This is a genomic window from Marivita sp. S6314 (genome assembly GCF_023015985.1).
GTDB lineage: Bacteria > Pseudomonadota > Alphaproteobacteria > Rhodobacterales > Rhodobacteraceae > Marivita.
Genome location: NZ_JALKAO010000006.1, coordinates 57122 through 114792, shown reverse-complemented (window position 1 = coordinate 114792; position 57671 = coordinate 57122). Strand labels below are relative to the sequence as shown.

At 59.6% G+C, this 57671-nt stretch carries 50 protein-coding genes and 1 pseudogene (2 of these 51 running past the window's edge); 26 read left to right on the top strand and 25 right to left on the bottom strand.

Annotated elements, in window-relative coordinates:
• The 3 genes from MWU54_RS15860 to MWU54_RS15850 form a co-directional block, all read right to left on the bottom strand.
• Positions 1-316: the start of an ATP-binding protein gene (locus MWU54_RS15860; RefSeq protein ID WP_247085648.1), read on the bottom strand. The gene continues 1619 nt to the left of window position 1, outside the view; 316 of the gene's 1935 nt are visible here — the first part of the coding sequence; it begins with the start codon at positions 314-316; the stop codon falls past the left edge of the window.
• 65 nt (positions 317-381) lie between these two features.
• On the bottom strand, positions 382-1500 hold the full coding sequence (locus MWU54_RS15855) for a hypothetical protein (RefSeq protein WP_247085646.1): 1119 nt from the start codon (positions 1498-1500) through the stop codon (positions 382-384).
• 82 nt (positions 1501-1582) lie between these two features.
• Positions 1583-2659 carry a hypothetical protein gene (locus tag MWU54_RS15850; RefSeq protein ID WP_247085644.1) on the bottom strand — a complete coding sequence of 359 codons (1077 nt, stop codon included), beginning with the start codon at positions 2657-2659 and terminating at the stop codon, positions 1583-1585.
• A gap of 205 nt (positions 2660-2864) precedes the next feature.
• Here MWU54_RS15850 and MWU54_RS15845 point away from each other — a divergent pair, with 205 nt between their 5' ends.
• A complete protein-coding gene (locus MWU54_RS15845) occupies positions 2865-3986 on the top strand; it encodes a serine/threonine protein kinase (RefSeq protein WP_247085642.1) in 1122 nt (373 codons plus the stop codon).
• A gap of 50 nt (positions 3987-4036) precedes the next feature.
• Here the strand turns inward: MWU54_RS15845 and MWU54_RS15840 are convergent, their stop codons facing one another.
• Entirely contained in the window at positions 4037-5035 is a 999-nt protein-coding gene (locus MWU54_RS15840) for an ester cyclase (protein ID WP_247085640.1), read from the bottom strand.
• 97 nt (positions 5036-5132) lie between these two features.
• Complete coding sequence (locus MWU54_RS15835) at positions 5133-5930, bottom strand: alpha/beta hydrolase (protein WP_247085638.1); 798 nt, start codon at positions 5928-5930, stop codon at positions 5133-5135.
• 83 nt (positions 5931-6013) lie between these two features.
• Between MWU54_RS15835 and MWU54_RS15830 the strand changes: the two genes are divergently transcribed.
• Positions 6014-7489 carry an NAD-dependent succinate-semialdehyde dehydrogenase gene (locus MWU54_RS15830; RefSeq protein WP_247085636.1) on the top strand — a complete coding sequence of 492 codons (1476 nt, stop codon included), beginning with the start codon at positions 6014-6016 and terminating at the stop codon, positions 7487-7489.
• 279 nt (positions 7490-7768) lie between these two features.
• Here the strand turns inward: MWU54_RS15830 and MWU54_RS15825 are convergent, their stop codons facing one another.
• The 5 genes from MWU54_RS15825 to MWU54_RS15805 all read right to left on the bottom strand — a co-directional run bounded on the left by MWU54_RS15825 (position 7769) and on the right by MWU54_RS15805 (position 13180).
• Entirely contained in the window at positions 7769-8236 is a 468-nt protein-coding gene (locus MWU54_RS15825) for an Hsp20 family protein (protein WP_247085634.1), read from the bottom strand.
• A gap of 120 nt (positions 8237-8356) precedes the next feature.
• Entirely contained in the window at positions 8357-9193 is an 837-nt protein-coding gene (locus tag MWU54_RS15820; protein ID WP_348647662.1) for a trypsin-like serine protease, read from the bottom strand.
• A gap of 63 nt (positions 9194-9256) precedes the next feature.
• Entirely contained in the window at positions 9257-10570 is a 1314-nt protein-coding gene (glcF, locus tag MWU54_RS15815) for a glycolate oxidase subunit GlcF (protein ID WP_247085632.1), read from the bottom strand.
• 3 nt (positions 10571-10573) lie between these two features.
• The gene (locus MWU54_RS15810) at positions 10574-11677 is read right to left on the bottom strand and encodes an FAD-binding protein (RefSeq protein ID WP_247085631.1); all 1104 of its coding nucleotides are present in this window, start codon (positions 11675-11677) and stop codon (positions 10574-10576) included.
• 54 nt (positions 11678-11731) lie between these two features.
• Positions 11732-13180, bottom strand: a complete 1449-nt coding sequence (locus tag MWU54_RS15805) for an FAD-linked oxidase C-terminal domain-containing protein (protein ID WP_247085629.1) — start codon at positions 13178-13180, stop codon at positions 11732-11734.
• Between the two features lie 122 nt (positions 13181-13302).
• Here MWU54_RS15805 and MWU54_RS15800 point away from each other — a divergent pair, with 122 nt between their 5' ends.
• Genes MWU54_RS15800 through MWU54_RS15790 form a run of 3 tightly spaced genes read left to right on the top strand, consistent with a single transcriptional unit; the run spans position 13303 to position 14795 of the window.
• On the top strand, positions 13303-13713 hold the full coding sequence (locus tag MWU54_RS15800) for a CopD family protein (RefSeq protein WP_247085627.1): 411 nt from the start codon (positions 13303-13305) through the stop codon (positions 13711-13713).
• A 3-nt stretch (positions 13714-13716) separates the two neighbouring features.
• Positions 13717-14427: a DUF599 domain-containing protein gene (locus MWU54_RS15795; protein ID WP_247085625.1), complete on the top strand. Its 711-nt coding sequence runs from the start codon at positions 13717-13719 to the stop codon at positions 14425-14427.
• Positions 14428-14462: 35 nt separating this feature from the next.
• Positions 14463-14795, top strand: coding sequence for a hypothetical protein (locus MWU54_RS15790; protein WP_247085623.1), 333 nt, complete (start codon positions 14463-14465; stop codon positions 14793-14795).
• A 102-nt stretch (positions 14796-14897) separates the two neighbouring features.
• Here the strand turns inward: MWU54_RS15790 and MWU54_RS15785 are convergent, their stop codons facing one another.
• Entirely contained in the window at positions 14898-15818 is a 921-nt protein-coding gene (locus tag MWU54_RS15785; RefSeq protein ID WP_247085621.1) for a rhodanese-related sulfurtransferase, read from the bottom strand.
• Between the two features lie 112 nt (positions 15819-15930).
• Here MWU54_RS15785 and pncA point away from each other — a divergent pair, with 112 nt between their 5' ends.
• The 3 genes from pncA to pncB all read left to right on the top strand — a co-directional run bounded on the left by pncA (position 15931) and on the right by pncB (position 18422).
• On the top strand, positions 15931-16524 hold the full coding sequence (gene pncA, locus MWU54_RS15780; protein ID WP_247085619.1) for a bifunctional nicotinamidase/pyrazinamidase: 594 nt from the start codon (positions 15931-15933) through the stop codon (positions 16522-16524).
• A gap of 89 nt (positions 16525-16613) precedes the next feature.
• On the top strand, positions 16614-17069 hold the full coding sequence (locus MWU54_RS15775; RefSeq protein WP_247085617.1) for a TerB family tellurite resistance protein: 456 nt from the start codon (positions 16614-16616) through the stop codon (positions 17067-17069).
• A 60-nt stretch (positions 17070-17129) separates the two neighbouring features.
• Positions 17130-18422, top strand: a complete 1293-nt coding sequence (pncB, locus tag MWU54_RS15770) for a nicotinate phosphoribosyltransferase (RefSeq protein WP_247085615.1) — start codon at positions 17130-17132, stop codon at positions 18420-18422.
• A gap of 59 nt (positions 18423-18481) precedes the next feature.
• Here pncB and MWU54_RS15765 read toward each other — a convergent pair whose 3' ends face one another.
• Together MWU54_RS15765 and MWU54_RS15760 are read right to left on the bottom strand one after the other, a co-directional pair.
• On the bottom strand, positions 18482-19459 hold the full coding sequence (locus tag MWU54_RS15765) for a sterol desaturase family protein (protein ID WP_247085613.1): 978 nt from the start codon (positions 19457-19459) through the stop codon (positions 18482-18484).
• A gap of 34 nt (positions 19460-19493) precedes the next feature.
• Positions 19494-20717: an MFS transporter gene (locus MWU54_RS15760; RefSeq protein ID WP_247085611.1), complete on the bottom strand. Its 1224-nt coding sequence runs from the start codon at positions 20715-20717 to the stop codon at positions 19494-19496.
• Between the two features lie 72 nt (positions 20718-20789).
• Here MWU54_RS15760 and MWU54_RS15755 point away from each other — a divergent pair, with 72 nt between their 5' ends.
• Positions 20790-21722, top strand: a complete 933-nt coding sequence (locus tag MWU54_RS15755; protein ID WP_247085609.1) for an aldose epimerase family protein — start codon at positions 20790-20792, stop codon at positions 21720-21722.
• Between the two features lie 82 nt (positions 21723-21804).
• On the opposite strand, the gene cueR is transcribed toward MWU54_RS15755, so the two are convergent.
• The 6 genes from cueR to MWU54_RS15725 all read right to left on the bottom strand — a co-directional run bounded on the left by cueR (position 21805) and on the right by MWU54_RS15725 (position 28087).
• The gene (gene cueR, locus MWU54_RS15750) at positions 21805-22200 is read right to left on the bottom strand and encodes a Cu(I)-responsive transcriptional regulator (protein WP_247085607.1); all 396 of its coding nucleotides are present in this window, start codon (positions 22198-22200) and stop codon (positions 21805-21807) included.
• Complete coding sequence (locus tag MWU54_RS15745; RefSeq protein WP_247085605.1) at positions 22197-24641, bottom strand: heavy metal translocating P-type ATPase; 2445 nt, start codon at positions 24639-24641, stop codon at positions 22197-22199. The genes cueR and MWU54_RS15745 overlap by 4 nt, the downstream gene beginning before the upstream one ends.
• A gap of 114 nt (positions 24642-24755) precedes the next feature.
• Positions 24756-25940 (bottom strand): 23S rRNA (adenine(2503)-C(2))-methyltransferase RlmN, encoded by a 1185-nt coding sequence (rlmN, locus tag MWU54_RS15740; protein WP_247085603.1) that lies wholly within the window; start codon positions 25938-25940, stop codon positions 24756-24758.
• Positions 25941-26066: 126 nt separating this feature from the next.
• Positions 26067-27110, bottom strand: a complete 1044-nt coding sequence (locus MWU54_RS15735) for a permease (protein WP_247085601.1) — start codon at positions 27108-27110, stop codon at positions 26067-26069.
• A gap of 28 nt (positions 27111-27138) precedes the next feature.
• On the bottom strand, positions 27139-27456 hold the full coding sequence (locus tag MWU54_RS15730) for a metalloregulator ArsR/SmtB family transcription factor (RefSeq protein ID WP_247085599.1): 318 nt from the start codon (positions 27454-27456) through the stop codon (positions 27139-27141).
• A 121-nt stretch (positions 27457-27577) separates the two neighbouring features.
• Entirely contained in the window at positions 27578-28087 is a 510-nt protein-coding gene (locus tag MWU54_RS15725; RefSeq protein ID WP_247085804.1) for an invasion associated locus B family protein, read from the bottom strand.
• 197 nt (positions 28088-28284) lie between these two features.
• Here MWU54_RS15725 and MWU54_RS15720 point away from each other — a divergent pair.
• Positions 28285-29282 (top strand): annotated as a pseudogene (locus MWU54_RS15720) (asparaginase).
• Here the strand turns inward: MWU54_RS15720 and serB are convergent.
• A complete protein-coding gene (serB, locus tag MWU54_RS15715) occupies positions 29254-30144 on the bottom strand; it encodes a phosphoserine phosphatase SerB (RefSeq protein WP_247085597.1) in 891 nt (296 codons plus the stop codon). The pseudogene MWU54_RS15720 and the gene serB sit on opposite strands and share 29 nt — an antisense overlap.
• 298 nt (positions 30145-30442) lie before the next feature.
• Between serB and MWU54_RS15710 the strand changes: the two genes are divergently transcribed.
• Together MWU54_RS15710 and serA are read left to right on the top strand one after the other, a co-directional pair.
• The gene (locus tag MWU54_RS15710; protein WP_247085595.1) at positions 30443-31597 is read left to right on the top strand and encodes a phosphoserine transaminase; all 1155 of its coding nucleotides are present in this window, start codon (positions 30443-30445) and stop codon (positions 31595-31597) included.
• A gap of 88 nt (positions 31598-31685) precedes the next feature.
• Positions 31686-33281 carry a phosphoglycerate dehydrogenase gene (gene serA / locus MWU54_RS15705; RefSeq protein ID WP_247085593.1) on the top strand — a complete coding sequence of 532 codons (1596 nt, stop codon included), beginning with the start codon at positions 31686-31688 and terminating at the stop codon, positions 33279-33281.
• 123 nt (positions 33282-33404) lie between these two features.
• Here the strand turns inward: serA and MWU54_RS15700 are convergent, their stop codons facing one another.
• Both MWU54_RS15700 and MWU54_RS15695 read right to left on the bottom strand, forming a co-directional pair.
• A complete protein-coding gene (locus MWU54_RS15700) occupies positions 33405-34415 on the bottom strand; it encodes a cytochrome d ubiquinol oxidase subunit II (protein WP_247085591.1) in 1011 nt (336 codons plus the stop codon).
• A 3-nt stretch (positions 34416-34418) separates the two neighbouring features.
• Positions 34419-35804 carry a cytochrome ubiquinol oxidase subunit I gene (locus MWU54_RS15695; protein WP_247085589.1) on the bottom strand — a complete coding sequence of 462 codons (1386 nt, stop codon included), beginning with the start codon at positions 35802-35804 and terminating at the stop codon, positions 34419-34421.
• Positions 35805-36055: 251 nt separating this feature from the next.
• On the opposite strand from MWU54_RS15695, the gene smpB reads away from it, so the two are divergent.
• From smpB to MWU54_RS15675, 4 genes are all read left to right on the top strand, one after another.
• Entirely contained in the window at positions 36056-36529 is a 474-nt protein-coding gene (smpB, locus tag MWU54_RS15690) for an SsrA-binding protein SmpB (protein WP_247085587.1), read from the top strand.
• Between the two features lie 162 nt (positions 36530-36691).
• Entirely contained in the window at positions 36692-36964 is a 273-nt protein-coding gene (locus MWU54_RS15685) for a hypothetical protein (RefSeq protein ID WP_247085585.1), read from the top strand.
• 103 nt (positions 36965-37067) lie between these two features.
• A complete protein-coding gene (gene sseA / locus MWU54_RS15680) occupies positions 37068-37925 on the top strand; it encodes a 3-mercaptopyruvate sulfurtransferase (protein ID WP_247085583.1) in 858 nt (285 codons plus the stop codon).
• On the top strand, positions 37925-39109 hold the full coding sequence (locus MWU54_RS15675; RefSeq protein WP_247085581.1) for an amino acid aminotransferase: 1185 nt from the start codon (positions 37925-37927) through the stop codon (positions 39107-39109). Before sseA ends, MWU54_RS15675 begins: the two co-directional genes overlap by 1 nt.
• Before the next feature lie 81 nt (positions 39110-39190).
• On the opposite strand, the gene MWU54_RS15670 is transcribed toward MWU54_RS15675, so the two are convergent.
• Together MWU54_RS15670 and MWU54_RS15665 are read right to left on the bottom strand one after the other, a co-directional pair.
• Positions 39191-42184: an error-prone DNA polymerase gene (locus MWU54_RS15670; protein ID WP_247085579.1), complete on the bottom strand. Its 2994-nt coding sequence runs from the start codon at positions 42182-42184 to the stop codon at positions 39191-39193.
• Between the two features lie 106 nt (positions 42185-42290).
• Positions 42291-42983, bottom strand: a complete 693-nt coding sequence (locus MWU54_RS15665; protein ID WP_247085577.1) for a hypothetical protein — start codon at positions 42981-42983, stop codon at positions 42291-42293.
• Between the two features lie 53 nt (positions 42984-43036).
• On the opposite strand from MWU54_RS15665, the gene MWU54_RS15660 reads away from it, so the two are divergent.
• The 5 genes from MWU54_RS15660 to rlmH all read left to right on the top strand — a co-directional run bounded on the left by MWU54_RS15660 (position 43037) and on the right by rlmH (position 48183).
• Positions 43037-43720, top strand: coding sequence for a hypothetical protein (locus MWU54_RS15660; RefSeq protein WP_247085575.1), 684 nt, complete (start codon positions 43037-43039; stop codon positions 43718-43720).
• Between the two features lie 87 nt (positions 43721-43807).
• Positions 43808-44791 carry a deoxyribose-phosphate aldolase gene (gene deoC, locus MWU54_RS15655; protein ID WP_247085573.1) on the top strand — a complete coding sequence of 328 codons (984 nt, stop codon included), beginning with the start codon at positions 43808-43810 and terminating at the stop codon, positions 44789-44791.
• A 33-nt stretch (positions 44792-44824) separates the two neighbouring features.
• On the top strand, positions 44825-47167 hold the full coding sequence (locus MWU54_RS15650) for an aldehyde dehydrogenase family protein (protein WP_247085571.1): 2343 nt from the start codon (positions 44825-44827) through the stop codon (positions 47165-47167).
• A 108-nt stretch (positions 47168-47275) separates the two neighbouring features.
• Positions 47276-47710 carry a ribosome silencing factor gene (gene rsfS / locus MWU54_RS15645; protein ID WP_247085569.1) on the top strand — a complete coding sequence of 145 codons (435 nt, stop codon included), beginning with the start codon at positions 47276-47278 and terminating at the stop codon, positions 47708-47710.
• Complete coding sequence (gene rlmH / locus MWU54_RS15640; RefSeq protein WP_247085567.1) at positions 47710-48183, top strand: 23S rRNA (pseudouridine(1915)-N(3))-methyltransferase RlmH; 474 nt, start codon at positions 47710-47712, stop codon at positions 48181-48183. Before rsfS ends, rlmH begins: the two co-directional genes overlap by 1 nt.
• Positions 48184-48193: 10 nt before the next feature.
• Here the strand turns inward: rlmH and MWU54_RS15635 are convergent, their stop codons facing one another.
• Positions 48194-48997 carry an undecaprenyl-diphosphate phosphatase gene (locus tag MWU54_RS15635; protein ID WP_247085564.1) on the bottom strand — a complete coding sequence of 268 codons (804 nt, stop codon included), beginning with the start codon at positions 48995-48997 and terminating at the stop codon, positions 48194-48196.
• Positions 48998-49218: 221 nt separating this feature from the next.
• Between MWU54_RS15635 and MWU54_RS15630 the strand changes: the two genes are divergently transcribed.
• The 5 genes from MWU54_RS15630 to MWU54_RS15610 all read left to right on the top strand — a co-directional run.
• Positions 49219-50652, top strand: a complete 1434-nt coding sequence (locus MWU54_RS15630) for an NAD(P)-dependent oxidoreductase (RefSeq protein ID WP_247085562.1) — start codon at positions 49219-49221, stop codon at positions 50650-50652.
• Between the two features lie 56 nt (positions 50653-50708).
• A complete protein-coding gene (locus MWU54_RS15625; RefSeq protein WP_247085560.1) occupies positions 50709-51086 on the top strand; it encodes a GFA family protein in 378 nt (125 codons plus the stop codon).
• Positions 51083-55621 carry a glutamate synthase large subunit gene (gene gltB, locus MWU54_RS15620; RefSeq protein WP_247085558.1) on the top strand — a complete coding sequence of 1513 codons (4539 nt, stop codon included), beginning with the start codon at positions 51083-51085 and terminating at the stop codon, positions 55619-55621. Before MWU54_RS15625 ends, gltB begins: the two co-directional genes overlap by 4 nt.
• A 145-nt stretch (positions 55622-55766) precedes the next feature.
• Positions 55767-56525, top strand: coding sequence for an IclR family transcriptional regulator (locus tag MWU54_RS15615; RefSeq protein ID WP_247085556.1), 759 nt, complete (start codon positions 55767-55769; stop codon positions 56523-56525).
• A 75-nt stretch (positions 56526-56600) separates the two neighbouring features.
• Positions 56601-57671, top strand: partial view of a selenium-binding family protein gene (locus tag MWU54_RS15610; protein WP_247085554.1) — the 5' portion only. Its footprint extends 327 nt past the window's final position; the window shows 1071 of its 1398 coding nt (coding positions 1-1071); its start codon is at positions 56601-56603; its stop codon lies off the right edge, out of view.

Sequence of the window (57671 nt, the reverse complement as noted above, 5' to 3'; positions counted from 1 at the left end):
CCAGCCCGCGCCGCAGGCCATGCATGACCGATGCCTGTGCCGGAGAGACAAGCGGATCATCGTCATCCGATGCTGCAATCCTGTCCAACAGGTGCACCCCTTCGGCCCGCGCCGTGGATCGGGTGACCAATCCCGGTGTCGTGGTCCGAAACCGCCGCCGCGTGCCAAGGCCTGCCGACCGCTCTGCCACGGCAGGCTGCGTCCCGGCAGCAATGCGCGGCGTGTGATCAAACCCGTCAAGCAACGCATTGGCAGCCGGATAATGCTTCACAATTTCGCTTTCGCGCAGTTCCATCAGATCCGAGGTCACAGACATGGGCGCATCCCCTGTTTCTTCTTTTTACAAATATGCACGGCCTGACAGTTCCACAGGCGGTCCATTCAATAACTCAGCACCCGACCATTATCGCTCACCACGAATTTGCGGACAGACCCAAAGCCGGGTGGGTTGCGTTCGGACAAAACCTGGAAGGGGCGTTCCGGCATGATAACCATGCGCTGCGTCGTGGTTGTGCCGGTTTCGGCCCCGCGCCCGGCGAAGGGATCAAGTGCAAACACCTCGCGCTCTACTCTGGAAAACCAACCGGATTTTTCTTCGCGGACGTGCTCGCTTGCCAGCTCTTCCAGCGTCCAGGCCAGCGCCCAATCCTGCCCTTCCGGGGCGCGCGCCTGTTCCAGCACATCCCGGATTGGTCCGGATTGCTGCGTAAAGCTGTGCGAATACATCGGGCCGATGTGAAAACGACGCAGTCGTTTTGGGTGCAGGTGATCAAAAGTTTCGTCAAACCCCTGCGCAATGGTCAAAAGCTTCAACCCACCCAGGGACTGCGCCATGAGATGTGCCTGCACTTCGGGCCAGCGCCGGTCGTCTTTCGGCAAAGCGTCGCGCCCGCTGTCCTCGACCTCCATCAGGTAGATCGTCGGCAGGTTCAGTTGGCTGTCATAGACGCCCCAATGCAACAGGTAACGTCTGCGCGGTTCGACCCCGTCCAGCCACAGGCATTGCGGGTCATTGCGCGCCCAGAACAGTTTCCCGCGTGTGAGGTCTTCATAATAGAGACGCTGACTCAACGAGAATTGTAACCGTGTCGGGATCGACTGGTCTCCGATAATCTCGGCAACCATCTGGTCTTTGAGCGCATCGGTGGAGGGCATGGTTTTCAGATGCTGCTCCGCCTGCGCGGCATCGTTGGCCATCACCAGAAGCTCTGTCGTGGTGGGAAAGCCGCTGTCTTTGACGTCCATCGTCAGTGACCCAAAGAACTGCCCGGTGTCACGACCGACCAGCAGGTACTTCATCGACAGGGCGCGAAAGGTCAGGGCGATGCTGGTGACATAGCGCGCCACCACTTCAACCTCGTCCTTGGTCAGCCGCTTTTCCACATGCAGCATCGCGGCGACCCGGCCCAGATGGGTGAGGATCTTGTCGAACTTGGCGAAATAGCGACGGCTGGCTTGGGTGTCGGGCAGGCCGCGGTGGTCTTTGCGCGTGTCAGTCATTGTTTGACGTCGGCAACTGACCCAATCGGCGGCCCGGCAAAACCACGATCAGAAAAGCAAGTTTAACAGAAGCCATCGCTGCTTACGCCCCGTACAGGTTCTTGTCGTGTTTCTCGACAATCGCCTGGAACCGACGGGCAAAGCGCTCGTCCGCCTTGGCCTTCGCCTCCAGCACCTCGCGGGCAAAGACCATATGGTCCTCGTGGCTTTCCAGCATATCCGCCATTCGCTGATTTGTTGCGGCCCCGATCCCGGCCATCGCGGATTGCGCTTCCTGATCGGTTTGCACACCGATTTCATTGATCCGGTGCGCCACATCTTGCTGTTGTGCGGTCTTCAACGACTTGGTCAGCGCATCATACAGGACAACGCGTTGTTTGGTGTCTGTCTGCAGCTTGTTGATCAGCACCATCTGCGTCGCCGCTTGGTTCTGCAGTGAGTCGATCCAGGTCTTGCCCTTCTCGATATAGCGTTCCAGCGTCTGCGATTTGGCCAGCTTGACCTGTTCGTCCTGCACCAGCGCGTTATAGGCAGCGTTCAATTCCGCCAGTTCGGTTTCCAGTTTGGTGCGCGCTGCTGCATCCTGTTCGACGCTGATCTTGTTTTCCAGTTCAATGATCTTCGGATCCATCCCGAGGATATCTGCGCGGACGGCTTCCAGCTCGCCCACGGTTGCTTCCCGGTCGTCCAGCGTTTCGGACAGGTTTGCCTCAACCTTGTCCTTTTGTTCGTTCAGCAGGTTCAGCTGGCCTTGAAGCAGCGTGACGATCACATCGGACTTCGCGATCAGATCCTGAAGCTTGTCGTCGATTGACGCCGTCTTCATCCGCTCCTGGCGCATGGATTCAGATTTCCCGCGCGAAAAGAACCCGACAAAGCTTTCCCAACCGGTCTTGGACCGCATCTCGTCAAAATCTTTTGAAAAGGCGGCAGTCACATCGTCCAAACCCATGATCAGTTCGGCAATGTTGGCGTTCATCACGTCGGTATGGGCATGGACATCATCGAGCGTGGCATTTTCTATGTCGAAAGTGACGTCATCACCCGATTTCATCTGCGCCCGGGCGGTTTCGATGCGGGTTGTCAGTTCGGCAATCTTGGCCTGCGCCTCTGCGACCTGCGCCTGGCTCTCGCGCACCTGCGTATCAAATTCCGCCATTTCAGTCCCTCCGATCAATGCTTTGAAGCAAATATAGGGAATGTTAAGATGATTTACATCCCCGGTTGTTCGATATGTCAGGCGAGTTTTGCAAATGCCGCGATGAAAAGAAAGCCGCGATGGGGTAGGGCGCGACCGCAAATTCACTTGCCAATTCCGCAAGAATGAAAGACGGGTTTCTTTTGAACAACGATGGAGGGGCGCGATGTCTTGGTCGCCGGATAAAACGCAGGTCAAAAGTTGGAACGAGTGGGACACCCTACGCCATGTGATCGTGGGCAAAGCAGATGACTGCCACATCCCCCCGGAAGAACCTGCGCTTGATGCCAAAGTGCCCGAAGACAGCGACATGCGCGGCCAATGGGGTCGCCGCCCGCAGGAAACCATCGACCGCGCCAACGAACTGCTCGACACCTTCGCCGATCAGCTGCGCAAACGTGGCATCCGGGTGGATCGCCCGACGCCCACGGATTTCAGCCTGCCCGTGACCACGCCTGATTTTCACACCGACAGCCAGTTCGGCTGCATGCCGCCGCGCGATGTGCTCTTGACCGTGGGCCACGAAATCCTTGAGGCCACGATGTCCTATCGCTGCCGCTGGTTTGAATACCTCTGTTTCCGGCCGTTGATGCAGAAATACTGGGAGGAAGATCCCAATTTCCGCCACGAGGCCGCGCCGAAACCGCGCCTGACAGACGCAGATTACCACGACGATTACCTGTCTGAGGCAATCGGTATCGAAAAGCGTCTCAAATGGACGGCAGAAAAGCACTTTGTCACAACCGAGGAAGAGCCGTTGTTCGATGCGGCTGACGTTCTGCGGTTTGGCAAAGACCTGATCGTGCAGCACGGGTTCACCACGAACCTCAAGGGCATCGAATGGTTGCGCCGTCACTTCCCCGATCACCGCGTCCGCGCGGTGAATTTCCCGGGTGATCCGTACCCGATCCACATCGACGCAACCTTCACACCGCTGCGTCCCGGTCTGATCCTGAACAACCCGAACCGGCGTCTGCCTGACGAACAGCGGGAGTATTTCAAGAAGAACGATTGGGAAATCGTCGATGCCGCGCAACCGGCGCATAACACGCCGCCACCGCTGTGCTATTCGTCCACCTGGCTGTCGATGAACGTTCTGGTGCTGGATCCCAAAACCGTCTGTGTCGAGGCGTCCGAGGTCTACCAGATGGAGCAGATGGACAAGCTGGGGATGGAGGTCATCCCGGTGGAATTGCGCGACGCCTATGCCTTTGGCGGAGGCCTGCATTGCTGCACGGCTGACGTATATCGCGACGGCGATTGCGAGGATTACTTCCCCGTTCAGTGACCGGGAAGCGATTTCGAAATCGCTTGAGAAAGGCTCTTCAAAGAGCCTTCCTACCCGATCTTGGTCGCGCGCCCCAGTACATCCACGCCCTGCTGTGCCCAGAGGTGCAGCAGGTCGATGAAAATCCAGTTCTCGGCCAGCTTGTCCCCCTCCCGCCGGTAAAAATCGATGACCCGGAATTCCACCCGACCGGGCGTCGCGGGCATGCCCATGAACCCTCCGACATGCTCGGCGGTAAAGTTGGGCCAACCAAAGAACCCCCCGAAATGGCCTTCGGCGGTGCGGCAGATATGGTTGGTTTTTGACCGGTTGGTAAAAGCCGCGCGAAAAGGCCCGGAATGCTGCGCGGCATACCGCGGGATCGTGTAGGTCGCGCCAACCCCTTCTGGCCCCCACCAGATCATGTCTTCATGCCATGTCCGGCGCAGTTCATCTTCCAGCGGCAAACCAAGGTTCCATTCCCCCAGATCGCCCACCATCGCATTGATCGCATCTAGCGTCGCGCGGCTTTGGGCATGGGGGGCATCGTCGAACAACAGGCCGCCATGCGTGGCAGGCCCGGGTTGGACCAGATGCGCTGCGGTTTGCGGTGGAAACGGATTCTGCCCCGCCTGAACCATGAGATGGGGAATGTCGAAATACATCGCCTCTTCGGTGATCCGCCCGTTTTCGACCTTGTGAAAGGCGCCGAACCGCAACATCGCGATCTTGCGCGTGGGCCGGATGCCCAGCCACGGGTGATCGAACAGCCCCATCAGATGCCCCATCGACGCCACCCAGACCGCTCCGTCCTCGGACATGTGATGCCGTCCGGCAAAGAACAGGTCGGTTCGGCGCTGCATCGCGGTGAGCGCGGTTTTCAACGGTTGCCAGAACTGCGCGGCCACGGCATCCGGGTCGGTCAGCAGCCCGAAAGGATGATACCCGCGCCAGACAAGATCGGGCGCGCAGTAGTCCGCCATGACGCCGGGAACTGCGTTGGTCTCAGCGTTGGACAGGGCCGCATAGTAATCGCGGACGAGTTGCTTTTCAGATTGGAAGCCGGGCATCGAACACCTTTGCATGCGTGTGCATCGACGAACACAATGCCAGTTTCCCGCGTCTCGGCAAGGGCAAAGTCACGGTGTTGATTGAGGTTTCCTTTGGTTAGGTCACCGGTTTCAGAATGGTCTGCATCAACGCACTTCTCGCGTCGCAAAGGCCGTCAATCACGTCGAAATGGTGCGCATTGGGGTGAATGACCTCATCACAGTCCCACGCGTCCGCCAGCCAGCGCGCCTGCTCGAGAAAGGCTGGACGTTCATCCGCTCCGACCCAGACCGTGACCGGTTGGGCCGGTTTTGCCATGAGAACCGGGCTTTCCGCCGCAGCTGCGGCGTTATCGAGTTTGAAATCCTCGTTCATCTGGGTTTGCACCAACGGGCGCAGATCCGACAGCGGTGAGATGGGAACGCATGTTTCGACCCGTGCCAATACGGGATCGGGCAAGACCCCGGGGGCCAGCATGCGTGCCACCAGATGCCCCCCGGCGGAATGGCCAGTCAGACGCAGCGGACCGGCATAGTCATGGGCCACAACGGTAATCGCTTGCGCGATCTGGCGCGTGATGTCGGCAATGCGTACGCGTGGGCACAGGTCGTAGGTCGGCATCGCCACGATCCATCCTGCATCCAGCCCGCCTTGCGCGAAATGCGACCAGGCCGCGCCGTCAAACATCCTCCAGAACCCACCATGCACAAACACCATCACACCCTTTGGCGGACCGTCCGGCAGGAAGATGTCCACAACTTCACGGGTCCCGTGCCCGTACATCACCCCAAGTCGGGCACGCCCCAGAACCGACATCCGTTTGCGGAATGCATCCGACTCTGCCCGCCAGCGGTCGGCGTACCCGGCCCCGTCGGGAATGTGTTTGGCATTGGCGTAAGCGTCGTCCCAATCCACGCGCGGTCTCCACACAAGATCAACCCTTGCCATTGCATGCAGCAAGTGTACCACCGTTGTCAGCATTAAAATGGAGGGGACTCATGCTAGACCAGATCACAAACCTTGCCAGCCTGTTGAAAGACCCGTCATTGCTTGAGACACGCGGCTATGTGAACGGTGCTTGGGTCGATGGCGCGGACGGGACATTTCCCGTGGACAACCCGGCGCGCGGCGACACGATTGCCGATGTCGCAGACCTGTCCCGGGCCCAGGTGGCCGAGGCGATTGCTGCTGCAGAGGTCGCACAGAAAGACTGGGCGCAGTGGACGGGTAAAGAGCGCGCCACCGTGCTGCGCAAGTGGTTCGATCTGATGATGGAGCACCAGCATGATCTGGGTGTGATCCTGACTGCAGAGCAGGGCAAGCCCCTGGCCGAAGCCACGGGCGAAGTCGCCTATGGCGCGTCCTTCATCGAGTTCTTCGCGGAAGAAGCAAAGCGCATCTACGGCGAAACCATCCCCGGGCACCAGCGTGACAAACGCATCATGGTCATGAAGCAGCCCATCGGTGTTGTCGGTTCGATCACACCCTGGAATTTCCCCAATGCCATGATCACCCGCAAGGCCGGTCCGGCCCTTGCCGCAGGCTGCAGCTTTGTGGCGCGCCCGGCGGCGGAAACGCCGTTGTCGGCCATTGTTCTTGCCGTGTTAGCCGACCGCGCGGGTATTCCGGCGGGTGTGTTCAACGTGGTGCCGTCTTCGTCCTCTTCCGAGGTGGGCAAAGAGATGTGCGAGAACCCGGCGGTGCGCAAGATCACCTTTACCGGGTCCACCGAAGTTGGTCGTATCCTGCTGCGTCAGGCGGCAGATCAGGTGATGAAATGCTCCATGGAACTGGGCGGAAATGCACCGTTCATCGTGTTCGATGATGCTGATATTGACGCCGCCGTCGAAGGCGCGATCATGTGCAAATTCCGAAACAACGGTCAGACCTGCGTTTGCGCAAACCGGATTTACGTGCAGGCCGGTGTCTATGATGCCTTCGCGCAAAAGCTCAAAGACAAGGTCAGCGCGATGAAGGTCGGTGATGGGCTTGAGGATGGCACCGATCTCGGGCCGCTTATCAACAACGATGCGCTTGATAAGGTGCAAGAGCATATCGCCGACGCGAAGGCAAAGGGCGCGGATGTCATCCTTGGCGGCGAGTCGCACGAGGCAGGGGGCAACTTCTTCAACCCTGTCATCGTCACCGGCGCAACACAGGAAATGGCTTTTGCAACGGATGAAACCTTCGGGCCGCTTGCGCCGCTGTTCAAGTTCGAAACCGAAGATGACGTGATCCAAATGGCCAATGACACGATTTTCGGATTGGCCAGCTATTTCTACGCCAAGGACCTGAGCCGCGTCTACAAAGTGGCCGAGGCGCTTGAATACGGCATCGTCGGTGTGAACACGGGCATCATCTCAACCGAGGTCGCGCCGTTTGGCGGGGTCAAACAATCCGGTCTTGGCCGCGAAGGCAGCCATCACGGGATCGAGGAGTTCCTTGAGATGAAATACGTTTGCATGAGTGTCTGAGCCCTATCGTATTCGTGAACATTCCAGTGAGATCCGATTTCGGGCCTCACTCCTGACACATCGCCAACTTTCGCGCGCGGGTTCATACTTTGAACAATCGTCGAATGACTGCTTGGAGCCGAAGCGGACACTGCCCTGCGCGGACTCAAGGCCGCAGGCCGCTGCGCATCGTCGACGCGCTGTTTGTGCTCAACGACCTCGACGTCCGCAAAGCAGATATCACATACAAAGAAGGCCCAGCAGCGTGCTGGGCCTTTCCATCTCAACTAACGCGTTCGGTTAGTTCACCGCCTTGGCGTCGACCACGTCTTTCTCGATGGCGTCTGCCTTCGCAATCTCGATCCGACGCGGTTTCAACGCTTCGGGAATTTCCCGTTCCAGATCAATATGCAGCATGCCATCCACATGGCTCGCGCCAACGACGCGGACATGATCGGCAAGGTGGAACCGGCGCTGGAACGCGCGGGTTGCGATGCCGCGATGCAGGTAAGTGCGGGTCTCGTCTTCGTCGACTTTCTTGGCCGATACGACGAGGGCACCTTCTTTGACCTCTACGGCAAGGTCCGCATCAGAGAATCCGGCAACGGCGATCGAAATGCGATATGCGTCGTCTGCGGTTTTCTCGATATTGTAGGGGGGATAGCTGGGTTGTGTGACATCATTTGTCAGAACCCGGTCCATCATATCGGCAATTTGGTCAAAGCCGACGGTTGCACGGTATAGGGGTGCAAAATCATAGCTACGCATGTGGTCATCCTCCATTGAGCGATACCAAGTGTTGAAAGCCTTCCACCATTGGACAGGCCTGGTTTTCAGCGCCGGGCCCCATATTGGGCGTCCCGACACACTGAAATTTGGGAATGGAATTTACGGTTTCAAGGGGTCTGCATCGTTCCCCTCGGGGCGCACGAATTTGGCCCCCGTGTCCTTGCGCGCGCCGTCTTCGGCCCGGAACGGCCGGAACGCAGAGCCTTCTTCGAACCCCGCCCCGTCCGACATCAGCGCCTTGATCGTTTCGATCTGCCCATCCAGCGGTGCGCCCAAAGACACAGGTCTGCCATCGCTTTTGGCCTTGGACGAAACGACCGAAACGATCCTCGGACCACTGTCCCCGAAAGCAAACACCGGAGAGCCGGAACTGCCGAAATCGACGGAGCAGGACAGGATCAGAAGGGTGGACTGTTCCGACAGCACCTCGCAGGTGTCCTGCATTGACGGCGCTTCGGACCGGTTATGCGCATACGACACCACGCCAACGCTTTCCCCGGCCGGGGGGCGTTGATCGGTTGCAAACGGAATGATCGTGGTGTTGCGCACCGGATGCTGCAATTCGATCAGCGCGATATCGTGGAACACGCGGTCCGAACTGGGGTCGGCCCCAACGTCGTAGTTGGGATGGGCAACGGCCCTTCGAACGCGCCGATACGCGGCGGCCCTGCCATTGCGCCAACCGGCCAAAAACTGAATATCCTCGGGCAGCAGCAGATCACCGTTTTCGTCGTACAGGCAATGAGCTGCCGTCAGAACCAGCTCCGGGGTGATCAGCGATCCGGTGCAAAAGGCCTTGCCCGCAAGCTCCAGCCGGCCGACCGCTTCCCAGGCACGCCCGTCCTGTCGGCTTTCCATCGAGAAAAGCCGAGTGCTTTGGGCCGCCGCGGCAGCAGGCAGCGCGAACATCAAAGCCCCCAGGATCAAATGGCGCACGCAGTATCTCCGTTTTGTGCGTCCGGCCTACCGATCCAATTCGGCGGTATTATGGCACGGATATCACGAGTTCGGCACCTTCAGGGCGGTCGGCACAGGTCCGCCGGTCGCCCAATCCAGCAATTCCACAGTATGAACAATCGGAACGTCCGTACCTGATCCGATCTGCATCATACAGCCGATATTGCCTGCCGCGATGACATCGGGCTGTTTCGCCTCAAGGCTTTCGACCTTGCGCGCCTTCAATTCCTTGGAAATCTCGGGTTGCATCAGGTTATAGGTTCCGGCCGATCCACAACACAGATGGCTGTTGGCGGGCTCGACAACCTCAAATCCGGCCGCCTTGAGAAGGGTCTTGGGATGGGTCTTGATCTGCTGGCCGTGCTGTAGGCTACATGCCGCATGATAGGCCACTTTCTTGCCGCCATGAAGCGTTCGCGCATTGGCGACACTGGCCTCATCGATCAGGTCGATCAGAACCTCGCTGACATCTTTGGCAACCGCCGACACGCGCGCGGCATCCTCGGCCAGGCGGTCATTTCGGAACATGTGTCCATAATCCTTGACGGTCGTCCCGCAGCCGCTGGTGTTGATCACGATCGCATCAAGCCCGGCGCCATCCATCTCGCGCGCCCAGGCTTTGATGTTTGCCGCCGCTGACCCATGGCTTTCGCTGACTTTGCCCATATGATGGGTTAAAGCCCCGCAACAGCCCGCACCTTCGGCGACAACCACTTCGCATCCCAACCGGGTCAGCAGGCGAATTGTGGCATCATTGATATCGGTGTTCAGCGCTTTCTGCGCACAGCCTGTCATAAGCGCCACGCGCTTTTTGCGCGGCATGTACGGCGCAAAGCTTTGCGGATCGTCATTGCGTGACACGGGTGGAATGGTCTTGGGGGCCATCTCAAGCATGGCTTTCAGGCGTGCGTCCGGAATCAGGGGCGCAAACGGTTTGCCGATTTTCGCCAAGAGCAGCGCCACCCGGAACCGAGTCGGGTAGGGGAGGATGTTTGCAAGCGTCCAGCGCAGCACACGCTCATGCCTCGGGCGGTCGTAGTTTTCCTCGATATAGGCGCGGGCGTGATCGACCAGATGCATATAGTGCACACCCGAGGGGCAGGTGGTCATACAGGCCAGACAGGACAGGCAGCGGTCGATATGCTTGACCGTTTTGGCATCCGGCGTGCGCTCGTTCTCAAGCATGTCCTTGATCAGGTAAATGCGTCCTCGCGGGCTATCCAGCTCGTCACCCAGAACCTGGTAGGTGGGACAGGTGGCGGTGCAGAATCCGCAATGCACACAGGTGCGCAACACGTCGTTCGAGCGCTCGAAATCAGGATCACGCAGTTGCGCGTCTGTAAACGTTGTTTGCATGTCTTACCCCATCAAACCGGCGTTCAGGATCCCTTTTGGATCGAACTTATTGCGAAGCCCGGCGGACAGCACCGCCAGCGCGGCAGGCTCGGGCTGAAACTTTGGCTGGCCGGTGCCCCGCACGAGCGTGGCGTGCCCATCAAACGCGCCCAGCCGTTTTCGCAGATCGGTTCCGGTGCCAACCCGCATCCAGATCAACCCGCCGCCCCAGTCAAAAATCACCTCTTGCGCCCCGGCCTGGTCCGCCAATGCCGCCGCGTCGGACGGGGTACAGGACAGTTTCCAAACATCGCCTTCGGCATCGTAGAATGGTACAACGTCCCGCACCCAGGCCCATCCTTTAGATACGGCCTCCGCGTTGTCTTCGATGCGCACGGCGCAGTCTTTGAACAATGCGGCGACTTCCTTGGCGCGGTATGCGACTGATCCGGCGAACCCTTCCAGACGCAGCATGGTAACAGGCGCGTCGTCCATGCCGACGGGAATATGCGCCGCGCCAGAGACTTCGAACGGAGAGCTCAGCGCTTTGGCCATGGCGTCTATGGCCGCCGGTGTGCTCAGATTATCAATCAGAACGCAGGCGGCGGTTTCAGGTTTTGGCAACACCTTGAGACTGACCTCGGTCAGAACCCCCAATGTGCCCCAGGATCCGGTCATCAACTTGACCAGATCATACCCGGTCACGTTTTTCATGACACGCCCGCCGTTTTTGACGACGGTACCCGCCCCGTCGACAAACCGCACACCCAGCATGAAATCGCGGCACGCGCCCACCGACACCCGACGCGGACCGCTGACATTTGCCGCAACAACACCGCCAATGGTGGGCGCGCCGGATGTTCCCATCAACCCGCGATGGTCCATGGGTTCAAACGCCAGTCGCTGGCCTTCCGCGGCAAGGGCCGTCTCAACTTCGGACAGTGGCGTTCCGGCACGGACCACCATGGTCAAGGACCCCGGCTCGTACAGGGTGATGCCATGCATCCCGCCGGTCTGGACCACATCGCCATCAAGGCGAACACCACGCGTTCCGCCGCCTTGGATCGAAAGCGGCCCTTTGGCCGCAGCAATCGCCTCGGCCAGGTCGGCCTCTGTCTCAGGTCTCATGATCATCTCTGTTTTTAAAATATCTCGGGGGTTTGGGGGCAGCGCCCCCAAGACCTATTCGGCCGCCAGCGCAACGCTGCGGCGGCTTTCCGACACCGCCAGCGGGAACACCTTTGCCGGATTCAGCAGCCATGCCGGATCAAACACATCCTTCACCGCCATCTGCGCTTCAAGGTCGGCGGGCGCGAACTGGTCGGTCATGAGATCGCGCTTTTCGATCCCGACGCCGTGTTCGCCGGTCAGGCATCCGCCAACCTCAACACACAGCCGCAGGATATCCGCGCCAAACGCCTCGCACAGTTCCAGATCGCCCTCCTTGTTTGCATCAAACAGGATCAGCGGATGCATATTGCCGTCACCTGCGTGGAACACGTTGGCCACGTCCAGACCATACTCCTTGGACATCTCGCCAATCCGGCGCAACACATAGGGCAGTTCCGACACCGGGATCGTCCCGTCCAGACACATGTAGTCATTTATCTGACCCATGGCACCGAACGCGGATTTGCGTCCCAGCCAGATGCGACCGGCTTCATCCGCATCCTTGGCCTCACGCAGTTCCACAGGATTGTGGCGGCGCGCGATTTCAAGGATGAGCGCCAGTTGCTCGTCAATCTCTGCGTCTGATCCTTCGACCTCGACAATCAACAAGGCCTCGCACATCGGATACCCGGCTTTGGCAAAGGCTTCGGTCGCTTCAATACAGGGGCGGTCCATGAACTCGATCGCGACGGGCAGCACACCGGCCTTGATGATGTCGGCGACACAGGCCCCCGCAACTTCATTGGAGTCAAACCCCATCAAAACGGGTCGCGCGCCTTCCGGTTTGGGCAAGATGCGCAGCGTGGCCTCTGTCACAATCCCAAGCTGCCCTTCGGATCCGCAAATTAGCCCAAGCAGGTCGTATCCCGCCGCATCCAGATGTTTGCCGCCAATCTCCATGATGGTGCCGTCCATCTGAACCAGCGTGACTCCCATCAGATTGTTTGTTGTCACACCGTATTTCAGGCAATGTGCGCCACCGGAATTCATGGCGATGTTACCGGCAATAGCACAAGCCAGCTGGCTGGAGGGGTCTGGCGCATAAAAGAACCCGTCTTCCTCGACCGCGCCGGTGACACTCAGATTCGTGCGCCCGGTCTGGACGCGGATAAACCGGTTGTCATAGTCGGTCTCCAACACGTCATTCATCCGCGCAACACCGATCATCACGCAATCCGCCGTGGGCAAGGCCCCACCGGCCAGTGATGTGCCGGATCCACGCGGGACCACCGGAACACCAAGCTCGTGACACACTTTCAGCGTCGCAGCGACCTCTTGGGTCGTTGCAGGCAACACCACTGCAAGAGGCGGACATTTGTAGGCTGTCAGCGCGTCGCATTCATAGGCTCGGGTCTCCATCTCATCCGAGATGATGGTTGTCTCGGGCAAAACTGCCTGCAACCGCGCCACGATTTGCGCTTTTCGGGACAGCACCGACGCGTCAGGTATGGGCATTTCCATGGGCAAACCTCCAAATTGGTAAAAAGATATAACCAATATGCGCTATTTGGCCAGCGATTTTTTCAAGCCCAGCGTCAGAACGGCCTCTTGCCAAGCGGCGCAGGGAGCGGCACCAAGCAGATATGGAATGGATAAAAATCATACATATCCTGTGTGTTATGGGCTGGATGACCTCGATTTTCGCGGTGCCGCGTGCCCTAATCTATTGGAAACGCGAATTTGACCGTCTGGGCGAGTTTGGGCCACTGGGCGATCTGACCATCCGCCTTTATCGGTTTTCCGCCGGGCTGGCGGTGATCGCGTTGATCACCGGGATTTGGCTTGGCGCGATCTGGGGATTCCCGGGGTGGGTGTGGCTCAAGCTTGGGCTCGTGCTGTTGTTGGCGCTGCATTACGCATGGACAGGGCGGCTTGTTATCCGTGCAAAACGCGGGGTCTTTACCGAATCTGATCGCTACCTGCGGATCTTTAACGAGGTCAGTGTGTTCGGGGCTATCGCAATCCTCTGGGTTGTTGTTGTCAAACCGTTTTAGGGCATGGAGTGGTACGACAAGATATCGTTGTTCACGGCGCTCGACGCGGTGGGGCTTGGCCTTTTGCTGGTGGGATGGTTTGCCAGCACGCTGATGATCGAACACGCGCCCAAGTCGGTTCCGTCCATGTCACAATTGATGGCGGGATTTCGCCGCGACTGGATGGTGCAGTTCGTGACCCGGCAACCGCGAATCTATGACGGACAGATCATTGCAAGCCTGCGGCAGGGCACGGCGTTTTTTGCATCGGCCAGCATGATCGCCATTGGTGGGGGCTTTGCCTTGCTGGGCAATGCAGACAGGTTGCGTGGCGTAACCGAAGACCTGTCACTGCAAAGCGGGTCGGTGATCATCCTCGAAATCAAGTTGATGGTGCTTTTGTTGTTTGCGGCGAACGCGTTTTTGAAATTTGTCTGGGCACACCGGTTGTTTGGCTATTGCTCGGTGCTGATGTCGGCGGTGCCGAATGATCCGGATGATCCCCGCTCCATGCCGATGGCACTGCAGGCCGGTGAGATCAATATCACCGCAGCACGTGGGTATAACCGGGGCCTTCGGTCGGTCTATTTCGGAATCGCGTCCTCAGCCTGGTTGCTGGGCGCAGGGCCGTTAATCGTGGCAACGGTTGTGACCATCGCTGTTGTGTTGCGCCGCGAGTTCGGGTCGCGGTCGCGGCACGTGCTCTTGCACGGTGTGCCACCGACGAAAACGTGACTTTCACGCGGGCGTTGGCCTGTTAAGTTCAGAACATGATGTACCGCAGTGCCGCTTTATTTACCCTTCTTGCGACCCAGGTCTGGGCTGACGCGCCCACCATCGACGCCGTCGATATTACCGGTACGCGGGTGTCCGTGACGATTGCGCACCCCGACACAGGCTGGGATCACTATGCGGATGGTTGGCGGATCGAGACTGAGGATGGGACGATCCTCGGCGTGCGTGAATTGCTGCACCCACATGTTGAGGAGCAGCCGTTTACTCGCAGTTTGACTGTGACAGATCTGCCGGATGGATCCCTGTTCATCCGTGCCAAATGCTCGGTCGACGGATGGTCCGAAACCGTCGTCCCCCTGTCCCGCTGAGATTTTTCGTACGAAAAATCTTGGACCCAAAGGCTTTAAGAAAAGGTGAACCCTTTTTGATTCATCGGGCACGCCCTGACCGACGCTGTTCGCCCAAAGGGTTCAAAGCTCGTCGATGACATCCGCGTGCAGGTGCCGTTCGCCGCGCTTCTCGGACAACCTGATCTGTTTTTGCCGTTCCCGGAACCGTGCCTTGTCGTCCTCAGAGGTCTCATCAACACATTGGTGGCAGGATACCCCATGTTCGTAAGACGGCTTTTGCAGGTCCTCCGGCAAGATGGGGCGGCGGCACGCGTAGCAAAGATGATGCGGCCCTTCGACAAGCCCATGACCAACCGACACGCGCGCGTCGAACACAAAGCAATCGCCATTCCACGCGCTCTCGTCCTGCGGAACCTCCTCAAGATATTTCAGGATACCACCCTTGAGGTGGTATACGTCCTCCACCCCTTGGCTCAGTAGATAATTGGTAGATTTTTCGCAGCGAATGCCTCCGGTACAGAACATCGCGATGCGCTTGTTATGAAACCGATCCTTGTTCTTTTCCCACCATTCGGGAAATTCGCGAAAGCTGGCGGTTTGCGGATCGACAGCCCCGTCGAATGTGCCGATTGCGACTTCGTAGTCATTGCGCGTGTCGATCACGGCAACATCCGGGCTTTGGATCAGCGCGTTCCAATCCTGAGGCTGAACGTAGTGCCCCACCTTCGCGCGCGGATCGACATCCGGCACGCCCATGGTCACGATTTCTTTCTTCAGGCGCACCTTCATGCGGTGGAAAGGGCGCATGGAGGCGGTCGACAATTTCCACTCCAGATCGGCGCAGCCGGGCAGTGCGCGCAAATATGTCAGCAAACGGTCGATCCCAGCAGCAGACCCGGCAACCGTGCCGTTGATGCCTTCCTGCGCCAACAGGAGCGTGCCAGTGATCTCGTTCTCGCGGCAAACGGCCAACAGGGGATCCCGCAGGCGGGAGGGATCGTCGAACCGGGTAAAGTGATAGAGTGCGCATACGGTAAACATGCGGGCGCAATAGCGCCTGTCGGCCCTCTCGTGCAAGGTTCCGCAATGCCGCAACCCTTGACCCGCCGCCGTGCGCTTTCTACCCAAGTCACACAGAAGAGGAGACACGCTCATGTCCGCGCTGATTGTCATTGATGTGCAAAACGATTTCTGCCCCGGCGGCGCGCTGGCGGTTCCAGAGGGCGACCTGATTATCCCCGGGATCAATGCGCTGATGGCGGACAGCGATGCGGTTGTCCTGACCCAAGACTGGCATCCCGAAGATCACAGCTCATTTGCGTCACAGCACGACGGCAAATCTCCGTACGATACGGTCGAGATGCCGTACGGATCACAGGTTTTATGGCCGGATCACTGTGTGATCGGGTCTGAGGGGGCGGCGTTTCATCCGGACCTGAACACGCCCCATGCCGAAATGGTGATCCGCAAAGGCTTTCGGCGCGGTATCGACAGTTATTCAGCGTTTTTCGAAAACGACCACAGCACGCCGACAGGTCTTGACGGGTATTTGCGCACACGCGGGATTTCTGACCTGACCATGGTGGGCCTCGCCACTGATTTTTGCGTCGCTTATTCAGCGCTGGATGCGGTGAAGCTGGGGTATCGTGTCACGGTTCGAACTGAGCTGTGCCGCGCGATTGATTTGAACGGATCGCGCGACGCAGCGCTTTCGCAAATGACCCAGGCAGGTGTGCGCGTCGAGTAACGCTCTTGCCGAGATGCGATGCGTCGGGCTTGTGGGTGTCGAAATGCGGGATACTCTCTGCACGACTTCTGGTGAAAAGACCCCGTCCCATGTTTGAACGAATCCTTGCTCTCTTTGATCGTGCCGTGCCGCAAACGGAACTTCCTCCGGCGGATGCCAAATATGCGCTGGGCGCATTGATGGTGCGCACGGCGTTGGCGGACAACAGTTACCTGTTCAAGGAGGTCAGAGAAATCGATCGCGTGTTGTCCAAGATGTACGACTTGGGCCCAATCGAGGCAGCCAAGATGCGCGCCCAATGCGAAAAACTGGAACACGAGCTGCCCAGAACCGCTGACCTAGCCGAGATTCTGAAAGAGACCACCAGCACCGAAGATCGCGAACAGGCAGTCGCGGCCTTGTGGGACGTGGTCTATGCGGATGGCCGCCGACACGTCAGCGAATTGTCCATCGTCAGCGAGATTGCCGAGCGCCTGGGTCTCAGCGAAGAGCGATGTGAAGCCATTCGACAATATGAGCTGGCCAATTGGGACAAGACCCACTGAGTCTGGACAAGTCTGGCCGCGGTTGGTCTAAGCGACGCGCCTGCGCCTTCGGAGACCGTTATGGTTGATATCGCCACCCGTGTCTGGAACCACAAATGGAAAATCGACCCGATTGTACGGTCGCTGATCGATACGGATTTCTACAAACTGCTGATGTGTCAGTCGGTGTTTCGCAACAAACGCGACACGCAGGTGACGTTCAGCCTGATCAACCGGTCGCAGCACGTGCCTTTGGCCAAGCTGATCGACGAAGGTGAATTGCGCGAACAGTTGGACCATATCCGGTCGCTGTCCTTGCGCCGCAACGAAAGCACCTGGCTGCGCGGGAACACGTTTTATGGCAAACGTCAGATGTTTCGATCAGACTTCATGGAATGGTTCGAAAACCTGCGCCTGCCGCCCTACCACCTTGAACGCGTGGGCGATCAGTACGAGCTGACCTTCGAGGGCGCATGGCCCGAGGTGATGCTGTGGGAAATCCCGGCCTTGGCTGTGCTGATGGAACTGCGTGGACGGGCCGTCTTGAACGATATGGGGCGGTTCGAGCTTCAGGTGCTGTATGCCCGGGCCATGACGAAACTCTGGGAAAAGATAGAAAAGCTGCGCGAGGTGCCGGAACTGCGGATCGCCGATTTCGGAACCCGACGCCGGCATTCGTTCCTTTGGCAAGACTGGTGCGTACAGGCCATGGTCGAGGGGCTGGGCAGCAGCTTTGTGGGTACGTCGAACTGTCTGATCGCCAAGAACCGAGACCTCGAGGCGATTGGCACCAACGCCCATGAATTGCCGATGGTCTATGCTGCGCTTGCCGAAAACGATGCTGCCTTGAAACAAGCCCCCTACGATGTTCTGGCCGATTGGCACGAAGAGCATGACGGCAATCTTCGAATGATTCTGCCGGACACCTATGGAACCGAGGGCTTCTTGCGGGACGCGCCAGATTGGCTGGCTGGCTGGACGGGTATCAGGATCGATTCAGGCGACCCCGCGACCGGCGCAGAGACGGCCATTCGCTGGTGGAAAGAGCGGAGCGAAGACCCGACCAAGAAGCTGGTGATTTTCTCGGATGGGCTTGATGAAACCAAGATCCTTGAATTGCAGGCCCAGTTCGCTGGCCGCGTACGCGTGTCCTTTGGCTGGGGAACCCTGCTGACCAATGATTTCCGGGGGCTGACGCCGGACGACCGACTTGCGCCGTTTTCACTGGTCTGCAAGGCGGTAGAGGCGGATGGCCGCGCAACGGTGAAACTGTCGGACAATCCGAACAAGGCGATGGGACCCGCAGACCAGATCGCGCGGTACAAGCGCGTTTTCGGCGTTGGCGATCAGGCGGCGCAGGACGTGGTCGTTTAAGCAGGGTGCTTTTGCGGTAACGCAAAAGAGCGATGCATCAATGCATCGCCCCCGACCCCTTAGCCCATCATGCGCGCACGACGCGCCTTGATCTTGTCGTTCGCGCGTTCGGTCCCGTCATGGAAAGACCCGAAGAGTTTGTCCCACGGGATTTCAAGCGATCCGTAGTTACATTCGAAATACCGGTGATGCATCTGGTGGTGGAAGGTGCCAAGCGCCAGGCGGTTCTTGTCCTTGATCAGCAATCCTTCGAACCCCGTATGCGTCGTTGCCGCGGTGAGCGCATAGTATTGCAGGTGAAACAGGATATGCACCGGGTTCGCGGGAATGACAAAGTGGATCAGAACGGATCCAAGGAAAATGACATGCTCTACCGGGTGCATGCTCAGGCCGGACCACGGCCCAACATTGATGTTGCGATGATGTAGTGCGTGCACGTGTATATACAGGAATGGCACATGCAGCAGACGGTGAATCCAGTAGAAATAGAAACTCTCCCAAATGGGGATCAGGAAGAATAACGCGACAAACCAGACCGGGTTGGTGGCCCACGTAAGGACGGGTGCATAGCCATTGGCCATCGCCCAGAACAACAGCGTTTCGTACGCCGTCCAGACCGTAACGCCGCTGGCAAGTGTCCAGAACATGTTGTCTTTGATCTGGCCACCCAGGGTGAACTGCTTGCCGTTCTTCATCAACGGGCGCGGGTCAAATTTGAGCCGCTGGCCCTGCTTGGTGAAGCCGTAAAAATAAAGGTGCAGCCCACCTGCAACACCGGTCATCAGGATCAGGTTGCGGACATACATCTCGGCGATCCAGCCAAAGGCGAGTGTGCGGGTCTCTTCAAGTGGCGGCTGGAACCATGTAACCGAGACAAACGCAATCGCCACGATGATCAGGCGCTCCGAGATGAGGAACCACGAGTCCCAGAACCAGCGCAGGATGGCCATCGGCTGTAACGGCCAGCGGAACAGGGGCGAGACCTGAAGCGGCACGTCGGGTGTGTGGTTCCAGCCTTCGAGCGGTGCGTCTGACATAGCGGACCTCGGTTCAGGGCTTCGGGTGGCTTTCTCAGGCCGGTACGGTGCGTATCATGCCACCGCGTTGGCTGCGATAGAGGATCAGGATCATGATCCCGATGTTCAGGCCGTTCCAGACAATTCCATTCACAAACGCCCATTGGTAGCTGCCTGTCAGATCGTAGATCACACCGGACAGCCAACCGCCCAGGGCCATGCCTAGGATGGTCATCATCATGACGAAGCCCACCCGCGCACCGGCCTCTTTCGTGGGCATGTATTCGCGCACGATGATCGCATAGCTGGGCACGATGCCGCCTTGGCTCAGCCCGAAGATCAGGCTCACGACGTAGAGCGACACAAGGCCGCCTGCGGGCAGATAAAGAAACAGCGCGATGGCCTGCAGCGTGGAGCCGATGAGAAGGGTCGGGATGCCACCGATCCGGTCGGCAAGCGTGCCGGAGATCAGGCGCGACACCACGCCGCCCAACAGCATCAGCGACAGCATTTCCGCCCCCACCGCCGCGCCGAACCCGTAGTCGACGCAAAGCGCCACGATATGAACCTGCGGCATGGACATGGCGACACAGCATCCAATCCCGGCAATGCTGAGCATGATCTGAAGCTGGCGTGGCGTGAAGCCGCTGGCCTTGGTGCGCAGGGCGGATTGAGCGTCCGCGATGCGGATCGCGTCTTCTGGCAGGGCGCGGCGCAACAGCAAGGTGAGTGGTGGAACTGACAGGATGGTGACGATGCCGATGGCGGTGTAGCTCCACCGCCAGGAGTCGCCTCCGCCAACTGCCTCCAGGGCAAGGGGCCAGATGGAACCGGACAGGTAGTTGCCAGAGGCCACCAACGCCACCGCGATGCCCCGCCGATTGAGAAACCACTTGGACAGATCGGCAATCAGCGGGCCGAATCCGATGGCCGAGGCAAAGCCGATGAAGAATTGCAGGAAGGTCAGCATCCAAAGCGTTGGGCTTAGCGCTGCGAGGATATAGGCGATGGACACCGCGACGCTGCACACCGACAAGGAAAGGGCCACGCCATAGCGGTCCACCGCGCGTCCAACCACGAAATTGCCAATGGCAAAACCGATCATGGTCAGTGTGTAAGGGATGGAGACATCGGCGCGGCCTGCGTCAAATTCGGCCTGAACGGCAGGCATGACGACGATGGGGATCCAGATTCCCACATTGATGACAATCGCAATCAGGACTGTCACCAAAAGGCGAATCCACGAATAACCACTGTCGAGAATGGGGGCATCTGTCATTGCGCCACCTTAGTGGTTGCGTCGCGCGGTGCCAGTGCGATTGTGTCCGTGCCAAAGCGAAGGAGCGGTGTTTTGGGCCAGATCGAACGCCACGTCCTGCAAGATGCGGACACGGCCATCACCGTGTTGTCCATTGGATGTGCCGTGCTGGATTGGCAGGTGCGCGGGCGGCATGTTGTGCTGGGCTATGCGGAACCAGACCATTACCGCAGCAACCCGTCGTCGATGGGTGTGGTCTGTGGACGCGTTGTGAACCGAATCGAAAACGCGCGTTTCACGCTTGGCGCGCGGGAGGTCGTGTTGCCCGCCAATGGCGGTGCGCATCATTTGCACGGCGGTCCCGGTGGGTTGGGCTGGCGCAATTGGGACATGGAGCGCGAGGGCGACCATGCGGTGCGGTTTTCGCTTATCTCGGAGGATGGCGATCAGGGGTATCCCGGGCGCGTGGCGTTCACAGTTGAGATACGGCTCTCTGGCGGGTGCCTGACCTGGGACATGACGGGACTGCCGGACCGGGAAACGCCGATCAATCTGGCGCAGCATCTTTACTTCAATCTTGCGGGGACCGGGACGGTAAAGGACCATACGCTTTGGGTTGATGCGGACCGGTATACGCCCAACAGGCCCGACCTGCTGCCCGAGGGCCATATCGCGCCGGTTGATGGCACGCGGTATGATTTTCGGTCTTCTGTTCGACTTGACGATGCCAAGGGATGGGATGCGAACCTTGTGCTCAACACCCGTAGAGGGCACGCTGCGGATGTGACGACGCCGGACGGGATGCGTTTGCGTCTGTGGACGGACCGACCGGGATTGCAGGTTTACACGTCGAACACGCTGGAACCGGACATGCCGTCTGGCCCCGGGGCCGCGCATCAACGGTTTGCGGGCCTGTGTCTTGAGGCGCAGGATTTGCCAAACGCCGTCAATGTACCTGCCTTCGGGTCGATCTTGTGTAGTCCCGAGCGGCCTTATCGGCAGGTCACGTCGATTGAGATCGGGTGATTGGATGCGTTGACGCATCCAAGCGTTTCCGTTCACGGAAACGGCACCCTGCCTGATCCGCGATGTTGTGAGCCATCAAAGATCAGGCGTTTGTGTCTGCAGCAAGATCCTTGAGAATGGGGCAGTCGGGGCGGTTGTCGCCGGCGCAGGCATGGACCAGCTCTGACAGCGTGTCGCGCATGGATTGCAGCTGCGCGATTTTATCTTCGATCTTGTGCAGATGAGCTTCGGCCAGTGTTTTGACATCTGCGCTGGCGCGGGTCTGATCTTCGTAAAGCGTCAGCAGCGTGCGGCAGTCTTCGATGGTAAAACCCAACGCGCGGGCGCGGCTGAGGAAGGCGAGCTTGTGCACGTCCTGTTCGCGAAAGGCGCGGTACCCGTTGGCATCGCGCGGTGGTTTCACCAGGCCAATATCCTCATAATAGCGGATCGTCTTCGCTGGCAGGCCCGCGCGTTTGGCTACGTCTCCGATGTTCATGCCGGGGCCTCCTGGTAGGGACGCGATTGCACATCGCTTTGGGCGGCCGCGATATTGCGCAGGCGGAGGGCGTTGCTGACGACGAAGACGGAACTGAGCGCCATGGCAGCCGCCCCGAGCATCGGGGACAGCAAAATCCCGAAAGAGGGGTAGAGCACGCCTGCTGCGACCGGGATGAGCGCCGTATTGTAGGCAAAGGCCCAGAACAGGTTCTGCCGGATATTGCGCATGGTTTTGCGCGAGGCCTCGACCGCATTCACGACACCAGATACGCGACCGGAGGACAGCACGATATCCGCCGCCTCAATTGCCACGTCTGTGCCGGTCCCAATGGCCAGGCCGGTGTCGGCTTCAGCGAGTGCAGGCGCGTCGTTGATGCCGTCGCCGACAAAAGCGACCGGGCCGAACCGCGCGCGCAGGTCCTTGATCGCGTCCACCTTGCCATCGGGCAGGACGCCGGCGGTGACATGGTCAATGCCCAGTTGGCGGGCGATGGCAGTGGCGGCGGCTTCGTTGTCGCCCGAGATCATGGCGACTTGCAGCCCTTGGTCATGTAGCGCGTCGATGGCGGGTTTGGCGCTGGGTTTGATCTGGTCGGCGATGGCAAACACGGCGGCGGGTTGCGCGTCAATGGCGAGGCAGACAAGGGAATGGCCCTTGGCGGCATAGCTTTGGATCGCCTCTTGCAGGGGCGCGGTGTCTACGCCGTTCCTGGAGAGCCAGCGTTCGGAACCGACAAGGATACTCTGCCCGTCTATCTGTGCGCTCAGGCCGTAACCAGGGATGGTTTCGGTTTCCGCATTGGGAAGCGTGTCAGGCGCGGAAGAGAGGATCGCGCGGGCGATCGGGTGGTCCGAGCTTTGTTCGACGGCGGCAGTTAAGGTTAACGCACGTTCAGCGTCGATACCTGAAAGAGTGGTCTGATCAACCAGCGTCGGACGGCCTTCGGTCAGTGTGCCGGTCTTGTCAAACGCGATGACCTTGGCGGCGTCCAACCGTTGCAACGCGTCGCCCTTGCGGAAAAGCACCCCCAGTTCGGCAGCGCGGCCTGTGCCGACCATGATTGAGGTCGGTGTCGCAAGCCCCATGGCGCACGGGCAGGCGATGATGAGAATGGCAACGCCAGCGGTCAGCGCATAGCTGAGGTCCGGACCGAAGATCAGCCAGATGGCGATGGTCATTGCGGCGACGACAAGGACCACAGGGACAAAGATGCGCACCACCTTGTCAGCCAGCGCCTGAATGGGCAGCTTTGCGCCCTGGGCGGTTTGCACCATGTCGATGATGCGGGCGAGCACGGTGTCCGGCCCCACGGCAGTGGCGCGATAGGTCAGCGGGGCGTTGCCGTTGATCGTGCCGCCTGTCACCGGATCGCCTGCAGACTTGGACACCGGTAGGGGTTCGCCGGTGATCATGCTTTCGTCCACAAAGGATGTCCCGTCGGTCACGATCCCATCCACCGCGATGCGCGCGCCGGGGCGGGCTTCGATCAGGTCATCGGTCTCGACCTCGGCGAGTGGGCGTTCGGTGAACGCCCCGTCGCGCATCACGCGCACGCTGTCGGGGCGTAGGCCGATCAGGTGCCGAATGGCCGCCCCGGTGCGGCCCTTGGCACGGGCCTCCATCCAGCGGCCAGCGAGGATCAGTGTGACGATGACCGCTGCGGCCTCGAAATAAACGGCGCGGGTGCCTGAAGGCAAAAGAGCGGGTGCGAAGGTAGCGATGGTTGAAAACACCCAAGCAGCCCCGGTGCCAAGGGCAACAAGGCTGTTCATGTCGGGCGCGCCTTTGAAAAGAAGCGGCAGGCCGATGCGGAAGAACCGGCGACCCGGCCAGATCAGGACAAGCGTGACCAGCAGGAATTGCAGCACCCAGAAAGTCTGCATCCCGATGCTGCCCATGATCGCGTGGTGGATCGGCGGAAAGAGATGTCCGCCCATCTCGGTCAGGAATACCGGCAATGTCAGCGCGCCCGCGATCAGCGTATCGCGCTTCAGCGGTGTGATGTCGTCGGTTTCCTGCGGTGTGTCTGATGTGATCGGGTTCGCTGTGTAGCCCGTTTGGGTGACGATCTCGGCCAGCTCTGTCGGGGCGATTGCGCCGTCAAGGATGCGGACCTCTGCTGTTTCGGTGGCCAGGTTGACGGATGCGGCGATCACGCCGTCTGTATCTTGCAACGCACGTTCAACGCGGCCCACGCAGGAGGCGCAGCTCATCCCCGTGATCTTGAGCCGATGGGTGGTTTGCTTGGCGGGATACCCGGCCTCGGCTAGCGCGTTGGACAGCGTGTCGGCTGTGGCATCGCCTGAAACCTGGGCCATGTGGTTTGCGATGTTCACGGAGGCGGTCTCTACACCCGGCGCGGCTTGCAACGCACGCTCGGCGCGGCCCGCGCAGCCTGCGCAGCTTAGGTTTTCGACAGCAAAACGAAGCGTGGTCATGGGGCTGGTCCTTATGAGTCCAGCCTTACATAAGGCTTCCAGTGACTGGAGGGTCAAGGGAGGGAGGTGCGGCGAATGTGCGGTACCGGGCGCGAGCCCGGCCTGCGACCGGATTTACAGGCCGGTCTCTGCCGCGATCTGTGCCTTGCTCTTGCGGGCGCGTTCCGTTGCTGACTTCAGCTGACCACAGGCCGCCATGATGTCTTCGCCGCGTGGGGTGCGGATGGGCGACGCGTAGCCGGCTTTGTAGATGATGTCGGCAAACGCCTCGATCCGCGACCAGTCAGAGCGTTCATAGGGCGCGCCGGGCCATTCGTTGAAGGGAATCAGGTTGATCTTGGCCGGGATGCCCTTGATCAGCTTGACCAAGCGGCGGGCGTCTTCGTCCGTATCGTTCACACCCTTGAGCATCACGTATTCAAACGTGATCCGTTCCGAATTTGATTTCTTCGGATACTCGCGCAGCGCATCCAGAAGCGTTTCGATGTTCCAGCGCTTGTTGATCGGCACCAGCTTGTCGCGCACCTCGTCTGTGGTGGCGTGGAAGGATACCGCTAACAGGCAGCCGATCTCCTCAGCCGTCTTGGCGATCTCTGGAACCACACCCGAGGTGCTGAGCGTGATGCGGCGGCGCGAGAGGGCAATGCCTTCGCCATCCATCGCGATTTTCATTGCGTCACGCACGTTGTCGAAATTGTAGAGCGGTTCACCCATCCCCATGAGCACGATGTTCGACAACAGGCGCGGGCCTGCATCGCCGGTGCCGACACCGGGCTGAGGCCATTCGTCCAGATCGTCGCGCGCCAGCATGACCTGGCCGATGATTTCACCCGCGGTCAGGTTGCGGACCAATTTCTGCGTGCCGGTGTGGCAGAACGAACAGGTGAGCGTGCAGCCAACCTGCGACGAGATGCAAAGCGTGCCCCGGTCGGTTTCGGGGATATAGACCACCTCGACCTCGTGCCCGCCCGCAATGCGGACAAGGTACTTGCGGGTGCCGTCGGCCGAGACGTTCTTCGACACCATTTCTGGCACGGCAATTTCGAAGTGCTCTTCCAGCTGTACGCGGTATGCCTTGGCCAGGTTCGTCATCGCGTGAAAATCGCGCACGCCCCATTGGTAGACCCATTGCCAGATCTGGTTCACCCGCATCTTGGCCTGCTTTTCGGGCGTGCCCATGTCAATCAACGCGTCGCGCAGCGCCGGGCGGGTCAGGCCGACGATGTTCGTCTTGCCCCCTTCCGGCATCTTGCGCGGGATGGTGAGTACGTCTTGCGTGATCGGTGCGGAACCGGTCATGGGATCAGCCTTTCTCGAAAAGAGATGCGCCACATATAGGATTCTTTGGGCTTTGCCAAAGGGGAAAGACGGGGCACGGCTTTTCGAAGCGCCGTACCAAGCGTCTTCGAAGACGCTTTCCCGCGCTCAGAGCAACGTCCAGCCCTGATAGGCCAGCCCAATCAGGAACGCACCACCTAGCGAGATCGCGATGTAAAGCGTAAAGACGCGCGGTTTGACGAGCGCCCAGACCGCGATTGCGGCGGGCAGGGACGTGACGCCGCCTGCCACGAGGAAGGCAAGCCCTGCGCCGGACGCCATGCCTTGCTCCATCAAGCCGCTGATCAGGGGCAGGGCGGCATACCCGTTCAGGTAAGCGGGCACACCGACGACAGTTGCGATCGCAATTGGTCCGATGCCGCTTCCGCCCAGGACGGAGGTGATGGTTTCAGCGGGGACATAGGCCAGCATCAGACTTTCCAGCAGGAAGGCGAGGGTGAGCCACTGCGCGAGAAAGAGCGTGGTTTTCAACGCTTCCTTGCCAAATTTCTCAACCCGGTCCGCTTGGGTCCAAAAGCGCCAGACAACGGGTTTGGGATCGCGGATCCGAGATGCGCCGCAACCGCCATTGCCAACACCGTCCCGCAGGGCATCGTGCAGGATATGTGTGCCGCCCAAGGCGAGAACGATAAACCCACCGGCCATGCCCAGACCGATTGCGGCAAGCGTCTTGGCGATCGCGAATTCAAAGCCCAGAACGCCAGAGGTGAGCAGGAACATGGACGGGTCCATAACCGGAGAAGCCAGCCAGAACGCCATCACCGCCGACAGCGGAACACCCATTGTCAGCAATGCTGCAATCAGGGGAATCACGCCACAGGAACAGAAGGGCGACAATCCCCCGGCCAATGCCGCGAGAAAGATCATCAGCGCCGGAGAGCCGGTAAAGGCCCGCGCGATCAGGTTGTCTGCGCCCGTGGCAACCGCCCAAGCGGCAATGGCGATCGACACCAGAAGATAGGGCGCGGTGTGGAGCAGGGATGCAGAGATAAACGCGAGGCTATCGCGGGCCTGCGAGGGCGCAAGAAGCGCCACGATCAAGAGAATCAGCCCTGACGCCAGCCAGACCTTTTGTTTTTTGAGCGCACTCCAAATCTGGTGCGGCGGGGCGTTTGAGGAAAGATCGGCCATCTGCGGCTTCCTTGCGTTTGAGATTTGCTCAGGCCGCGCTGTCGGGCGCGTTGGCGGCAAATCCGGTGCAGCATTCTTCGGACAGAAATCCGAGGACGCCATTCATCTTGTCGAAATCCACCGTGTTGATCACCGCGCGTCCCTGTTTGGCCTGCACGACAAGCCCCGCATCGACGAGCATTTTGAGATGGTGCGCCTGTGTCGAGGCAGGCAGGCCGAGATGCGTGGCGATTTCGCCGACGGTCAGGCCTTGATGACCTGCTTTGACAAGCACGCGAAAAATCCGAAGCCGGGCTTCGTGTCCGAGTGCTGCGAGTGCGCGGGCGATATCCTGGGTAAGATCCATATAACTAAATAACTAGAAATATAGTTATAATGCAAGTTAAAATATTTTGCATGTGTTTGAACGAAAACAGGGCCGCATGTGCGACCCTGAAACGTGATTCATTTTATTTGATTTCAGATCGTTACGACGAACACCGCTTCTCGGCGTCCTCGACTGCGGCGGTAAAGCCCAGAAGTGAGAACGTATCCTTGGTGGTTGTTCCTCGCGCCGACCGCGCGGTGAGAATCGCATTTGCCCCACGCTTCATCGCTGTGACGATCTTGGAATCATCTTGCGGCGTTGCAGGCCAGGCCCATTCGCCCTCGGTGAACAATTCAAACTCGGTCCCGCTGATATTCACGTTCACGGTCGATCCCGGCGCAAACGGATAGCCGCCGGTAAAGGCCACCTGGCCCTGCACCTCGGCCCCGGGACGGTAGAAGACCATCAACAGGATCTCGCCCCGTGTCACCGCAACCACCCGGCCACCACGCGTGTTCACGCTTTCCTTATACGTCGTCACGGCCCAGCATTCACGTGGGTCCTGACCTTCGAACACGCTCCAGTCGGTGATCGCGTTCACGCGGTTCGTGCTTGTTTCTTGCGCCATGCTGGCACCAGCAGACATCAGCGTCATTGCGCCGATTGCCATTCCGCCGATCCATGATTTCATGCGTCCAGCCTCCAGACTGTCCTTAGCCTCAACTCGTTTCCGTGCTGCAGTATGGGTTTAGTGTTCGATTATGTCACTGCAACTTTTCTTCTCGACCTTGTCAGAATAGCCTGATTAATCACGCCACTTAAAGCCCAATTGGCAGATTTTTGCCCAAATGCGAAAGGGGAATTCACATGACGCAAGCGGCACCTTTGGTCGAAGTCTGGCGTGGTCCGTTTCTGGAAAGTGTGCATCTGGGGCATGCGGTGATCTGCGATGGCACGGGCCAGATCGTCAACGCCTGGGGGGATCCCGATACCGTGGTTCTGCCGCGCGTTCGTCCAAGATGATCCAGGCCCTGCCTTTGGTGACGTCTGGCGCTGCCGATAAGCGGGGGTTAACAGCCGAGCATCTGGCTCTGGCCTGTGCCTCGCATCAGGGGGCGTCGATCCATGTTGACCGGGTCAACCGTTGGCTGGGCGACCTTGATCTAGATGACAACGCGTTGCGATGCGGCCCGCAGGAAAGCTGGGATGACGCGGTGCGGATCGAAATGATCCGGGCGCATCAAATGCCGTGCCGTGTGCACAACAATTGTTCTGGCAAACATGCTGGGTTTCTGACGCTGGCGCAGCACCTTGGGGCCGGGCCAGAGTATGTCGATCCCGATCACGCGGTTCAGCTGGCCTGTCGTGACGCATTCGAAACCGTGACAGATATGGAATCGCCGGGATATGGGATCGATGGGTGCTCTGCGCCCAACTTTGCCACAACAATGCACGGAATGGCCCGGGCTATGGGATGGTTTGCGACTGCAGGGCAGCGCTCCGATACCCTCAGCGCGGCAGCGGCGCGGTTGACAGAAGCGATGCATTTGCACCCGGATCTGGTGGCGGGCGAAGGGCGCGCATGCACCCGTTTGATGCGGGCATCACGGGAACCCATTGCGTTAAAAACCGGCGCGGAAGGGTACTTTATTGCGATCCTGCCGGAACGCGGATTGGGGATCGCGCTCAAGACTGCGGATGGGGCGACCCGCGCCGCCGAATGCGCCATTGCCGCCTTGTTGGTGCGTTTGAATGTGCTGGATCCGGTTCATCCGGACGTTGCGGCGTTTCTCAATCCATCTATCTTGAACTTGGATGGATTGGTGACCGGGGAAATCAAACCAGCGGCGGGACTTCTGGCGTGACGAAGTCGGCCTTGCTGTACCCTTGCAGGTAGAGCAAGGCCGTCAGGTCGCCATGATTGACACGTATCTTTGCTTGCGCCTGAACGCTTGGTTTCGCGTGCAGCGCCACCCCGGACCCGGCGCGTTGGAGCATGCCAAGGTCATTGGCCCCGTCACCCACGGCCAGAACATCCGCTGCGTGATAGCCATGCTTCGCGGTGATTTCGTCCAGCGCCTGCACCTTGGCGTCGCGCCCAAGAATGGGGCGAGTGATATCGCCGACCAGCACGCCGCGCTCCTCAATCAGAGTATTCGCGCGGTTTTCGTCAAAGCCAAGCGCGGCAGCAACGGCTTGTGTAAAGGCGGTGAATCCTCCGGACACCAGCGCGGTATATGCGCCATTGGCCTTCATCGTTGCCAGCAATGCGGGGCCGCCGGGCATTAACGTGATCCGCTGTGCAAGCACCTCATTCACCACCGAGGCGGGAAGGTCTTTCAAAAGGCTCACCCGTTCGATCAGCGCGCCTTCGAAATCAAGCTCACCATTCATCGCGCGCGCGGTGATCTCTTTGACCTGCGTGCCGACGCCTGCAACTTCTGCCAATTCGTCGATGCATTCCTGTTGGATCATGGTGCTGTCCATGTCCGCCAAAAGCACTTTTTTTCGACGGCTGCTTCTGGGCTGAATGACCAGATCCACGCCTTGATCCTGCAACGTTGTCCAGCTTGACGCGGCGGTGTCCGGAAGCACGGACATCTCGAATTCGGCCGCTTCGTCCGGCGACAACCAAACCAGATCACCACCACCCCAGGCGTTGCGCAAGGCATCTAGCAAGGCAGGGTCCAGTGTTCCGGGTTTGGCGATCAATGTGGCGGTGTACATGGGGCAGATCCTTTTCCGTCACGCGGCGCTTTAGCCATCAGATGTCAAAAACACCAGATGGTATGAAAGCGCTGAGCCTTGCATCTGTGTTTCACAAATTTCTTCGCCGGAGGCTCCCGGATTTCGAGATGCTCCTGTCAGGCCAAGTTTCCGATCCGCGACACGGGCCCCGGATCGGGTCATTGATTGCGTCATTTTGGGTGCATTTTCCGACTTGTGCCGCGCCGCGCCGCCGCATAGACCCGTCGGTGGGACACCTCTCCCCAACGAGAGGCGCTTATCTGGAAGGGTAGCATCAATGGCTATTTCACAACCGGCAACGCGGCCGGCTAACCCGCGTTTTTCGTCTGGCCCCTGTGCCAAACCCCCCGTTTTCAAACTCGACAACCTTGCGGGCGCGCCTTTGGGCCGGTCGCACCGCGCTTCTGTCGGTAAAGACAAGCTCAAGGCGGCAATCGAAGAGACGCGTGAGATTTTGGGCGTGCCTGCCGACTACAAGATCGGCATCGTGCCTGCGTCTGACACCGGCGCCTATGAGATGGCCATGTGGACCATGCTGGGGGAACGCCCGGCGGAAATGGTTGCTTGGGAAAGCTTTGGCGCGGGCTGGGTCACTGACGCGGTTAAGCAGCTGAAGATCGAACACACGGTGCATACCGCTGATTACGGCGAAATTGTCGATATGGCGGCGCTCAACTATGACAATGACGTCTGCTTTACGTGGAATGGTACCACCTCTGGCGTGCGTATGCCGAACGGCGACGCGATCCCGGCGGACCGCAAGGGTCTGACGCTCTGCGACGCCACAAGCGCGGCTTTTGCGATGGACCTGCCTTGGGACAAGCTCGATGTGACGACGTTCTCTTGGCAAAAGGTGCTGGGCGGTGAAGCGGCGCACGGGATGCTGATCCTGTCGCCCCGCGCTGTTGAACGGCTGGAAAGCTACACACCGGCATGGCCGCTGCCCAAGATTTTCCGGCTGACCAAAGGCGGTAAGCTGATCGACGGCATCTTTAGCGGTGCCACGATCAACACGCCGTCGATGCTGTGCGTTGAGGACTACCTGCAAGCGCTGGACTGGGCGCGGTCTGTGGGTGGTCTCAAGGGGCTGATGGCGCGCGCGGATGCCAATGCGCAGGCAATCTTTGACTTCTGCGATGCCAATGACTGGATCGACAATCTGGCGGTGAACCCGGCGACGCGATCAAACACGTCTGTGTGTCTCAAGTTCACCGATGCCCGCATCACCGATGGGGCGACCTTCGCCAAAGCGGTGGCCAAGCGGCTGGAGGCCGAAGGTGTCGCGCTTGACATCGGTGCGTATCGCGATGCTCCGGCAGGTCTGCGCATCTGGTGCGGTGGCACGGTTGAAACCTCAGACATCCAGGCGATGCTGCCGTGGCTGGACTGGGCGTTTCACGCTGAAATTGAGGCGCTCGCGCAGGCGGCGTGACGCCTAGCCGGGCTGAAGCCCGGCCTACACATAACGTAGCGCGGGCATTTGCCCGCCATCCCTTCCGATATTCCAAAGGACCAAAACCATGGCCCCCCGTGTACTTATCTCTGACAAACTCTCTGACGCCGCCGTCCAGATCTTCAAGGATCGCGGTATCGACGTGGATTTCCAACCTGACCTTGGCAAGGACAAGGACAAGCTGGCAGACGTGATCGGCCAGTATGATGGCCTTGCCATCCGCTCGGCCACCAAGGTCACCCCGACCATTCTGGCAGCAGCAGACAATCTCAAGGTCATCGGCCGTGCCGGGATCGGCACCGACAACATTGACAAGGATGCGGCCTCAAAAAAGGGTGTGATCGTCATGAACACGCCCTTTGGCAACATGATCACCACCGCTGAACACGCCATTGCGATGATGTTCGCGGTTGCGCGACAGATCCCCGAAGCCAGCGCATCGACCCACGCGGGCAAGTGGGAAAAGTCCAAGTTCATGGGCGTGGAACTGACCGGCAAGACGCTGGGTGTGATTGGGGCAGGCAATATCGGTGGCATCGTTTGTGACCGTGCACGCGGGTTGAAGATGAAGGTCATCGCCTATGACCCGTTCTTGGGCGAAGAAAAAGCCAAGCAGATGCAGGTTGAAAAGGTCGAACTTGATGACCTTCTCACCCGCGCGGATTTCATCACGCTGCACGTGCCCTTCACGGACCAGACGGCCAACATCCTGTCTGCCGAAAATCTGGCCAAGACCAAGAAAGGTGTCCGCATCATCAACTGTGCCCGCGGCGGTCTGGTCGATGAAGAGGCGCTGGCAGAGCTGTTGAAATCCGGCCATGTCGCAGGCGCGGCTTTTGACGTGTTCAAGGAAGAACCGGCCAAGGAAAACCCGCTGTTCAACCTGCCCAACGTGGTCTGCACGCCGCATCTGGGTGCCGCAACGTCCGAGGCGCAGGAAAACGTGGCGCTTCAGGTGGCCGAGCAGATGGCGAACTACCTGCTGACCGGAGCCGTTGAGAACGCGCTCAACATGCCATCGGTGACCGCTGAAGAAGCCAAAATCATGGGTCCGTGGATCAAACTGTCCGATCATCTGGGCAGCTTTATCGGACAGATGACCGATGAGCCGATCAAGGCCATCAACATCCTTTATGATGGGTCGGTTGCGGATATGAACCTGGATGCGCTGAACTGTTCGGCGATTGCAGGCATCATGAAGCGGGTGAATCCGGATGTGAACATGGTCTCGGCCCCGTTGATCGCGAAGGAGCGTGGCATCAAGATCAGCACAACAAACCAGGCCAAGTCGGGTGCGTTTGATGGCTATATCAAGCTGACCGTGGTGACGGACAAGCGCGAACGCTCGATTGCGGGAACCGTGTTCAGCGACGGCAAGCCGCGCTTCATCCAGATCAAGGGCATCAACATCGACGCCGAGATCGGGGCGCATATGGTTTATACCACAAACGAAGACGTGCCGGGCATCATCGGCGCGCTGGGCAACACGATGGGATCGCATGGCGTGAACATCGCCAACTTCACGCTGGGTCGTGCCGACGTGAAGGGCGAGGCCATCGCGTTGTTGTATGTCGACGAACCCGTTCCAGCGGAAGCGCTGAACGCTTTGAACGACACGGGGCTCTTCACTCAGGTGAAGCCGCTGCAATTCGACGTGGCCTGACCTTAGTCGAATTGGCTGCGCCACTCCGACAGGTGCGAGAGGGCTTTGCCCTCTCGCGCTCTCCCAAGGTATTTTGAAAACAGAGACAGACAGTCAGGCCTGGTCTGCGGTTCGCTTCCCAGTTTAATCGTAGCTAAGCGTTGTCGCCTTGCCGCGGAACACCGTGTAGGCGAGCGCCGTGTAGCCAAGGATCATCGGCAACACGAACACCGTTCCGATCAGGATGATGAACAGACTTTCAGGTGCGCTGGCGGCTTCGTAGATGGTCAGCTGTTCCGGCACGATGAACGGATAGAACGAATAGGCCATCCCGAAAAAGCCAAGGATGAACAGCACGATCGTCGCGGCAAACGGGAACCAGGCAAAGCTGTCGTCGCTGGTGGGCAGACGCCGCAACGCGATCCACAGCAACACGATCAGCGCGCCGGACATCAGCGGCAAGGGCAGCAGCAAGAAAAACTCGGGGATCGAAAACCACTTGTCAAAGATGCGTGGGCTGACCCAGGGCGACGCAAGTGAGACAGCCCCAAGTCCGAGGACCAGACCCCAGATGCCGCCTTTAGACCATTCGACCGCCTTTTGCTGCAATGCGCCGTCGGTCTTCAGGATCAACCACGTTGCCCCGATGAATGAATAGGCGACGGTCAAGAACACCGCTGTGATGGCGGAAAAGGCAAGGGTGAATGCGGTGACCTGTAGCCCCATGATATACATGCCCAGCATGTATCCCTGACTGAGCGATGTCATCATCGACCCGATGTAGAACGCATTGTCCCATGACTTTTTGTACTGAGCCGGGGCTTTCACGCGAAATTCGAACGACACCCCGCGCAGGATCAACCCGATCAACATGATCGCAACCGGCAGATAAAGTGCGGTCAGGATGGTTCCGTGGGCGGTCGGAAAGGCCACCAGCAAGATACCGATGGCCAGAACCAGCCATGTTTCATTCGCGTCCCAGAACGGACCGATAGAGGCGACCATGCGGTCCTTTTCCTCGGGCTCTGCGAAAGGGAACAAGACCCCGACGCCAAGGTCGAATCCGTCCAGCACAACGTAGATCAGGATCGATGCGCCCAGCAGCCCTGCAAAGGCAAGGGGCAGCCAGGTTTCGGGGTCTCCGAACAGATACATGGCTTACTCCGCTGCAACGGTGACGGGGGCTTCTTTCGAAACCGGGAGGCGCGGCTTGATCGGTTCGCCTTTCGCCGCTTTCCGGGCGAGGTAGAACAGCACGCCGATATAGGCGAACAGAAGCGCCGCGTAGATCGTGAGGTAGGCGATCAATGTGCTTGCCACCAAGGGTGCTGGCACATCGGCAACCGCCGCTTCGGTGGTCAGAACGCCCTGCACGAGCCACGGCTGGCGGCCGATTTCCGTTGTGTACCAGCCCGCAAGCGTCGCCACCCAGCCAGAGAAGGCCATCGGCACCAGCGCGTAAAGCAGCGGTTTGGGTAATCCTTCCACACCGCGCCGCTTGCGGGCCATGAAGAACACGGCGCTCCAGCTCAGGAGCAGCATCGTCATGCCGACGCCGACCATGATGCGGAAGCTGTAGAACACAGGGGCGACAGGCGGGTGTTTCACCGTGCCATCCTCAAGCACAAAGTCATTGAGGCCCGGCACAATACCGTCGGCTTTGTGCGTCAGGATCAAAGACGCGCCATTGGGGATGCTGATCTCGTAATCCGTGCTGCGGGTTTCCTCGTTCGGGATACCGAACAGGACAAGCGGCACATTCGGTCCGGTTTCCCAGTTGCCCTCCATCGCGGCCACTTTCTGGGGCTGGTGTTCCAGCGTGTTCAGTCCGTGAAAGTCGCCGGCAAGGATTTGCAGCGGGATCAGGACGGCCCCCAAGGTCAGGCCCGTTTTGATCGTCGCGCGCATGCCGTTGGACCGATCGCCGATCAACCAGCGGAAGGCGCTGAGGCCCGCCAACAGGAACGCCACCGTCAGGCCAGATGCCAAGAGCATGTGGACGAGGCGGTAAGGCATCGACGGGTTGAAGATGATCGCAAACCAGTCGGTCGCATAGGCCACACCGTCCCGCATCTCGAACCCGGCGGGGGTGTGCATCCAGGAGTTCAGGACCAGAATCCAGAACGCGGACATGGTTGTGCCGAACGCCACAAGGAAGGTGGACAATGTGTGCAGCCAGCTTGGCACTTTGGACATACCGAACAGCATGATGCCGAGGAACACTGCCTCAAGGAAAAACGCGGTCATCACTTCATAGGCCAGCAGCGGTCCTGCGATATTGCCGACGGATTCCATGAAGCCCGGCCAATTGGTGCCAAACTGGAATGACATAGTGATGCCGGACACGACGCCCATGGCAAAGCTGAGCGCGAAGACCTTCACCCAGAAGCGATACGCTTCGATCCATTTCTGGTCACCTGTGCGGCTGAATCGCAGCTTGAAGAACAAGAGGACCCAGCCCAACGCGATGGTGATGGTTGGGAAGAGGATATGAAACGAGATGTTGGCACCAAACTGGATGCGCGAAAGGATCAGTGTGTCCATGACCTTGCCATTTTGCCTGTCTTCGATTGCCCGAAAGGTAAGTTCAAAAAGCAGCTTTTCAGGCGACTGCGACCGCAGGGCGCGCGACAGGTTGTCCGTGCGGCATAGCGTCGGTGCACCACGCAAACCGGACGAGAAGTATTCCGGTGCGACTGTCAGTCACTGTCCGTAACGCGCGACTGAGAAACCCGTTTCAAACTTGATGCGTTCTCCTATATCTAAAGCTTCTGCGGGATAAGGAGACCGCGCCGATGGCCAAGCCGAAAGACAATCCGAACTACAAGGTGATCGCCGACAACCGTCGCGCGCGGTTCGACTATGCGATTGAGGATGATCTTGAGGTGGGCATCGTCTTGCAGGGCTCCGAGGTGAAATCCCTTCGGGAAAACAGCGCCAATATCGCCGAAAGCTATGCTGCGGTGGAGGATGGTGAGCTGTGGTTGGTGAACTCGTATATTGCGCCCTACAACCGCGCGATGTTCCCGCACGAAGAACGGCGGCGGCGCAAGCTGCTGGTGTCGCGTAAAGAGCTGTCCAAACTTTGGAACGAAACCCAGCGCAAGGGCATGACGCTGGTGCCGATGGTGCTGTACTTCAACCACAAAGGCATGGTGAAGATGAAGATCGGCATCGCCAAGGGTAAGAAAAATCACGACAAACGCGAAACCCAGGCCAAGCGCGATTGGGGCCGGCAGAAGCAGCGGTTGTTGAAGACCGCCGGGTAATCACAGCGCGCTTTCCATGGATGGAAAGCACACGATGCGTCGACGCATCGTCACCCGAGGCGGGAAAACTGGGTGTCCTTTCCCACTGCCGCGCGATGCTCGGCCTTGCTTTAACCCAGCCGGAGCGATCCGATTTCGGGTCCAACAGGGAAAGGGTTCAGCATGGAACTTATCATTTCACTTCTCGCAGGTGCGGTTGGCGGCAACGTGGCCGGTGGTCTTCTGAAAAATCTCAACCAGGGCACATTGATCAATTCGATTGCGGGCCTCGTCGGGGGCGGGTTGGGTGGTACGATCCTGTCTGGCCTTGGGGCATCTGCTGGCGGAGGTGGGCTGGATATCGCGTCGATCCTGGGTCAGGTCGCAAGCGGCGGTGTCGGTGGTGGGGTCGTTCTCGCCATCATCGGTGTCGTGCGGAACGCCTTGGCCAAGTGACCACGAAGGTGCCCGGTGCGTCTCCCTCACGCACCGGGTCTCTCTTGCGAGTCGCCGCCGCGGGTTCTATGCAGAGCCGACCCAGACTGACGCGGCGGCGCTTATGGCACAGGACGATCCCAAAACACTTGTTTCCACCGAATGGCTTGCATCGCATATGCGCGATCCTGACCTGCGCATCCTTGATGCGTCCTATTACTTGCCGGGGTCGGACCGGGACGCAAAAGCGGAATACGCGGCGGGTCACATCCCAAGCGCGCGCTTTTTCGATATCGACGAGATTTCCGACAGCCGGTCGGATCTGCCCCACATGGTACCGCCGATCGAGAAATTCATGTCTCGCATGCGGGCGATGGGTGTCGGCGATGGTCATCAGGTGGTGGTCTATGACGGGGCTGGCCTGTTTTCGGCGGCCCGCGTCTGGTGGCTGTTCAAGCTGATGGGCCAGAATGATATCGCGGTGCTGGATGGCGGGTTGCCCAAATGGGTGGCCGAGGGGCGCGCCCTGGAAGATCTGCCGCCTGTGGTTCGGGACCGCCACATGACCGTGCGGCGTCAGGCGCATCTGGTCAAAGACGTGACCCAGGTGGCGGCTGCCTCAAAACTGCAGGATCACGAGATCATTGATGCGCGCTCTGCGGGGCGGTTCCGTGGTGATGAACCCGAGCCGCGCCCGGGCATGCGCCCCGGTCACATCCCTGGTTCGAAAAACGTGCATTACGCGTCTTTGCTGAACGACGATCAGACGATGAAGTCCGTTGAGGAAACACGCGCGATATTCGAGGCGGCGGGTGTTGACCTGTCGCGCCCCGCGATCACAACCTGCGGATCCGGTGTGACGGCGGCCATCCTGTCGCTTGCGATGGCCCGCATGGGGAAAGACGACCATTCTTTATATGATGGGTCCTGGTCCGAATGGGGCATGTTCCCCACCGTACCCGTGGCCACAGGAGACGACTGATGTTCGAGACGCTTAAGGAACAACCCGCAGACAAGATTCTGGCCTTGATGCAAACCTTCCGCGAAGACCCACGTGACGGTAAAATCGATCTGGGTGTCGGCGTCTATAAAGATGCGTCCGGCAACACGCCGATCATGCGGGCGATCAAATCCGCAGAAAAGCAGCTTTGGGAAGTGGAAAGCACCAAGGCGTATACAGGCCTTGCCGGTGATCCCGCATTCGGTGACGCCATGATCGCCATGGTGTTGGGTAACGCCGTTCCGCGCGGCAATGTGGCGGCTGTGGCGACGCCGGGTGGTACAGGCGCGGTCCGTCAGGGCTTTGACATGGTGCGCATGGCGAACCCCGATGCCAAGGTCTTTGTCAGCGATCCGACATGGCCCAACCACCTGTCCATCCTCAAGCATATGGGCATGACGATGGTGCCCTACCGCTATTTCGATGCGGACACGCGTGGTGTCGATTTCGACGGCATGATGGCAGACCTTGCCGCGGCTGGTCCGGGTGACATCGTGCTGGTGCACGGGTGCTGCCACAATCCGACCGGGGCCAACCTGAACATGACGGAGTGGACGGCGCTGGTTGAGTTGCTTCTCAAGACCGGGGCCACACCGATGGTGGACCTTGCCTATCAGGGCTTCGGTGACGGGCTGGAGGAAGATGCGGCTGCAACCCGTCTGATCGCGTCCTCTGTTCCGGAAACGATCATTGCTGCGAGTTGTTCGAAGAATTTCGGGATTTACCGCGAGCGCACCGGTTTGTTGATGGCCGTGTCATCCGATCCATCCGCGCATGGGCTCAATCAGGGCACGTTGGCCTATCTCAACCGCCAGAACTATTCCTTTCCGCCGGACCATGGGGCGCGGGTTGTGACAATGGTTCTGAACGATGATGCGCTGCGTGCTGACTGGGCGGCTGAACTGGAAGACATGCGCAATGGCATGTTGGCAATCCGCGAGCAATTGGCCAGCGAGCTGCAGCGCCTTTCCGGGTCTGACCGGTTTGGCTTTATCGCCCAGCACCGGGGTATGTTTTCGCGATTGGGCGCAACACCCGAGCAGGTGACAAAGCTTCGCGACGCGCATGCGATCTACCTTGTTGGCGACTCGCGTTTGAACATCGCCGGATTGAACAAGGAAACGGTGCCCATCCTTGCAAAAGCGATGATCGAGGTGGGCATCTAAGGCCTGCCTTGCAAACGTGGCGCAGGGGGTGCCGTCGTGTTTGCATATTTTTGAAAATGAGATGCGGGGGACGTGCTGGGATCAATCCGGATTGCCCCGCGTCAAAGGCAATGGCATCGGCGGCGGTTTTGTCTTTCCGTACGTTTGGGACGGTTTGTACGGTTCAGACGTACAAGACGGATCTGGCGTCAGAAGATGCCGGAGCAACGCCACCGGATGCCGACGCAGGGTCAGGTGCATGGCGACGTAATCTTCGACCACCTGTTCGCCCTCGGTCATTTCAGGCAAGAGCGCCGCGGGTTCGGTGATGCCCTCACCGTCGATATCGCCGTCAAAAAGGGGCAGCGGTTTTTTGGCGGTGAGCGCTTTTGCGTCCCAAAGGGCCTGCCTGCGGGTCTGACCCAGGGCTCGGAAGGTATCGGCCTCGGCCAGTTTCGCGATCACGGATGGATCAAGCCCGGCGCGGCGCCAGACATCGGCCACGCTGAGGTAGCCATTGCCCCGACCTGCCGCGATCCATTGCGCGTCTTCTTCGGACAGTCCCTTGATCTGGCGAAAGCCAAGCCGCAGGGCGAGGCCACCGTTCGGATCGGGTTCCATCACGTTGTCCCAATAGCTGGCGTTGATGCAGATGGGCAGGACGGTCACGCCATGTTCGCGCGCATCGCGGACGATCTGGGCGGGGGCGTAAAAGCCCATCGGTTGGGAATTGAGTAGCGCGCAGGCGAAGATACCCGGATGGTGGTGTTTGACCCAGGCGCTTGCATAGACGAGCAGCGCAAAGCTGGCGGCGTGGCTTTCGGGGAAGCCGTAAGAGCCGAAGCCTTCGATCTGGGAAAAGCAACGTGCGGCGAAGTCTTCCTCGTAGCCGTTCTTGCGCATCCCGCGCATGAAGAGGGTGCGAAATTCGCTGACATTGCCGTGCTTCTTGAAGGTGGCCAGAGACCGGCGCAGGCGGTCGGCCTGTTCGGGGGTGAAGCCCGCGCCGACGATGGCGATCTGCATGGCCTGTTCCTGAAAGAGCGGCACGCCAAGGGTTTTGCCGAGGACCGCGCCCAATTCATCAGACGGGAACGACACCTCCTCCTCGCCGTTGCGGCGGCGGATATAGGGGTGAACCATGTCGCCCTGAATGGGGCCGGGGCGGATGATGGCGACCTCGATCACCAGATCGTAGAAGGTGCGCGGGCGCATGCGCGGCAGGAAGTTCATCTGCGCGCGGGATTCGACCTGGAACACGCCGATGCTGTCGGCGCGGCAGAGCATGTCGTAGACGTCCGGGTCTTCGGGGGGCAGCGTTGCAAGGCTGTAGCTGGTGTTGTGGTGCAGCTTGAGCAGGTCAAAGCTTTTGCGGATGCAGGAGAGCATGCCAAGCGCCAGCACATCGACCTTGAGGATCCCCAGCGCGTCGATGTCGTCCTTGTCCCAGCAGATAACGGTGCGGTCTTCCATCGTCGCGTTTTCGATGGGCACCAACTCGTCCAGCCGCCCTTCGGTGATGATGAACCCGCCGACATGTTGGCTGAGGTGACGGGGGAAACCGATGATCTCGAAGATCAGCTCCATGGTGAGCCTGAGCCGGTGATCGTTCGGATCAAGGCCAATCTCGCGCATGCGGTGTTCTTCCAGCCCGTTGGTGGAAAAGAACCCCCAAAGCTGTGAGGACAGCGCGCCGATGGTGTCCTGGGAGAGGCCCATCGCGGTGCCCACCTCTCGGATCGCGCGTTTGCCGCGGTAGTGGATGACGGTGGCACACAGCCCGGCGCGGTGGCGGCCGTAGCGGTCATAGATGTGCTGGATCACCTCTTCCCGGCGTTCATGTTCGAAATCGACGTCGATGTCGGGCGGCTCGTCCCGCGCCTCGGAGACGAAGCGTTCGAACACCATGGTGCCAAGCTCCGGTGACACGGAGGTCACGCCGAGGCAGTAGCAGACAACCGAATTCGCGGCGGACCCGCGCCCTTGGCAGAGGATGCCGCGACTGCGGGCGAAATGGACGATGTCGCGGACGGTGAGGAAATAGGGTTCGTAGTTCAGCTTTTCGATCAGCGTGAGTTCGTGTTTGAGCAGACGTTTGACCTTGTCGGGTGCGCCATAGGGGTAGCGCCATTTCATGCCCTCATAGGTCAGGCGGATCAGCCGTTCCGTGGCGGTTTCATTGGCGGTGATCTCGCTTGGGTATTCGTAGCGCAGCTGGCCGAGGTCGAAATGGCAGTCTTGCGCCAGTTGCGCGGCACGGTCGACAGCGTCGGCGTGGGGGCCGAGCAGGCGGCGCATGTCTGCTTCAGACCGCAGGCGTTGTTCGCCATTGGCGAGGGCCTGCGTGCCCAATTCGTCCACGCGACAGCCTTCGCGGATTGCTGTGACCACATCTGCCATGCGGCGGCGGCGGCCGTGGTGCATGATCGGTGTGGCCGAGGCGATGGTGGGGATGCCAAGGTCTGTTGCCAGCTGTGCGTTCTGGTCAAAGCGGCTGGGGTCCTGCCCGTCGTATTGGGGGCTGAGGACAAGGTAGGTTGCCTTGGGGAAGCGGCGCGTCAGGCGGTGCGCCTGTGTCCGCCAATCGCGCGCGCCGCCCGGATGCGTTTGCGCCTGTGTTGGGGGGTGCAGGAGCCAGTACAGGCCGTCTGAGCACTGGATCAGATCGTCGAGCTTGAGGTGGCAATCACCCTTGGGCGCGCGGGTGCGACCCTTGGTGATCAGGCGGCAGAGATGTGCCCAGCCTTGCCGTGTGCTGGCAAGCGTTGTGACGGTGAAGCCGGTGTCGGTGACGATTTTTGCGCCGGGGATCAGGCGTGGCACGTTTGTCAGGATTTGGGAGCGCTGGTGCGGGATGTGATCCGGGACCGGCGGGCCGATGGGGCCGTGTTCGGCCTCTTGCTCTGCACGCTCCTTAAGGATGCGTTTGATCTGTTTGGCCTCGGTCCACGCCCGGACAATGCCCGCGACGGTGTTGGTATCGGTGATGGCGATGGCGGATAGGCCCAGTTCGGAGGCACGGGTCATGTACTCCTCGGGGTGAGAGGCCCCGGTGAGGAAGGTGAAATTGGAGGTGATCGACAGCTCTGCGAACATACCCTTTCTTTATGTTCTTATTTTGTTCTTTTTCCAGTGATTCGATTATTCCCGCAGGCCATTCCCGTGGCGGGGCCGGATTTGCATATTTGAAAAAAGAAGATGCTTAACGGGCCAGCCAGGTCAGGACATGTGTTTCCCATTGACGATGGGTGATCGTAAACCCTGTCCCGGCGACCAGCGTGTCGGTCAGATTTTCGGTCAGTTGCAGGGACAGGGTGTCGGGGCCGATGGCGGCGGTCAGTTCAGCGGCCGAAAACCCGAAGACCCGGTTGACCTGCGGGAACAGCGCTTTGAAAAGCGTTTCCTTGGCTGAAAAGAGGCAGGTGGCCTCATAGGGGGACGAGATCCAGCCAAGATCGGTGATGGTCAGGGTTTGCGAGCGAATTGCGGTGAGGGATGTGCCATTGGCGATGGCCTCACAATCAATCCCGAGGGTCCGGTCTGTGTTGGTCGACACCAGTGCGGCGCATTGCGACTTTGCATGGGTCAGTGAGCCGGTGATCCCGTCGGGCCATACAGGTGCGCGGTTTGCGGCGATGGGGACCGTGCGCGGCTTGCAGCCCAGCGCCGTTTGGCCCTGCCGAGCAAGCAGACGCCCGGCCAGGAATTCGGCCCTTCGTTTTGTCACAGCCTTGCCAAGCCGGTCTGGCAGGGGAATGCCCGATATCGCGTGCAGATCGTGGTGGTAGAGGTCCACATGGTAGCGTGCGGTCAGAAGCACCGTATCGGGGAACAGCCATTCGGTTCTGAGATCGGTCAAAAAACCGTTGAGCTCTGGCTGTGTTTGGCGCGTCATGGTGCTATTGCAGACACGAGGCGCGTGGAGGCGTCAAGCGGGCAGGGGCTGTCATGGGGCAACAAATGGCACGGCGGGGTGTGGTCTATGTGGCCTGGGGCAAGGCGCATGTGGACGTGGCGCGGCGGTCAGCGGCTTCGGTGAAGCGGTTCAATCCGGATTTGTCCTGCGCCATCTGGTGTGCGGCGGACGATGATACCAGCGGGTTTGATGAGGCGTTTGTGATTCCGCCGGGGATGACGCGGCCCAAGGTCGGGGCGCTGAAGCTGAGCCCTTATGACGAGACGCTTTATCTGGACAATGACACGATGATCCGGGCGGACCTGTCGTCCCTGTTCGATCTGTTGCAGAAATTCGATCTGTGTGGCGCGCATGTGATGTTGTGGCATCGGCCACGGCATCGGCGGATGTGGCAAACCGAGGTGCCGGAGACCTTTCCCGAAATCAATTGCGGGGTGCTGCTGTACCGCAAGTCGGCCGAGACCGAGGCGTTCTTTGATGCCTGGCAGGCGGCGTATGACGCGGCGGGCATGAAGATCGATCAGCCGACCTTTCGTGAGACGCTCTGGCATTCCGACCTGCGGTTCTACGTATTCCCGCCGCAATACAACAAACGGATCTTCGAAGCATCAGAGCTGATCTATTCGGATCAGCCGAAACCACGGATCCTGCATCTGCCGATCCTGCGGCCGCAAACCTCTGCGATCAAACGCTGGTTTTCGAACCTGATCCGGTAGCGCCGCCGCGTTCGGGGCAGCCTACGTGGCGTCCCGGGTTGTGCGCGGTGGGCCTGCGTGTCAGCATTGGCGTAAGGAGTGACTTGGATGCACACAGCGACGGACAGTTTGAACCTTCCGCAGACGCTTGAGGCGCGCAATGCCGGTACGGCGCTTGATCTGGACTGGGTGATGCGGGCGACCGCGAACCGGTCCGCCATCGAGCGGCGCGCGGCGACCTTGCCGGGGCGACGGTCGGTGAAGAAGGCACATCAGGCGGCATGGTTATGCCGGGCGGTGACCTGCATTGATCTGACGACCTTGGCGGGGGACGATACGGTCGGGCGTGTGCAGCGCTTGTGTGCCAAGGGGCGCCAGCCGGTGCGGCAAGATCTGCTTGAGGCGCTGGGCATGGATGGCCTGAAAGTGGGCGCGATCTGTGTGTATCACGATATGATCGAACCCGCGGTTGAGGCTTTGGCCGGGTCTGGCATTCCGGTGGCGGCTGTGAGCACCGGTTTTCCAGCCGGGTTGTCGCCGTTTCATCTGCGCGTGGCCGAGATTGAGGAAAGCGTCAAAGCGGGTGCTGCCGAGATCGACATCGTGATTTCGCGGCGGCATGTGCTCACCGGGAATTGGGACGCGCTTTATGACGAGATGAAGACCTTTCGTGCAGCCTGTGGTGAGGCGCATGTGAAGGCGATCCTGGCCACCGGTGAATTGGGCACGTTGCAGAATGTCGCGCGGGCGTCACTCGTTTGCATGATGGCGGGGGCGGATTTTATCAAGACGTCTACCGGTAAGGAAAGTGTCAACGCGACGTTGCCCGTGTCTTTGGTGATGATCCGCGCCATTCGCGAGTATTTCGAGGAGACCGGCTTTCGCGTGGGGTACAAGCCTGCGGGCGGGATTTCCAAAGCGAAGGATGCCTTGGTGTACCTGTCGTTGATGAAAGAAGAACTGGGGGATCGGTGGTTGCAGAACGATCTCTTCCGGTTCGGTGCGTCATCGCTGCTGGGCGATATCGAGCGGCAATTGGAGCATCACGTGACCGGGGCCTATTCAGCGTCTTGGCGGCATGCCGGTGGATAGGATGCCTTTGCATATTTTTGAAAAGAAGAAGCCATGACCGTGCAAGAGATATTCGAGACGATGGACTATGGGACGGCACCGGAATCGGCCGGGGATGCGCTTGCGTGGTTGGTCGATCAGGGAAGCCGGTTCGGGCATTTCATAGACGGGCGCATGACCGATCCCGGTGAGGTGTTCGAGAGCCGTAATCCGGCGACTGGCGAGGTGCTGGCGCATCTGTCGCAAGCGTCTTCGTCGGATGTGGATGCGGCGGTTGCGGCGGCGCGCAAAGCGCAAGGCAAGTGGGAGAGGCTGGGCGGTGCCGGGCGCGCGCGGTATCTTTATGCATTGGCGCGGCTGTTGCAGAAGCATTCTCGGTTGTTTGCCGTCTTGGAGACACTGGACAACGGCAAGCCGATCCGGGAGAGCCGGGACATCGACATCCCGTTGGCGCAGCGGCATTTCTACTATCACGCGGGTCAGGCGCAGGTGTTTGACACCGAATGCGCGGGTCGCGTGGCGCAAGGCGTTTGCGGGCAGGTGATCCCTTGGAACTTTCCCTTGCTCATGCTGGCGTGGAAGGTCGCGCCTGCCTTGGCAGCGGGCAATACGGTGGTGTTGAAGCCCGCGGAATATACGTCGCTGACTGCACTGTTGTTCGCTGATATGTGCCGTCAGGCCGGGCTGCCGAAAGGTGTTGTGAACATCGTCACCGGCGATGGTGCGGTGGGTGAGATGGTTGTCACACATCCCGACGTGGACAAGGTGGCGTTTACCGGGTCCACCGCTGTTGGGCGGCGGATACGGGAGGCGACGGCGGGGTCTGGAAAGGCCCTGACGTTGGAGCTTGGGGGCAAGTCGCCGTACATTGTGTTCGAGGATGCGGATCTCGACTCAGCCGTGGAAGGGCTGGTCGATGCGATCTGGTTCAATCAGGGGCAGGTCTGTTGTGCGGGGTCGCGGCTTTTGGTTCAGGAAGGCGTGGCGGAGCGGTTTTATGCCAAGCTGCGTGCGCGGATGGATAAGCTGCGGGTTGGCTCGCCTTTGGACAAGTCGATTGATGTGGGCGCGATTGTGGACCCCAAGCAGTTGGAGACGATCCGAAGGCTGGTTGATGGCAACACAGCGGGTGAGATGTATCAGGCTGCTTGCGATCTGCCCGAAGGCGGGTGTTTCTATCCGCCGACTCTGATTACCGGGCTTAGTGCGGCGGACCCGTTGATGCAGGATGAGATTTTCGGGCCTGTGCTGGTGGGCACCACCTTCCGCACGCCATCTGAGGCGGTCGAGTTGGCGAACAACACCCGCTACGGGCTGGCGGCGACGGTGTGGTCCGAGAATATCAATGTGGCGTTGGATGTCGCACCCAAGCTGGCGGCGGGGATTGTCTGGATCAACGGGACCAACATGTTCGACGCTGCAGCGCCCTTTGGTGGCGTGCGCGAAAGTGGGTTTGGGCGTGAAGGTGGGCCGGAGGGCCTGCGCGCCTATACCAAACCTGCGGGTAAGGCGAAGGCGTTGGCCAAGGTTGAGGGCTTCAGTTCCGGGCCGGATACCGAACCGCAGGCAGTGGACCGGACGGCGAAGCTTTACATCGGGGGCAAGCAGGCGCGGCCGGATGGCGGTTATGCCTATGAGGTGTTTACCAAGGCGGGCAAGCTGATCGGGCAAGCACCACTGGCCAACCGCAAGGATGTGCGCAACGCGGTTGAAGCGGCGCGCGGGGCCAAGGGATGGGCCGCGACCACGGCGCATCTCCGGGCGCAGATTCTGTACTACATCGCCGAAAACCTTGCCGCGCGGAAAGACGAATTTGCATCGCGGATCAACCAGATGACCGGCGCGCGCGGTGGCGCGAAAGAGGTGGATGCCTCTGTTGACCGGTTGTTCACCTATGCCGCCTATACTGACAAATATGATGGCCGCGTGGCACAGGTGCCGTTGCGCGGGGTTGCCCTGGCGATGCGGGAACCCTGCGGGGTGATCGGCGCGATTTGCCCGGATGATGAACCGTTGCTTGGGTTGGTGTCCGTGATGGCCCCGGCACTTGCGATGGGCAATCGCGTGATCCTGGTGGCGTCCGAGCCGTTTCCTTTGGCGGCGACGGATTTCTATCAGGTGCTAGAGACGTCTGATGTGCCTGCCGGGGTGGTGAATATCTTGACCGGGCGGCATTTGGATGTGGCGTCGACGCTGGCGTCTCATATGGATGTGGAGGCGGTCTGGTCATTTTCGTCATCCGACCTGTCGGCCGAGATCGAGCGGGGGGCGGCGACAAACCTGAAACGCAGTTGGGTGAATAACGGGATGGCGCGGGATTGGTCGGCTGGAAATGCGGATGTGTTTCTTGATGCGGCAACCGAGGTCAAGACGGTTTGGGTGCCTTACGGCGCGTGACGTGTGCAGCTTTGCGCCACCGGGTGACGACAATTCCGCGCAGTCATTGAGAATTCACCTTACCGATGCTATTTTGCAGTTACCCAGCGCCGGGGCTTGATCGGCGTGATGTTAAAGGAGGACGATGTCCTGTCTCTTCAAACGGATGTGGTTAAGGCCACGGACGGGGGTCTGCCGGTGAGCGGCACACCCGGAAACAGAACGGCCAGCGACGCGTTGCTCGCAGCCATTCTTGCGGAACTTCAAGACAACAAGGCCGAAGACATCGTGCAGATTGATCTGCGCGGAAAGTCTGCGATTGGCGACCATATGGTCGTGTGTTCGGGGCGGTCGACCCGGCAGGTGACGGCGATTGCCGAAAAGCTGGTCGAAACGCTCAAGGCGGATCACGGTGTCCTGTCCAAGATCGAAGGCAAGGAAACCGGCGATTGGGTGCTGATCGATACGGGCGATGTGATTGTCCATGTGTTCCGGCCCGAAGTGCGCGAATTTTACCAGCTTGAGAAGATGTGGCTTCCGGCTGGAGCGGCGCAGACAAGCTAATGCGCGTCCATCTGCGCGCCGTTGGGCGGCTTACGGGCCGCTCTGAAGAACGCGCGCTGGTGGACGATTATCTGTCTCGGTTCGAACAGACCGGGCGCGGGCTTGGCTGGCGCTTTGGCGGGGAAACCGAGGTTGAGGACAAGAAGAACGGTGGGATGGCGGCAGAGGCGGATTTGCTGCGGGCGTCCATCCCCTCCGGGTCGCTTCTTGTGTGCCTTGATGAGCGGGGGCGCGTGATGTCGTCGCCCGACTTTTCCAAACAGTTGCAGGGTTGGGCGGATCAAGGGCGATCGGATGTGACCTTTGTCATTGGCGGTGCAGATGGGATTGATCCTTCGTTGCGCGGCGAGGCGGATTTTCTGCTATCTTTCGGGGCGATGGTTTGGCCACATAAGCTGGTGCGTGTGATGATTGCAGAACAAATGTACCGCGCGGCGTCGATTGCGGCGGGGACGCCGTATCATCGGGTGTGATGATGGCGCTCTAGCTGTAGGCGATTGCCAGTAGAATCAGCCCAAGGATCACGCGGTAGATCACGTAGGGTGTGAAGCTGACGGATTTCAGAAGTCTGAACATCAACGCCAGCGCGGCGAGTGCTGCGAGAAAGGCGAAGACGGCGGCGATGGCCCCGTCGCGGGCGGCGGCCAAATCGGCGGTCTGGATGACCTCAACGCTGAGCAGCGCACCAGAGGCGATGATTGTCGGGATCGACATGAGCATCGCAAGGCGGGCCGCACTTTCGCGGTCATAGCCCAGTTGGCGCCCAGCCGTGATGGTGATGCCAGAGCGGGATGTGCCGGGGATCAGGGCGAGCGCTTGCCACAGGCCCATGATGGCGGCGTCCTTGATGCTCCAGTTCGTGGCCTTTTTGGTGGTGGGCCCGGTTTGGTCCGCCCAATAGAGCACAAGACCAAAGATCAGCATGGTCCAGCCGATCACGGCGGTGGAGCGGAGCAGGTCGTTCAAACCGCTGAGCTTGAGCGCGAGACCGAACACAATCACTGGGATGGTCGCAAGGATCAGGCACAGCGCCCAGAACGCGCCCTGGGTGTCGATCTTGCCGCGCATCAGGCGGGTGCTTCCGATGGTCACGACCTTCACGTCGGACCAGAAATAGAGGATCACCGCGAACAAGGTGCCGACATGGACGGCCACGTCTATGACCTGCCCCTGATCCTGCATCCCGGTCAGATTCGGGAGCAGAATCAGGTGGCCGGAGCTTGAGATCGGCAGAAATTCGGTCACGCCCTGTATCAGTGCGAGGATCAGAAGGTGGGTCAGCGCCATGTCACACGGTCCAAATCGGTCGATTGAGCCGGGTATATCCCCCTAGAAATAAAGGGGAAGCGTTTATTTATGTCCGGTTCGGACCTATTTTAGCTGCATTGCGGCATGATTTATGGCCTTGGACGCAAGAAAAGTAGAAAATAGGTCAGTATAATTTACTTTTCTTTTGCATCGCGCTTCTGTAATCAGGCGCGACCACACTCAGGGAAGGAACTCAGCCGATGGCAAAGCAGCCAATGCTCAAGTTTGTTCAAGTGCCACGTATCATGCCAACCAAGCGTGAGGCGGAAGAGCGGCGTGAGGACTTCCACGAAATCTATGCGGAATACGCAGACGCGAAGGCAAAAGAGCAGGCGAGCCGCTGTTCGCAATGCGGTGTGCCCTATTGCCAGACGCATTGCCCGCTGCACAACAACATCCCCGACTGGCTGCGCCTGACTGCCGAGGGGCGGTTGCAGGAAGCTTATGAAGTGTCGCAGGCAACCAATACCTTCCCCGAAATCTGCGGCCGCATCTGCCCGCAGGACCGTCTGTGCGAAGGCAATTGCGTGATCGAATCGTCTGGCCACGGCACCGTGACCATCGGGTCGGTCGAGAAATACATCACAGATACCGCGTGGGAAGAAGGTTGGGTAAAGCCAATCAAACCCACGCAAGAGCGGACCGAGTCGGTTGGCATTATTGGCGCCGGGCCGGGTGGTTTGGCCGCTGCGGATGTGCTGCGCCGTCAGGGTGTGCAGGTCACTGTGTACGACCGGTATGACCGGGCGGGTGGATTGCTGACCTACGGGATTCCGGGTTTCAAGCTTGAGAAGCCAGTTGTGATGCGCCGGAATGAGCAGCTTGAGCTTGGCGGTGTCAAATTTGAACTGAATTGCAACGTGGGTGAGGACATTTCCTTCGAGGACATTCGCGCCAAGCATGATGCGGTGATTATTGCGACAGGCGTTTACAAATCGCGCGATCTGGCCGGGCCGGGGTCTGGTGCTGACGGCATCGTCAAGGCGCTGGATTATCTGACGGCGTCCAACCGCAAGAGCTTTGGCGACGCTGTGCCCGAGTTTGACAGCGGAGAGCTGAATGCCGAGGGCAAGCGCGTTGTGGTCATTGGTGGCGGTGACACCGCTATGGACTGTGTGCGCACGGCGATCCGCCAGGGCGCGACATCGGTGAAGTGCCTTTACCGTCGTGACAAGGCCAACATGCCAGGGTCGCAGCGCGAAGTGCAGAATGCCGAGGAAGAAGGCGTGCAGTTTGAATGGCTGACCGCGCCCAAGGGATTTGTTGGTGAGCCGGTCGAAGGCGTGATGGTGCAGCGGATGCGTCTGGGTCTGCCGGACGCAACCGGGCGTCAGATGCCCGAGGTGATCGACGGATCGGACTATGTTGAACCCGCCGACATCGTGATCAAGGCGCTTGGCTTTGAACCCGAGGAGTTGCCAACGCTTTGGGGTGCGCCGGAACTGGCGGTGACCCGTTGGGGGACTGTTAAGGCTGAGTTTACCACGGGTGCGACGGACCTTGAGGGCGTCTATGCCGTGGGCGACATCGTGCGCGGTGCGTCGTTGGTTGTCTGGGCGATCCGCGACGGGCGCGATTGTGCCGAGGCCATCCTTGAACGTTTGAACGCGTCCAGCGCTGTGGCGGCGGAATAGAATTGGCGGTTCGATCCGGACATTGCCTGTGTGGAGCCGTGCGTTTCAAAGGAGACGTGCAGGAGACTGCGCAGGCCTGTCACTGTACGCAGTGTCAGAGATGGACTGGTGGCGGACCGTTGTTCGCGGTGCGCGTCCGCGATCTGGACCTGACGGGCGCTGAGAACATCCACAGTTACGCCCATAGCGATTGGGGCGATCGTGCGGTGTGCCAAACATGCGGATCGACGCTGTATTGGAAGTTGCAGGACCGCTCGATTGCGTTTGTGGCGCTGGGTTTGCTTGACGATCAAAGCGGGATCACCGTCACCGAAGAGATATTTGTTGATTTTCGTCCCGACTGGTTTCCACCCTTTGAAGGTGCAGCCCAGCGGACCGAAGCAGAGATGAAAGCGCAGCTTGCTGCGTTCCTGGAAAAGGAGAACCAGACATGACCAAATATGATGCCGAGTGGGTTGCTGCCGAGGAAGCCAAGCGCGCGTGGATGGCCGAAAATGGTCTCTATTCAGAGGAAGACGAGCATTCTTCCTGCGGTGTAGGCCTTGTTGTGTCCCTCGACGGCAAGCCAAGCCGCAAGGTGGTTGAGGCGGGCATTGATGCGCTCAAGGCGATCTGGCACCGCGGTGCTGTGGATGCCGACGGCAAGACCGGCGATGGCGCGGGTATTCACGTGCAGATCCCCGTGTCGTTCTTTTACGACCAGATCGAACGCACCGGGCACAAGCCGCGTATGGATGAATTGATGGCGATTGGTCAGGTGTTCCTGCCGCGCACGGATTTTGGCGCACAGGAAACCTGCCGGACCATTGTGGAAACCGAAGTTCTGCGCATGGGCTATTACATCTATGGCTGGCGGCATGTGCCGGTGACCGTTGATTGCCTTGGTGAAAAGGCGAATGCCACACGGCCCGAGATTGAGCAAATCCTGATCTCGAATTCCAAAGGCGTCGACGAAGAGACCTTTGAGCGCGAGCTCTACGTGATCCGTCGCCGGATTGAGAAGGCGGCAGGCGCGGCCGGGATCGGGGGGTTGTACATTGCGTCCCTGTCCTGCCGGTCGATCATTTACAAAGGCATGATGCTGGCCGAGCAGGTGGCGGAGTTTTATCCCGACCTGCAGGATGAACGCTTTGAATCCGCGTTCGCGATTTATCACCAGCGCTATTCGACCAACACTTTCCCGCAATGGTGGCTGGCACAGCCGTTCCGCATGTTGGCGCATAACGGTGAGATCAACACGCTCAAAGGCAATATCAACTGGATGAAGAGCCACGAGATCCGCATGGCCTCGGGCGCATTCGGAGATATGGCCGAAGACATCAAGCCGATCATCGCCAATGGCGCGTCGGATTCGGCGGCTTTAGATGCGGTGTTCGAAGTGCTGGTCCGTGCCGGGCGCAATGCGCCGATGGCCAAGACGATGCTGATCCCGGAATCGTGGTCCAAGCAGGCGATTGAACTGCCGCAGGCGTGGCGGGACATGTATTCCTACTGCAACAGCGTGATGGAGCCGTGGGACGGCCCCGCCGCGCTTGCCATGACAGATGGCCGCTGGGTCTGTGCCGGGCTGGACCGGAACGGGTTGCGCCCGATGCGCTATGTCGTGACCGGGGACAACCTGCTGATTGCGGGGTCCGAGGCCGGTATGGTGCCGATTGACGAAGGCACGGTGCGCGAGAAGGGCGCGCTTGGTCCGGGGCAGTTGCTGGCGGTCGATATGGCCGAGGGCAAGCTCTACCACGACGTTGAGATCAAGGATAAGCTGGCCGCGTCGCAGCCGTTTGGCGAATGGGTTGGCAAGATCAACGAATTGGACGACGCGCTGGCGCAGGTCACCGAACAGCCGATGTTTGAAGGCGCGGATTTGCGCCGTCGCCAGATCGCGGCGGGCTATACCGTTGAAGAGCTGGAACAGATCCTTGCGCCGATGGCCGAGGATGGAAAAGAGACTTTGGCGTCGATGGGCGATGACACGCCATCGGCCGTGCTCTCCAAGAAGTACCGCCCGCTGTCGCATTACTTCCGCCAGAACTTCAGCCAGGTGACCAACCCGCCGATTGACAGCTTGCGTGAATACCGGGTGATGAGCCTGAAGACGCGGTTCGGCAACCTGAAGAACGTTTTGGACGAAAGCAGCGCGCAGACCGAAATCATTGTGCTGGACAGTCCGTTTGTCGGCAACGCGCAGTTCAAGGAGATGGCAAAGCATTTCAACGCCAGTCTGGTTGAGATTGACTGCACCTTTGCCGCCGGTGGCGATCCGCGCGCGTTGCAGGTCGCGTTGGAGCGGGTGCGGTCCGAGGCAGAAGATGCCGTGCGGTCCGGTGCTGGGCATATCATTCTGACCGATGAGCATTGCAGCGAAGACAAGGTTGCGATGCCGATGATCCTGGCCACCAGTGCGGTGCACAGCCATCTGACGCGCAAGGGGTTGCGGACGTTTACGTCGCTGAACGTGCGGTCTGCCGAATGCATCGACCCGCATTACTTTGCGGTTCTGATCGGCGCGGGGGCGACCGTTGTGAACGCCTATCTGGCCGAAGATTCGCTGGCTGACCGGATCAAGCGGGGTCTTCTGGACCTGACATTGACCGAGGCGGTTGCGAAGTATCGCGAAGCGGTGGATCAGGGTTTGCTCAAGATCATGTCGAAGATGGGGATTTCGGTGATTTCCTCGTATCGCGGTGGTCTGAACTTTGAGGCCGTGGGCCTGAGCCGCGCGCTCTGTGCGGAATATTTCCCCGGCATGCTGAGCCGCATTTCGGGCATTGGTCTGCACGGATTGCAACGCAAGGCCGAAGAAATCCACGCGCTCGGTTTCCGCGGTGGCCAGGACGTTCTGCCCATTGGAGGGTTCTACAAGGCGCGGAAGTCGGGGGAGACCCATGCCTGGGGCGCGCAGACGATGCACCTGATGCAGATGGCGTGTAACAAGGCGTCCTACGAGCTTTGGAAGACCTATTCCAAGGCCATGCAGGCGAACCCGCCGATCCATTTGCGCGACCTGTTGGCGATCAAACCTCTGGGCGAGCCGATCAATCTGGAAGAGGTTGAATCGATCACGTCGATCCGCAAGCGGTTCGTGACACCGGGCATGTCGCTTGGCGCGCTGTCGCCCGAGGCGCACAAGACGCTGAACGTGGCGATGAACCGGATTGGTGCGAAGTCCGATAGCGGTGAAGGCGGCGAAGACCCGGCGCATTTTGTGCCGGAGCCGAACGGCGACAATCCGTCTGCGAAGATCAAGCAGGTGGCCTCTGGTCGCTTTGGTGTTACGGCTGAATACCTCAACCAGTGTGAAGAACTTGAGATCAAGGTCGCCCAAGGGGCCAAGCCCGGTGAGGGTGGTCAGTTGCCGGGGATGAAGGTCACAGACCTGATTGCCCGTCTGCGCCATTCGACCAAAGGTGTGACGCTGATCTCCCCGCCGCCGCACCACGATATCTATTCGATCGAAGACCTTGCGCAGCTGATCTACGACCTCAAGCAGATCAATCCGCGCTGTAAGGTGACGGTCAAGCTGGTGGCGTCTTCGGGTGTTGGCACGATTGCCGCCGGTGTGGCGAAGGCCAAGGCGGACGTGATCCTGATTTCGGGGCACAATGGCGGGACGGGTGCGTCACCTGCGACGTCGATCAAGTACGCCGGTCTGCCGTGGGAAATGGGCCTGACCGAGGCGCATCAGGTTCTGTCGATGAACAAGCTGCGGGATCGTGTGACCCTGCGGACAGACGGTGGTCTGCGCACCGGGCGTGACATCGTCATGGCGGCGATGCTTGGGGCGGAAGAGTACGGCATCGGGACCGCCGCGCTGATCGCGATGGGGTGCATCATGGTGCGTCAGTGCCAGTCGAACACTTGCCCGGTTGGTGTGTGCACGCAGGACGAAGACCTGCGCGCGAAGTTCACTGGCAATGCGGACAAGGTGGTTAACCTCATCACCTTCTACGCACAGGAAGTGCGCGAAGTGCTGGCCAGCATCGGTGCGCGGTCGATTGATGAGGTGATTGGCCGGGCGGACCTGTTGTCTCAGGTGTCGCGTGGGGCGGACAATCTGGACGATCTGGACCTGAACCCGCTGCTGATCCGTGTCGATGGGTCGGATGACATCGTCTATGACCGCAATCGCGCCCGCAATGCGGTGCCAGATACGCTGGATGCGGAAATCGTGCGCGATGCAGCGCGGTTCCTTGAGGATGGTGAGAAGATGCAGCTGTCCTACGCGGTGCAGAACACGCACCGCACCGTCGGCACACGCACGTCGAGCCATATCGTCAAGTCGTTCGGCATGCGCAACGCGCTGCAGCCGAACCATCTGACCGTGAAGCTGACCGGATCGGCGGGGCAATCGCTTGGTGCGTTTGCGGCACCGGGGCTCAAGCTGGAAGTATCGGGCGACGCCAATGATTATGTCGGCAAGGGGTTGTCGGGGGGCACGATTGTGGTGCGTCCGCCGATGATGTCGCCGCTGGTGGCGGCGGACAACACGATTATTGGCAATACCGTGCTGTACGGTGCAACGGACGGCTACCTCTTTGCGGCTGGGCGCGCCGGTGAGCGGTTCGCGGTGCGCAACTCGGGGGCCAAGGTTGTGGTCGAGGGCTGCGGATCGAACGGCTGTGAATACATGACCGGCGGTGTTGCCGTGATCCTCGGCGATATCGGGGCCAATTTTGGCGCGGGGATGACCGGCGGCATGGCCTATCTGTACGACCCGGACGGCAAGGCGCAGGCGCTGATGAATATGGAAAGCCTTGTGACCTGCCCGGTCACTGTGCAGCACTGGATCAGCCAGCTTGAAGGGTTGATCGAGCGTCACGCCGAAGAAACCATGAGCCGCAAGGCGCAGGACATTCTGCAGCATTGGGATATTGAACTTGCAAACTTCGTTCAGGTTTGCCCGAAAGAGATGCTCGACAAGATCGAACATCCACTGGGAGTCGAAGATCACGCGGTTCCGGCAGAGTAACACCTGCAAAGACCTCCAGAAGAACCCGGCCTTGCGCCGGGTTTTTTCGTTTCCGGGTGACGGGTGGACGATACGTCTTGACCGATTAGCTTTTTGATCTCATCGTTTGAGACAGGTTATCGAAATGTGAGACGATTCGACGAAGATGCACCTCGACCGAATGATCACGTTGCTGGAATTGGTTGCCGTTGCAGGCCGCCCCATTTCGGTGTCCGAACTGCAGAAAGCGTCGAGCCTTCCCAAACCCACCTGCTACCGATTGGTGCAGTCGCTTCAGGAGCAGCGGCTACTCGATCCGTCTGACGAGGACGGGAAGGTTGTGATTGGGGAACGGCTGATCCGGATCGCGCTATTGGGCAAAGCGGATGTGGACGTGCGCAAGGCGGCGGCCCCACTTCTCAAAGCGGCAGCAATTCGGTTTAACGAGACGGTTTTCCTCGCGCGGTTTCGCAACAAGGCGGTTGAGATCATCCATGTCGAAACCCCGGATGATCCGGCGCGCGCGTATATCCACCCCGGGTTAGGCGTACGCCCGATGCATGCGTGTTCCTGCTCAAAGGCAATTGCGGCGTTTACAGAACGGGATTTTCAGGATCAGATCATTTCCGGAAGTTTGAAACAGTACACTGAATTTACAAAAACCACGGCAAGCGCATTGCGGGCTGAATTTGAAACGATCGCCAAGCAGGGATTTGCCGATTGCGATCAGGAAATCGACCTTGGCATCGCAAGCGTCGCGGCGCCTGTTTCGATTGGAAATATTGGCGCCACCTTCAGTGTTGGCGCTGTCGGCCCGATCCGACGATTTGACAAACCGTATCGGGCGGAAATCGGAAAGAAACTCATTGGCCTCTCGGACCGCGTGAGTGGCGCAATTCAACTTTGTAACGTTGCGGAGGTGTAACCAGCACAGCGCTCCGCAACACATATTTCAAAGCCCCGGCAAGAGGGCTCCTATTCATCCAAGGGAGGACATGTGATGAATTTAAGACCTGACCCGACATTCTATGCATCGCCGAAGATCGCGATGCAGGCCCCGGTTGAGAATTATGCGTTTACGGTGATGCTCAGTCCGGATGGATCACAATCCGATGGCATTGCTGTTGTGGATGTGAATCCGAAATCCGACACCTATGGCCAGATCGTGCATCAGGTGATCGTGCCCTACAAAGGGGACGAATTTCACCATTTCGGCTGGAACGCCTGTTCGTCGTCTCTGTCGCCGCTGACCGGTCATGCCTTTCTGGAACGCCGCTACCTGATCGTGCCGGGCATCCGGTCAAGCCGGGTGTATGTGATCGACGTGAAAGATCCCCTGAAAGCGGAAATCCACAAGATTATTGAACCCGAAGAGATCTTCGAGAAAACCGGCTATTCCCGCCCGCATACGATCCATTGTGGTCCCGAAGGCATCTATGTCTCGACCCTTGGGGGCGGTGGCGAGGATGGCACCGACGGACCTCCGGGCATCTTCATCATGGATTGCGAGACCTTCGAGGTGATCGGCCAATATGAGATGGACCGGGGCAAGCAGGACAAACACTACGATTTCTGGTGGAACCTGCCGCAGGATTACATGGTCAGTTCCGAATGGGGCCTGCCGCCGCAGTTCGAGAACGGCGTGGTGCCGGAAGACCTGCTGTCGAACAAATACGGCCATTCAATCCACTTCTGGGATTTGCGCGGGCGCAAGAATATCCAGACCATTGATTTCGGCGAAAACTACCAGATGGCGCTGGAAATTCGCCCTGCACACGACCCAAAGAAATCCTACGGGTTCTGCGGTGTGGTGGTTGATACGACAAACCTGCAAGGGGCGATCTTTACCTGGTGGCGTGGGGATGACGGGACGTGGCAGTCCAAGAAGGTGATCACCATTGATCCGCGACCTGAAGACCCGGAAAACCTTCCGCCCCTGCTGCAAGGCTTTGGTGCCGTGCCGCCTCTGGTGACGGACATCGACCTGTCGTTGGACGACAAGTACCTCTACGTTGCGTGCTGGGGTCTGGGCGAGATGCACCAATACGATGTGTCCGACCCGATGAACCCG

What these genes read in the sequence shown, in the direction of transcription:
- MWU54_RS15855 (WP_247085646.1), bottom strand. Translation starts at nt 1,500, where the DNA reads ATGACTGACACGCGCAAAGACCACCGCGGCCTGCCCGACACCCAAGCC.
- MWU54_RS15850 (WP_247085644.1), bottom strand. Translation starts at nt 2,659, where the DNA reads ATGGCGGAATTTGATACGCAGGTGCGCGAGAGCCAGGCGCAGGTCGCA.
- MWU54_RS15845 (WP_247085642.1), top strand. Translation starts at nt 2,865, where the DNA reads ATGTCTTGGTCGCCGGATAAAACGCAGGTCAAAAGTTGGAACGAGTGG.
- MWU54_RS15840 (WP_247085640.1), bottom strand. Translation starts at nt 5,035, where the DNA reads ATGCCCGGCTTCCAATCTGAAAAGCAACTCGTCCGCGATTACTATGCG.
- MWU54_RS15830 (WP_247085636.1), top strand. Translation starts at nt 6,014, where the DNA reads ATGCTAGACCAGATCACAAACCTTGCCAGCCTGTTGAAAGACCCGTCA.
- MWU54_RS15825 (WP_247085634.1), bottom strand. Translation starts at nt 8,236, where the DNA reads ATGCGTAGCTATGATTTTGCACCCCTATACCGTGCAACCGTCGGCTTT.
- glcF (WP_247085632.1), bottom strand. Translation starts at nt 10,570, where the DNA reads ATGCAAACAACGTTTACAGACGCGCAACTGCGTGATCCTGATTTCGAG.
- MWU54_RS15810 (WP_247085631.1), bottom strand. Translation starts at nt 11,677, where the DNA reads ATGAGACCTGAGACAGAGGCCGACCTGGCCGAGGCGATTGCTGCGGCC.
- MWU54_RS15805 (WP_247085629.1), bottom strand. Translation starts at nt 13,180, where the DNA reads ATGGAAATGCCCATACCTGACGCGTCGGTGCTGTCCCGAAAAGCGCAA.
- MWU54_RS15800 (WP_247085627.1), top strand. Translation starts at nt 13,303, where the DNA reads ATGGAATGGATAAAAATCATACATATCCTGTGTGTTATGGGCTGGATG.
- MWU54_RS15795 (WP_247085625.1), top strand. Translation starts at nt 13,717, where the DNA reads ATGGAGTGGTACGACAAGATATCGTTGTTCACGGCGCTCGACGCGGTG.
- MWU54_RS15790 (WP_247085623.1), top strand. Translation starts at nt 14,463, where the DNA reads ATGATGTACCGCAGTGCCGCTTTATTTACCCTTCTTGCGACCCAGGTC.
- MWU54_RS15785 (WP_247085621.1), bottom strand. Translation starts at nt 15,818, where the DNA reads ATGTTTACCGTATGCGCACTCTATCACTTTACCCGGTTCGACGATCCC.
- pncA (WP_247085619.1), top strand. Translation starts at nt 15,931, where the DNA reads ATGTCCGCGCTGATTGTCATTGATGTGCAAAACGATTTCTGCCCCGGC.
- MWU54_RS15775 (WP_247085617.1), top strand. Translation starts at nt 16,614, where the DNA reads ATGTTTGAACGAATCCTTGCTCTCTTTGATCGTGCCGTGCCGCAAACG.
- pncB (WP_247085615.1), top strand. Translation starts at nt 17,130, where the DNA reads ATGGTTGATATCGCCACCCGTGTCTGGAACCACAAATGGAAAATCGAC.
- MWU54_RS15765 (WP_247085613.1), bottom strand. Translation starts at nt 19,459, where the DNA reads ATGTCAGACGCACCGCTCGAAGGCTGGAACCACACACCCGACGTGCCG.
- MWU54_RS15760 (WP_247085611.1), bottom strand. Translation starts at nt 20,717, where the DNA reads ATGACAGATGCCCCCATTCTCGACAGTGGTTATTCGTGGATTCGCCTT.
- cueR (WP_247085607.1), bottom strand. Translation starts at nt 22,200, where the DNA reads ATGAACATCGGAGACGTAGCCAAACGCGCGGGCCTGCCAGCGAAGACG.
- MWU54_RS15745 (WP_247085605.1), bottom strand. Translation starts at nt 24,641, where the DNA reads ATGACCACGCTTCGTTTTGCTGTCGAAAACCTAAGCTGCGCAGGCTGC.
- rlmN (WP_247085603.1), bottom strand. Translation starts at nt 25,940, where the DNA reads ATGACCGGTTCCGCACCGATCACGCAAGACGTACTCACCATCCCGCGC.
- MWU54_RS15735 (WP_247085601.1), bottom strand. Translation starts at nt 27,110, where the DNA reads ATGGCCGATCTTTCCTCAAACGCCCCGCCGCACCAGATTTGGAGTGCG.
- MWU54_RS15730 (WP_247085599.1), bottom strand. Translation starts at nt 27,456, where the DNA reads ATGGATCTTACCCAGGATATCGCCCGCGCACTCGCAGCACTCGGACAC.
- MWU54_RS15725 (WP_247085804.1), bottom strand. Translation starts at nt 28,087, where the DNA reads ATGGCAATCGGCGCAATGACGCTGATGTCTGCTGGTGCCAGCATGGCG.
- serB (WP_247085597.1), bottom strand. Translation starts at nt 30,144, where the DNA reads ATGTACACCGCCACATTGATCGCCAAACCCGGAACACTGGACCCTGCC.
- MWU54_RS15710 (WP_247085595.1), top strand. Translation starts at nt 30,443, where the DNA reads ATGGCTATTTCACAACCGGCAACGCGGCCGGCTAACCCGCGTTTTTCG.
- serA (WP_247085593.1), top strand. Translation starts at nt 31,686, where the DNA reads ATGGCCCCCCGTGTACTTATCTCTGACAAACTCTCTGACGCCGCCGTC.
- MWU54_RS15700 (WP_247085591.1), bottom strand. Translation starts at nt 34,415, where the DNA reads ATGTATCTGTTCGGAGACCCCGAAACCTGGCTGCCCCTTGCCTTTGCA.
- MWU54_RS15695 (WP_247085589.1), bottom strand. Translation starts at nt 35,804, where the DNA reads ATGGACACACTGATCCTTTCGCGCATCCAGTTTGGTGCCAACATCTCG.
- smpB (WP_247085587.1), top strand. Translation starts at nt 36,056, where the DNA reads ATGGCCAAGCCGAAAGACAATCCGAACTACAAGGTGATCGCCGACAAC.
- MWU54_RS15685 (WP_247085585.1), top strand. Translation starts at nt 36,692, where the DNA reads ATGGAACTTATCATTTCACTTCTCGCAGGTGCGGTTGGCGGCAACGTG.
- sseA (WP_247085583.1), top strand. Translation starts at nt 37,068, where the DNA reads ATGGCACAGGACGATCCCAAAACACTTGTTTCCACCGAATGGCTTGCA.
- MWU54_RS15675 (WP_247085581.1), top strand. Translation starts at nt 37,925, where the DNA reads ATGTTCGAGACGCTTAAGGAACAACCCGCAGACAAGATTCTGGCCTTG.
- MWU54_RS15670 (WP_247085579.1), bottom strand. Translation starts at nt 42,184, where the DNA reads ATGTTCGCAGAGCTGTCGATCACCTCCAATTTCACCTTCCTCACCGGG.
- MWU54_RS15665 (WP_247085577.1), bottom strand. Translation starts at nt 42,983, where the DNA reads ATGACGCGCCAAACACAGCCAGAGCTCAACGGTTTTTTGACCGATCTC.
- MWU54_RS15660 (WP_247085575.1), top strand. Translation starts at nt 43,037, where the DNA reads ATGGGGCAACAAATGGCACGGCGGGGTGTGGTCTATGTGGCCTGGGGC.
- deoC (WP_247085573.1), top strand. Translation starts at nt 43,808, where the DNA reads ATGCACACAGCGACGGACAGTTTGAACCTTCCGCAGACGCTTGAGGCG.
- MWU54_RS15650 (WP_247085571.1), top strand. Translation starts at nt 44,825, where the DNA reads ATGACCGTGCAAGAGATATTCGAGACGATGGACTATGGGACGGCACCG.
- rsfS (WP_247085569.1), top strand. Translation starts at nt 47,276, where the DNA reads ATGTTAAAGGAGGACGATGTCCTGTCTCTTCAAACGGATGTGGTTAAG.
- rlmH (WP_247085567.1), top strand. Translation starts at nt 47,710, where the DNA reads ATGCGCGTCCATCTGCGCGCCGTTGGGCGGCTTACGGGCCGCTCTGAA.
- MWU54_RS15635 (WP_247085564.1), bottom strand. Translation starts at nt 48,997, where the DNA reads ATGGCGCTGACCCACCTTCTGATCCTCGCACTGATACAGGGCGTGACC.
- MWU54_RS15630 (WP_247085562.1), top strand. Translation starts at nt 49,219, where the DNA reads ATGGCAAAGCAGCCAATGCTCAAGTTTGTTCAAGTGCCACGTATCATG.
- gltB (WP_247085558.1), top strand. Translation starts at nt 51,083, where the DNA reads ATGACCAAATATGATGCCGAGTGGGTTGCTGCCGAGGAAGCCAAGCGC.
- MWU54_RS15615 (WP_247085556.1), top strand. Translation starts at nt 55,767, where the DNA reads ATGCACCTCGACCGAATGATCACGTTGCTGGAATTGGTTGCCGTTGCA.